We start from the raw sequence: 56,305 nt of genomic DNA on the forward strand, positions 1-56,305 counted from the left end.
GGGAGGCGTCCCGTAGCCTGGAGCGGTCATGCTGCTTCTTCAGACCTCCACGCCGGACCCTGTCGCCGCCACCGTCTCCTTCTTCGAGTCCGAGCCCTTCTGGAAGGTGGTCGCGATCCTCGGGATCGTGCTGGGCGCGCTGCTGGTGCGCGTCATCGCCCACTTCGTGATCGGCCGCGTCGTCGATCAGATCGTGTCGGGAGTGAAGCGCCGCCAGCGCGTCGAGGACACCCAGTCGATCGCCGCGTCGCCGCTCGCGGCCGTGCGGGTGGTGCAGCGCACGCGCACGCTCGGGTCGATCCTCAACAACCTGAGCTCGATCCTGATCGTCGTCATCGCCCTGGTCATGATCGTGACGACGATCGACAAGGACCTCATCGGCTCCTTCGCCCTGCTGACGGCCGCCCTCGGCGCGGGCCTCGGCTTCGGCGCGCAGAACATCGTCAAGGACGTCCTGAACGGGCTGTTCATGGTCGCAGAGGACCAGCTCGGGGTCGGCGACGTCGTCGACACCGGGCAGGCGACGGGCGTGGTCGAGTCGGTCGGCGTCCGGGTGACGCAGATCCGCGACGTCAACGGCACCCTCTGGTTCGTCCGCAACGGCGAGATCGTCCGGGTCGGGAACATGTCGCAGGGCTGGTCGCGCGTCATCGTCGACCTGGCCGTGCCCTACGAGACGGACCTCGAGCAGGTGCAGTCCACGGTCCTCGCGACCGCGAACGAGCTGGCGGCGAGCAGTCGCTGGCGGGCCCGGATCATCGACAAGCCCGAGCTCTGGGGCCTGGAGTCCATCGCCGACGACGCCCTGGTCATCCGGGTCGTGGTCAAGACCCGCACCACCGCCAAGGACGACGTCGCCCGCGAGCTGCGCCTGCGCCTGAAGAAGTCGCTCGACGCGCTCGACGTGAAGCTCCCCTCGCTGGCCACCGTCGTCCTCGAGGGCTTCGAGGGGGCGACGAGCGTCGGAGGCGCCAAACCGCCGCGGACCACGCCCTCCCCCACGATCAGCACCGAGCACGGCAAGCCCGTGCGGCTCCCCCGCGCGCTGCGGCGCGGGAGCGGGACGCCGCCCCAGGACGGCGGCGGCACCTCCGGCCCGACGGGAGCGCGCTCGTGAGCGGCCTGCAGATCGGCGGCACGCCTCCGCTGCGCAGCTTCTGGGAGCACATCGGCGGCCGGCCGACGTTCGAGCGCCTGGTCCGCCGCTTCTACGAGGGCGTCCGCGAGGACGAGGTCCTCTGGCCGATGTACCCCGAGCACGACCTCGAGGGCGCGATCCAGCGGCTGACCGGCTTCCTCGAGCAGTACTGGGGCGGCCCGGGCACCTACAGCGAGGAGCGCGGCCACCCGCGCCTGCGGATGCGGCACCAGCCCTTCCGGATCAACCCCGAGGCCCGCGACCATTGGCTCCAGCACATGCGGACGGCCGTCGACGATCTCGAGCTCGCTCCGGCCGACGACGCCCTGCTCTGGGACTACCTGGAGCGCGCCGCCCACGCGATGGTGAACACCTTCGAGGAGTAGCCGCTCAGCCCGGGGTGCGGACCAGCACGTGTCCGCGCCGTGAGGTGAGGCGGCGCCAGGCGCCGCTCTCGAGCAGGGCGACCGGGTCGTCGGCGCCGAGGAACCCGAGCGCGAAGAGGGCGAACGCCGCTCCCGCCGGGACGTCCTCGAGGCCGTCGAGCGGGCGGCCCCAGACGCTCGACCGCACGCGGCCGACGATCTGCTCGCCCGTCTCGGAGCCGACGGCCGCCGCGATCTCGTCGATCCCCTCGCGCGCGACGCGCTCCAGGAAGCCCGGGTCCACGGGCTCGCGCCGGGTCCAGCCGCCGCGGGGCGGGGAGACGCCCGCCCAGGGCCCCGCCGTCGCGTCGTCGCCGTCGGGCAGGACGACCGGCTTGCCGTCCGCTCCGCCCGGCTCCCACTGCAGGCGGGCGAGGCGGTCCGACAGCGCACGGATCGGCACGACCCGGTCGAAGCCGGCGGGCTCGTCGAGCGCGAAGACGCGCAGGCCCAGCACGGTCGCGGAGCGGTCGAGCAGACCGCGGGGCTGGAGGATCGGCGTGTAGGCGGCCAGCACGTGGTCGTCGGCGAGGAGCCGGACCGCACCGTCCTCGACCCGGGCCGAACGGCCGAGGAAGACGCGCAGATCCGACAGGCTGGGCGGATCCGCCAGGGAGAAGGACGAACTCATCGCGTCGATAAACTTACCCGAGGCCGCTCGCCCGACCGCCCGACACCCCGGAGGTACCGTGCCCGATCCCCTGTCCTCGTTCCTCACCGCGCTCGACCTGACGGACACCGGCGCCCGCACCAGCGAGGACATCTCGACGGGTCCCTCGCAGTGGATGCCCGAGGGGCGGGTCTTCGGCGGCCAGGTCCTCGCGCAGTCGCTCATCGCGGCCGGTCGCACCGTCGAGGGGCGCTCCGTGCACTCGATGCACGGGTACTTCCTCCGCCCCGGAGACGTCTCCCTGCCGATCACGTTCTCGGTCGACCGGATCCACGACGGGCGCTCCTTCTGCACCCGTCGGACGCAGGCCTACCAGAACGGACGCCCCATCCTCTCGATGATCGCCTCGTTCCAGACCGAGGACGAGGGCCTCGACCACCAGGCGCCGATGCCGGAGGGGATCCCCGACCCGGAGTCGCTGCCGAGCACCGCTGAGATCCTCGCGGGGGTCGACCACCCGGTCGGCAGCTTCTGGGCCACGCAGCGCCCCTTCGACGTGCGGCACGTCGAGCAGCCGGTGTACCTCCGGGCCGACCCCGAGCGGGTCGCGCACCAGAGCGTGTGGATGCGCTCGCTCGGACCGCTGCCGGACGATCCGATGCTGCACCGCGCCGCCCTCGCCTACGCGAGCGACTACACGATCCTCGAATCCACGCTCCGCCGGCACGGTGCGGCGTGGACGACGCCGGGCCTGCGGATAGCGAGCCTCGACCACGCGATGTGGTGGCACCGCCCCGCGCGCGTGGACCAGTGGCTCCTCTACGTGCAGGAGGCGCCGAGCGCGTCCGGCGGACGCGGGCTCTCGCTCGGGCGCATCTACACGCAGGAGGGCGTGCTCGTGGCGAGCGTCGCCCAGGAGGGCATGGTCCGCGTCCCCCTGGGCTGAGCTCAGCCCCGCTTCGAGAAGGTGATGGGCTCCTCGACGTAGGGGCCCCACGCCTCGCGGAGCTCCTCCGGGATGCGCTGGGGCCTGCCCGTCGCGGCCGTGACCAGCACCAGAGTGGTGGCCGCCTTCGTGAAGAGCACCCGCGGGACGACGCCGGCGGGCGAGTAGAGCTCGTAGCAGACCTCGAGGCTCGCCCCGCCGATCCGCCCGATCCACAGCTCCACGTCGATCGGCGCGCGCATGTACGGGATCGGCGCGAGGTACTCGATCTCCTGCCGGGCGATGAGGCTGATCGACTCGGCGCCCGGCCGTGCGTCGAGCACCGCCGTCGCCATCCCGCCGGGCTGCGGCGAGTCCGGCTTCCAGAACGCCTGGATGCGCGCCTCCTCGAGCAGGCGCAGCATCTCGGCGTTGTTCACGTGCGCGTAGGCGTCGAAGTCCGACCAGCGCAGCGGGATGGCGACGTGCAGGCGCATCAGTCGCGGGTGAGCTTGCGGTACGCGGAGCGGTGCGGCTTCGCCGCGTCCGGGCCGAGGCGCTCGATCTTGTTCTCCTCGTACGCCTCGAAGTTGCCCTCGAACCAGTACCAGTTGGCCGGGTCCTCCTCGGTGCCCTCGTAGGCGAGGATGTGGGTCGCGATGCGGTCGAGGAACCACCGGTCGTGAGTGATGACCACGGCGCAGCCCGGGAACTCGAGGAGCGCGTTCTCGAGGCTGCCCAGGGTCTCGACGTCGAGGTCGTTGGTGGGCTCGTCGAGCAGGAGCAGGTTGCCGCCCTGCTTGAGCGTCAGCGCGAGGTTGAGGCGGTTCCGCTCGCCGCCGGAGAGGACGCCGGCCTTCTTCTGCTGGTCCGGGCCCTTGAAGCCGAACTGCGAGACGTAGGCGCGGGAGGGGATCTCGGTCTTCCCGACGGTGATGTAGTCGTGCCCGTCGGAGACGACCTCCCACAGGTTCTTCTGCGGGTCGATGCCGCCGCGGCTCTGGTCGACGTAGGAGATGTCGACCGTCTCGCCGATCTTCAGGTCGCCCGAGTCGAGCGGCTCGAAGCCGACGATCGTCTTGAAGAGCGTGGTCTTGCCGACGCCGTTCGGGCCGATGACGCCGACGATGCCGTTGCGGGGCAGCGTGAAGCTGAGGTCGTCGATGAGGACGCGCTCGCCGAACTGCTTGTGCAGCTTCTTCGCGTCGATGACCTGGGAGCCCAGACGGGGGCCCACCGGGATGACGATCTCCTCGAAGTCGAGCACGCGCGTCTTCTCGGCCTCGGCCGCCATCTCCTCGTAGCGCGCCAGGCGCGCCTTCGACTTGGCCTGACGGCCCTTGGCGTTGCTGCGCACCCAGTCGAGCTCGGTGGTGAGCCGCTTGGCGAGCTTGGCGTCCTTCTTGCCCTGGACCTCCAGGCGGGCGCTCTTCTTCTCGAGGTACGTCGAGTAGTTGCCCTCGTAGGGGTAGAGGTGTCCGCGATCGACCTCGGCGATCCACTCCGCGACGTTGTCGAGGAAGTACCGGTCGTGGGTGACGGCGAGCACGGCGCCGGGGTACTTCGAGAGGAACTGCTCGAGCCAGAGCACGCTCTCGGCGTCGAGGTGGTTGGTGGGCTCGTCGAGCAGCAGCAGGTCGGGCTTCTGCAGGAGGAGCTTGGTGAGCGCCACGCGGCGCTTCTCGCCACCCGAGAGGTTGGTGACGAGGGAGTCCCCCGGCGGGGTGCGCAGCGCGTCCATCGCCTGCTCCAGCTGCGAGTCCAGGTCCCAGGCGTCGGCGGCGTCGATCGCCTCCTGCAGGGTCCCCATCTCGGCGAGGAGGCTGTCGAAGTCGGCGTCCGGGTCGGCCATCGCGAGGGAGATCTCGTTGAAGCGGTCGATCTTGCCCTTGATCTCGCCCACGCCCTCCTGGACGTTCTCGAGCACCGTCTTGGTCTCGTCGAGCTCGGGCTCCTGCATCAGGATGCCGACGGTGTAGCCCGGGCTGAGCCGCGCCTCGCCGTTGCTCGGCGTGTCCAGCCCCGCCATGATCTTCAGGATCGTCGACTTGCCGGCGCCGTTGGGCCCGACCACGCCGATCTTCGCTCCCGGCAGGAACGACATGGTGACGTCGTCCAGGATCAGCTTGTCGCCGACCGCCTTCCGCGCGCGCACCATCGAGTAGATGTATTCAGCCATGCCCAGTCCTCAAGTCCGTCGGTCTGCGCGGAGTCGGGTCGCCCGCCGGTCCCCTGCTCCGCGCGGAGGCGCTGACGGAGGCTCGGACCGGGGCGGGACGCCGGGCCCCGGCCGACGCGGAGCGCAGGCCGCGGGACCGTCCGCACCAGTCGAGGATAACGGGAACTCGCCGGTCCGCGTCGGAGGGAGCGCGTGAACGCGAACCGCCCTCCGCTCCGGCCGGGCCGGTGGGGAGGGCGGATCGCGTCAGCGGACGACGGTGCGGATCAGCTGCAGGGGGTCAGGCGCTCCACCGCCTCGGACAGCGTGTCCGTGCTGCCGAGCAGGATCACCTGCGTCGCCTTGGACGCGGTGATGTCGGCGAGGACCGCCCGGGGCACGCAGGTGGGCTGGACCGCGAAGAGCGGGCTCCTGGTGTAGCCCGCCGCCGTGGCTCCGGCCAGGGCGTCGGGGAACTTCTCACCGGTCGCGAGGTAGACGGTCGTCGCCGAGGTGAAGGCCGCCTTGTTCAGCTTCTCCGAGGTGTCGTACCGGTCGGTCCCGCCGATGCGGGTGATCACCGGGCCCGTGATCGAGCGCTCGATGCCGGCGCTGACCGAGAGCGTCGAGCCCGCGATCGTCAAGCTACTGACCTCGAGGCCGCTGATGATCTGCTGGGTGAGGGGGTCCACCGTGGAGCCGGTTCCGTTGGTCAGCACCACCGGAGCGCGATTCGCGCCGGCTGCGGCGCTGGCGCTCAGGGCGTCGGGGAACTTCTCGCCCGTGGCCAGCCAGGCCATCGAGGAGCCGCCCCTGAAGGCGTCCTGGAGGATCAGCTTCGAGGTGTCGTAGCGGTCGACTCCGCCGATGCGTGTGGTCTTCCCCTTCGGCGCATACCCGGCCAGGTCGCTGTAGACCTGGCTGCCGACGCTGAGCTCGGAGCCGACGACGACGATCTTCGCGGGCTTGAGACGCGTCAGCTCGGTGCGGACGACCTGGCTCATCGAGTCGCGGTCGACCAGGAGCAGCGGCCCGCCCGCCTTGGCCGCGGCGGGTCCGGCGCTGAGCGCGTCCGGGAAGTTCTGCCCGGTGGCGACGTAGACGACGGGGACGTTCGCCGGGAAGGTGCGCTTGGACACCTCGACCGCGGTGCCCTGACGGTCGGTGCCCGAGATGCGCGAGACGGCCGGCGAGCCGGCGGGCGGGGCGGTCGGCGTTGCGGTCGGCGTGGGCGTGACCGGAGGAGTGGTCGGGGTCGGCGTGACCGGCGGGGTGGTCGCGGTGGCCGTCGGGGACGGCGTGACCGGCGGGGTGGTGGCTCCGCTTCCCGTCACACGGACCGCGGCGTCCGACGTGATGGTCGCTCCGCGGGGCTGCTCCACCCTGCCGTTGCTGATGCCGGTGACCTGGAGCAGGCTGCTCACGCGGTCCTTGTAGGCGTCGTAGGCGCTGGACGGGATCGTCACGGTGACCTTGGACTGATCGTTGTCCGCGACCACCTGGGCGGGGATCCGCTCGGTCCTGCTGGGACCGACGTAGGCGGCGAGCCCCTGGAGGTCGTAGAAGCCGTCCCGGTTGGACTCGAGGACGACGGTGTCGCCGCCCTTGACCTCCACGACGTCGACGTCCTTCTTGTACGCGAAGTACGCGGCGCTCCGCTGCAGCGTCTGCGCGGTCCCGCTGAGGTCGACCCCGCCGACGCCGCCGCTGCCGGAGGCTTCGGCGACGGAGAGGGTGGCCGACGTGGTCAGCTCGTAGCCGCTGTCGACCGGCTGGCCGATCGGCTCCTCGGGGTTCTTGATCGGCTGCTTCTGCGCAGTGATCTGCAGAGCGACGGTTCCACTGCCGAACGAGGCGAGGGGCCGCTTCAGGTCGATGCGGAAGCTGCGACTTCCGGACGCGAGGGTCGCCGACCCGGCGAGGTCGTAGTCCCCGATGGCCCAGTTGTAGGTCGTGAACGCCGGGTACGGTCCCGTCGGCCGAGCGGAGTCGGAGAGCGTGACGTCGAGCCCGGTGACGTCGCCCGCGACGGCAGCGGTCTGGGCGGCCGAGAAGGTCTCCGTCGTCGACCAGTTATAGGGACTGACCTGCGCGGACAGACGCTCCTGCTCGGCGGCAGCCGCTCCGGCTCCTGTCGTCACTCCGAGGACGACGGCTGCCGTGCTCGCGACCGCGATGGCGGTGCGCCTCCACCTCGCTCGCGTCGTCGTCTGCGGTCGGGATGTGGTCATGGCGAGTTCCCCCTCGTCGTGGTCCTCGTGCCGAGCACTCCCGTCGGCACGTCCGTCGCGGTGCCCGCGCTGGGGCCCACGTGTCGGTCCGGGCAGCCTAACCGTGCGGAGCGGCGTCCCGGGGAGGGGAGGGCGCCGCCGACCACCGGGATCGCCGACCTGTCCGCTCGCACGAGGCGGTGCTCACGCTCGGATCCGTACCGGTCGGAGTGGTCCTGCAGGAGCGATGGGCGAACACCGGGCTCTCTCGGACTCGACGGGCGAGGGGCCTTGTCGAGGATCCTTTCGTCCTTTCCGACCCCGACCGGGGCGCATGGCGGAGCGGTTCCCGGTCGAGGCCGGCGCGTCAGCCCTGGATCGGGACGGTCCGGCCGACCAGGCAGGCGCCGGTCGCGATCGGTGCCGCGATCACCGCCCGCACCCCGCCGCTCTTCGGGCCGTACTGGCCGATGAGGCACGACTCCCCGAGCTTGACGGAGACCTGCACCGAGTCCGCGTCGAGTCCGACCGAGGTCTCGTCGGCCGTCAGCTGCATCGACTCGCGGGAGAACCCCGCCGCGACGAGCGCGTCGACCACGCTGGAGCCGCTCACCTCCGGATCGGGCTCGGCCGCCGCGCGAAGGGTCTGCTCGAACACGGGGAGGTTCTGCTCCGTCGTCCCGCCCGGCACGAAGGCGACGGGCGCGGCGGACTCCGCCGGTGCCGGCGCCTCGGCCGCGGAGGAGGACACCACGGGGTCCGGCGCCGACGGCGACGTGCAGCCGGAGAGGCAGACGGCGAGACCGCCGAGCACGAGCGCGATGCGGGCCGCTCGGTTCCGTGTCACGCCCGGCTCCTCCCGACCGGGACGGCTCTCGCTCCGGTCCCCCGGATCAGAACGGGGTCTCCCCGGATCCTACCGAGAGACCGGGAGCGCCTCCGCCGACGCCCGCCGCCACCGGCGGCTCGGGCGCGGCATCACCGCGGTCATGGCCCGACGCGCCCCAATCCCCCGCCGCGGCGCCCTCGCGCGGCGCCTCCTCGCTCCACGCGGGCTCGGCGGCAGGGGCGGGAGCAGAGGCGCGCCCGACGGTCTTCGTGAAGCTGCTGGTCCCCCAGGCGAGGTCGTGCCCGATGCCCTCGGCCGTGAGGACCACATCGGTACCGGCCTTGCCTCCCGCCTCCCAGGCCCTCACCCCGAGCCGCCCGGTGACCAGGATCCGGTCGCCGCGCGACAGGGAGGACAGCGCGTTGCCGGCCAGGCCGTTGAACGCGGTGACGGTGTACCAGTTGGTCGAGACGTCGACCCAGCGCTGCTCCGAGCGGTCGTAGCGCCGCTGCGTCGAGGCGAGCCGGAAGCTGGTCATCGCGGTGCCGCTGGAGGTCTCGATGCTCCGGGGCTCGGTGCCGATGGTCCCGATGACGGTCAGGGTGTCGGTCATGGTCGTGTCCTCTCTACTCCTGCCCCGCCACGGCTGCGACGGGCACGGCGCCCGGGCGGAGGGGGCTGGTACCACTCGGGCGCCGCAGGGCCAGTGTCGCGACGAAGGGCCCGCCTCCGAGGTGGAGGCGGGCCCTTTTGGGGAGAGGACGAGCGGATCGTCCCCTGTGGAGGAGCGTTACGATGCGATGATGTACCTCGAGTAGGACTTGCGGATCTTGTTCACCTTGGGCAGTGCGACCGTCATGCAGTAGCCCTGGCCCGGGTTCTTCGCGAAGAAGTCCTGGTGGTGGTCCTCGGCGGGGTAGTAGACGCCCAGCGGCGAGATCTCGGTGACGATCGGGCCGTCCCACCACTCGGACGCACGGTCGCGCGCGGTCTCGAACAGCTCCTTCTCCTCGTCGGAGGAGTAGAACATCGCCGAGCGGTACTGCGTGCCGACGTCGTTGCCCTGGCGGTTCAGCTGTCGCGGGTCGTGCAGGGTGAAGAAGACGTCGAGGACGACCTGCTCGGGGATGACCTCGGGGTCGAAGGTGACGGCGACGGCCTCGGCGTGGCCGGTGCGCCCGGAGCAGACGTCCTCGTAGTCGGGCTCGGTCGTGCGGCCGCCGGTGTAGCCGGAGACGACGTCGGTCACGCCGTCGAGGACGCGGTAGACGGCGTCCAGACACCAGAAGCATCCTCCGGCGAGTACGAATGTGCGCATTGCGTGTGACTCACTTCCTGTCGCGTCGACGCGTCCGGGGTGCCGGAGGCGTCAGTCGGTCCAACACGCTCACCGCCCCCTGCATTCCGCGGATCCGCCCCCTGCAATAGAGTCGCGGCGTGAGCTACGACGCCGCCCCCGCCCGCTACGACCGCATGGACTACCGACGCACCGGACGGAGCGGCCTGCTGCTGCCCGCCCTGTCGCTGGGCCTCTGGCACAACTTCGGATCCGACCGCTCCCTCGACACGCAGCGCGCGATCCTCCGCCGCGCGTTCGACCTGGGCGTCACCCACTTCGACCTCGCGAACAACTACGGACCGCCCTACGGCGCCGCCGAGACGGCCTTCGGCCGCATCCTCGCGGAGGACCTCCGCCCGTACCGAGACGAGATCGTCATCTCGTCCAAGGCCGGATACGACATGTGGCCCGGCCCGTACGGGGACGGCGGCTCGCGCAAGTACCTGCTCTCCTCGCTCGATCAGAGCCTGCAGCGGATCGGCGTCGACTACGTGGACGTCTTCTACTCGCACCGGCCGGACCCGGAGACTCCGATCGAGGAGACCATGGGCGCTCTCGTCTCGGCGGTGGAGTCGGGCAAGGCGCTCTACGCCGGCATCTCGAACTACTCGCCCGAGCAGACCCGGGCCGCGCAGGCGGCACTGGCGGGCAGCGGAGTGCCGCTCCTCCTGCACCAGCCCCGCTACTCGCTCTTCGACCGCGGACCCGAGGACGGCCTCTTCCCCGTGCTCGACGAGCTCGGCACCGGCTGCATCGTCTTCTCGCCGCTGGCGCAGGGGCTCCTGACGGACCGCTACCTCGACGGCACCGTGCCGGAGGGGTCCCGTGCGGCGACGTCGCGCTTCCTCTCCTCCGACCGGATCGACGAGGCGTACCTGACACGCGCCCGCGGCCTGAACGCGATCGCGCAGCAGCGCGGCCAGTCGCTGGCCCAGCTCGCCCTGAGCTGGGTGCTCCGGGTGCCCACCGTCACGAGCGCCATCATCGGCGCGTCGAGCGTCGCGCAGCTCGAGCAGAACGTCGCCGCGCTGGACGCCGGCCCCCTCTCGCAGGAGGAGATCGACGCGATCGAGGAGTTCGCGGTGCACGGGACGACCCTGCGCTGACGCCCCGGCGGGGATGTCGGTGGTCGGCCGTAGTCTGCGACAGCACTCGGCCGGTGGGTGCTCCGAGACTCGAGCAGGAGGAACCGATGTCCCTGTCCACGCTGCACGCCACCCGCACCCCGCCGACGCTCACCCGGGTCAACGCCCGGCTGTGGCGCGTGAGCACCGGCTCGGGTGCCGTCGTCGGCCACATCGAGCTGGTCGAGGATCCGCCCGGCGAGCGGTACCGCGCCCGGCTGCTGCGGGCGGGCATGCCCGCCGGCGCCGAGCTCGGCGAGTTCTGGAGCGTCGACGACGCGATCGAGGTCTTCCGCGTCGCCTGACGCGCCGATCCGCCCGGTCGGCGGCGTGCCGAACGGGCGGCGGCGACCGCCCCGGATAGCGTTCGCCCCATGCAGTGGTGGAACGAGTTCATGTCCTGGATCCGCACGAGCGACGGGCACCAGGCGGTCTTCACGGCCGCTGTGGTCCTGCTGGCCGTGGTGGTCGGAGCGATCGTGATCGGCTCCGTCTTCCGGGCGTCCATCGCGCGCCTCATCCGTCAGCAGGATCACGAGCGGAAGAACGCGGTCATCGCGACGCTCGTCGACGCCGCGGTCGACGCCTCGGCCTGGAACGTCCTCAGCAGCCCGGAGCGCGTCCTCAGCGACCGCGCGTCCGCGCAGGCCGAGACGCACCTGCGCCTCCTGCCCGTCAAGGGCTCCGGAGTCGCGGCCAACTGGGCCGCTCACGAGCTCGCCGAGCTGAAGCACACGTCGAGCACCGGCGGCTACCAGACGCAGGCGAGCGTGGGCGAGTTCCGCGACCGCCTCGTGCAGTGGCGGGACAAGCCCGGGCGCGCCCGGAAGGCCTTCCTCGCCGACCTCGAGCGCTGGCGCTTCTCGGAGACGGGTCGAGACCGCTCCGCCGAGTCCGCTCCGTCGTCCGATCGGGCCGCGAGCACCGCCGAGGCCGCTCCCCAGCGCACCGCTCCCCCGGCCGCGGCACCGACCGCCGTCGCACCGGTCGTCGTCGGCGCGGGCTCCGCCTCCGGCTCTGCAGCCCCGCAGACGCCCACGATCGTCCTCCCCGCGTCGGCCGGGGACGCCTCGCAGGAGGAGACCCGCCGCCTGCTCGCCGACGTCGACCGCCTGGAGGTGCCGTCGCGCGAGCGTCCCGTGGAGGAGCTGCCGCCCGTCGACCCGCAGCGCTCGGCTCCTGCCGCCGAGCCGCAGCCGGACGCGGAGCACGACGCGACGCCGTCGGCTCCGGCCGACGGAGACCGCGACGACGTGCCGGCCGACGACGAGGCGGTCGTCCGGGCGGACGAGGCCCGGTTCGAGCGGTCCGCCTCGGACGACGACCGAGGCCAGGACCGCAGCTCGGTCTGAGTGCTCCCGACCACGAGAAGAAGGCCCCGATCGCGAGTGCGATCGGGGCCTTCTCCGTGGTGCGGGCGGTGCGTGTACTGACTAGCTGTGTGCATCACGTGCACGGGCGACTCGGCCGACCAGTACGGCGAGGGGCGCCGCGACGATCGTCCACGCGACGGCGATTCCACCGAGGATGGCGAGGAGCAGCATGGTCGTACCTCCGTTCGTTACGTCGTTGTAATTCCGGACACCCCAAGACTAGGTGCCTGAATGACACTCAAACGACTTCGGGTGGGAAACACGCCGGTGTTGCCTCCGATTTGCCGGTGTGTTACTGGTGGAGCGACCGCGAGTCCTCGTCCGAGGGTCACCGGAGCGGAGGAAAACCCCGTGGGTGCCGGGCGTCACTCCTCGGAGGAGCGCAGCGCCGCCCGAGGAGAGGCCGCGACGCGGTCGAAGGACGGGCGCGAGGCGTCGACGCTGATCCGCACGCCACCGGGACAAGACTAGGGACGGCGACCGGCGCGCTCCCGATCCGATGGTGCCCCCGGCAGGAATCGAACCTGCGACCAAGAGATTAGAAGGCTCCTGCTCTATCCGCTGAGCTACGGGGGCGGACTCCGACCACGATACCGAAGCGCAGAGGCCGCGCCCGCCGGGGCCTAGGCGCCCCGGACGAGTCCCAGCACTCCCACGACCAGGGAGACCACGGCGAGGGCGAGCGACACGCCGATGAGCACCGTGTGCACGCGGAGGAAGGTCGTCGCGCGGCCGTCCGCGTCGCGCGCCCGCGGGTCCTTGCGGACGCGGCGGAGGAAGGGCGGCCAGACGATCGCGTTCCACACGGCGTTGACGATCAGGAGGCAGCAGGCGAGCGTGATCACGAGGGTCCAGTGTAGGAGGAGCGGGACGGCCGGACCGGGTGTCGGCGGCCGCCGATAGACTGCCCCGCATGAGTAGCGCCCCCGACCGTCTTGTCTGGATCGACTGCGAGATGACGGGGCTCGACCTCTCCGTCGACGAGCTCGTCGAGATCGCCGTCGTCGTCACCGACTTCGAGCTGAACCCGCTCGACAAGGGGCTCTCCCTCGTCATCCGGCCCGACGCGACCGCGCTCGAGAACATGGGCGATTTCGTCCGGTCGATGCACGAGACCTCCGGCCTGCTGGTCGAGATCCCCTCCGGCGTCAGCGTCGCGGAGGCCGAGTACGAGGTGCTGGAGTACGTGCTGAAGCACGTCCCGGCCGAGCAGCAGGCCCCCCTCGCCGGCAACTCGATCGGCACCGACCGCGCCTTCCTCGCGAAGTTCATGCCGCGCCTCGACGGCCACCTGCACTACCGCAACGTCGATGTCAGCACGATCAAGGAGCTGGCACGGCGCTGGTTCCCGCGCATCTACTTCAACGCGCCCAAGAAGCACGGCGGACACCGCGCTCTCGCCGACATCCTCGAGAGCATCCGCGAGCTGCAGTACTACCGCCGTGCCGTGTTCGTGGAGCAGCCGGGGCCGAGCACCGCCGAGGTGCAGGCCGTGTCGGCCGCCGTCGTGGACGAGTTCGCCTCGCGGATGTAGTACTCTCGTACAGTTGCTTCGGCGGGTCACCCCGCCGAAACACGCTCCTGGTGGGTATAGCTCAGTTGGCAGAGCGCCTGGTTGTGGTCTAGGAGGTCGCGGGTTCGAGCCCCGTTACTCACCCCAGTGGCTGTGCATGCAGCGGAAGAGGCCCGGAGTTCCGACTCCGGGCCTCTTCGCACATCCGGCGACCGGCAGCGATCGCCGACGCAGAGAGGTCCCGGATGCTCGAGCTGGACGAGGACGCCTTCGAAGCCCTGGTGATCTCCGAGCTCGACGCGCTCCCGGACGACATGGTCGACGGGCTCGACAACGTCGTGTTCGTGGTGGAGGACCGGCCCGAGGACGGGACCCTGGATCTGCTCGGCTACTACGACGGCGTCGCTCTCACCGAGCGTGAGCGCTACGGCTTCGGCGAGATGCCCGACCGCATCGTGCTGTTCCGCGAGCCACACCTCGCCGCGTGCGACGATCTGGACGCGCTGCGCGACGAGATCCACGTCACCCTCGTCCACGAGATCGCGCACTTCTACGGCATCGACGACGACCGGCTGCACGAGCTCGGCTGGGCCTGATCACCGCCGAGGGAGAGCCCCCACGGGAATCCGCGCGTCGCCGCGCTCGGACGGGACCCCTCAGCCGCGCACCGCTCCCCCGCCGCCCGTGTCCAGCACGAGGTCGGCGTTCTCCCGGGTCCGCTCCCGAGCGCAGTAGGAGCGGAAGTCGCGGTCCCAGGCGTCCCAGTGCGGAGCGAAGAGCTCGCCGTCGCGCTCCAGCGCGCGCACGCGCCGAACCTCGTCGTCGGCCTGGAGCCAGACCACCAGATCGGCGTGGCGGCGCGCGGCGGCGCCGGCCGACCCGCAGCCCTCCAACACCAGAAGCTTCTCGCGGACGGCGCGGCGCCCGGCCGTCGTCCCCGCGGCCCAGTTCCAGGGCCGCCAGTGCGCCACGAGGCCGAGGCCGTGGGGGCGGACGAGCGTCCCGGCCGTCTCCCGCGACGCCCGGTCCAGGCCCGTCCAGCCGGGGTAGAGGTCGTCCATCCGCACGAGCGTGACCGACGGTGCCGCCGGCGCGAGACGGAGCTGCTCGACCAGCGCGCGCGCGAACGTCGACTTGCCGGAGCCGCTCGGTCCGTCCAGCAGCACCGTCCGACGCCGCCGCGCGATCACGGAGCGGGCGAGGTCGCCCGCCGTGTGATCCGTCAGCGGCAGGATCCGCTCAGCCATGCAGGACGAAGCTCCAGGAGCCGGTGACGACGGCGGCGGTCACGGCGACGGCAGCGATCAGCACTCCGCCCGCGAGCAGCAGGAGGTCGCCGGCTCCGAGGCGCGACTGCCGCGCCCAGGTGCGCGGGACGCCGGAGCCGAAGCCCTTCGCCTCCATCGCCGTCGCGAGCCTGCTCCCCCGCCGGATGGCCAGCACGAGCAGCGAGAACGTGCGGGCCGCGAGGCTGCGGAGCGCCTCGACGGGCCCGCGGCCGTCGGCGACCCCACGGGCCCGGCGGGCCATCGACAGGGTGCGCCAGTCGTCGACGAGCAGACCGACGAGCCGCATGCCGGCGAGAGCGCCGAGCACGAAGCGCGAGGGCAGGCGCAGGATCTGCGCGAGGCCGTCCGCCAGGTCCGTCGGGTCGGTGGTGGCGATGAGGACCACGCTCGGCAGTCCGATCGCCAGGACGCGCAGCGCGATGGCCAGCCCGAGGGCGACGGATCCCTCTGTGACCGACACGATGAGGAACTCCGCGTAGACGGCGCCGCTGTCGCGCCCGTAGAGGACTGTCGAGAGGCCGGCGAGCGGAGCCGCGATCCAGACGGGAGCCGTCCGCCGCACGAGCTCACCCGCTCGGAGCCCCGCGAAGGGCAGAACCAGCAGCTCGAGCGCCAGCGCCGTCGCCGCGGAGACCGCATCGACCGTGAGGAGGAGCGCGAACGCGATGACCAGGCTGGCGAGGAGCTTGGCCACCGGGTTGGCCCGGGCGATCCGGCTGCGCGCGGGAACGGAGTCGAGGAGCGTCATCCCGACACCACCTCGCGGGCGCCGAGGGTGACGACCGAGTCGGCGAGGGCGGCGACCAGCGCCTCGTCGTGGGTGACGGCGAGCACCGCCGTGCCCGCGTCGCGCTGCTCGGCGAGGAGGTCGACGAGCACCTCCCAGGTCAGGCGGTCCTGCCCGAACGTCGGCTCGTCGAGGACGAGCACGGACGGCGACCGGGTGAGGGCGGACGCGACGGCCAGGCGCCGCTTCTCGCCTCCGGAGAGGGTGAACGGATTGGCGTCGGCGAGGTGCGCGAGGCCGAGGCGCTCCAGGAGCTCCTCCGCCCGATGCCGCTCCGTCTCGTCGCGGGCGCCCAGCGCGAGCTCGGCGCGCACGCGAGCGGTGAGGAACTGGTGCTCCGGCTCCTGGAACACCATCGCGATCCGTCCGGCGAGCTGAGCCGAGGTCCAGCGGATCGGCTCCGGGCCCGCACCGGCGCGGAGCGACTCGGAGGCGGTCACCCGCCCCGCGACCGGCGGCAGGAGACCGGCCAGCGTGAGCGCGAGGGTCGACTTCCCCGCGCCGTTGGGTCCCAGCACGGCCGTGGCCCGCGCGGAGTCGACGGCGAGCTCGAGCCCCGAGGCCACGATGGTCGAGCGGCGGCGCCCGAGGACGGGCCGGCCGATGGCGAGGTCGTGCGCGCTCAGGGCGGCGGGCGAGGGCAGCACGCTCGCCCCGCGCCGGGCGGGGGTGTCACCGGGCAGCCAGACGCCGGAGGCGCGGAGCACGTCGTGCGTTCGATCGAGGACCTCGACTGGAGCGCCGTCGGCGACGACCGCGCCGTCCCGCCCGAGCACCACGACCCGGTCGACGAGGCCGACCCACACGTCGACCCGGTGCTCGACGACGATCAGCGTCGCCCCCGTGCGGGCGGCCGTGCGCTCCACCGCCGCCCGCACCTCGCGTACACCGTCCGGATCGAGGTTGGCGGTGGGCTCGTCGAGGAGCAGGAGCCGCGGACGCATGGCGAGCACACCCGCCAGGGCGAGCCTCTGCTTCTGCCCGCCCGAGAGCGCCGAGGTGGAGTGGTCCAACGGCACGTCGAGCCCGACGTCGCCGAGTGCCTCCCGCACCCGCGCGGGGATCTCCTCGCGCGGCACGCCGAGGTTCTCGCAGGCGAACGCGACGTCGTCGCCGATCCGCGCCAGGACCGCCTGAGTGTCCGGATCCTGCAGCACGAGCCCAGCGACACCGCGCCGGGTGAGCGGCGCCGCTCCGTCGATCTCGAGCTCGCCGGCCGCGGAGCCGTCCTCCTCCCCGCCGAGGACGCCGGCCAGGGCGTGCAGCAGCGTGCTCTTTCCCGCGCCGGAGGGGCCGAGGAGCAGCACGCGCTCCCCGGGCTCCAGCGCGAGATCGAGGCCGGAGAGGGCGTCGCGGGAGCGTCCCGCGTGCCGCCAGCTCCAGCCCCGCGCCCGGACGGAGGCGCCGCTCATCGAGCGCCCGCGCCGGCTCCCTCGACCGTCCGGCCCTCGCGCCCGGAGGCGAAGCGGTCCAGCGCTCCCGAGGCCGCGAGCCCCCGCACCGCGAACCAGGACAGCAGCCCGGCCAGGAGCGCGCCCGAGACGATCGAGGAGGCGACGTAGACGGTCTTGAAGAGCGCGTCGTTGACGGCGTAGTACGACAGCAGGTCGTTGATCGCGAGGGCGAGCCCCGCACCGGCACCGGCCAGCATCGCGACGAGCGGACGGCCGCTGCGGTAGAGGAAGAGCGCCAGGACGATCTCCGCGCCGAGTCCCTGCACGAGTCCGGAGATCAGCACGGTGAAGCCCCACTGGGTGCCGATCAGAGCCGACACGGCCGCGGCGACCAGCTCGGTGTAGAGCGCGGCTCCGGGCTTGCGGATGATCAGGCCGCCGAGGACGCCGGCGAAGAGCCAGCCGCCGCCGAGGAGCCCGCCGAGCCCGGGCAGGAACTCGAAGGCGAGGCCGAGGACGTTCGTCGCCAGGCCCCAGGCCCAGAAGACGATCCCGCTCGCGACGGCGACGACGCTCGCCACCACGATGTCGACGACCCGCCAGCGCAGATCGCGCCGGGCCGGGGCGGAGGAGGTGAGGTTCTGCGCGTTCGTGTTCTGCGCGTTCGTGTTCTGCGCGTTCGTGTTCTGCGCGTTCGTGTTCTGCGCGTTCGTGTTCTGCGCGTTCGTGTTCTGCGCGTTCGTGTTCTGCACTGACGTGCCCTTTCGTGGAAGCGAATGGAGGGCACGGGTTGGTAAGAGGAGATCGAAACGTTCCTTCGCTGGCATGACCCAGATCAGGTTCGACGGTCGAAGGCTGCTGCCTTCCTCTCAGCCCGGTGCACCGGACTCCCGTGTTCGTCGGCAATCATAGACGTCATGTCGTGGTCGGTGGTCGTCGTCCTGGCCGTGCTGCTGATCGTCCTGCTGCAGGCCCTGCTCTGGCAGCGCCGTGCGCGGATCCGCCGCGAGCTGCTCAGCTACGGCACGCGGGTGCCGGCGCGCGTCGTCGGGCCGGATCCGGCACGCGGCGATCGCGATTCGGCACGGGATCTGGGCAGGCTCCTGGTCGTCTACCGGACCGCCGAGGGTGTGGAGAAGCGCGCGCAGAAATACCCGCTGAAGCGGGGGGACGCGTGGATGGCCGGTGAGCCCGCCGCGGTGATCTACGACCCCCGCCGGCCGGACGACGCCGAGCGTCTGATCGTCGGCTTCGGCCGGACGAAGAAGAAGTGGTACCCCGCGCGCCAGCAGCGCGCCAGCTGACGCGGGGCCGCTCCGGCTACTTCTTGAGGGCGCGGATGATGCGCGCGAGGGCCTTGCCGGTCACCCACACGAAGGGGATGCCGACGGCGAGGACCGAGATCACGTTCGGCTGGAACCGCAGGCCGAGGTCGTCCTTGATGTAGGCGCCGATCGGGATGACCGTGGCGCCGCCGCCTCCGCCGCCGCCCTCCTGGCCGTCCTCGGAGCCGCTGCCTCCGCCGAAACCGAACCAGCGGAGGGCGACGGGGACGAGCGAGACGCCGTCGACGGTGACGGGCTCGCCGTAGATCGTCGCGGTACCCGCGGTGGTGACGGTGTCGGCCAGGGAGACTGCGATGTTGGGCATGGTGCGACGGTACTCCGCGGCTCTCCGCGGCGACAAGCGGCCCGCCGGGGCGCACAGGACTCGTCCATGGACCTCCGGGGACCTGCTGCCATGATCGACGGATGTCCGCCCGCACCCGCCGCCGCCGCCCCGTGCGCTCGGCCGCGGTGGCGGTCGCGAGCCTCGTGCTCGCCGCCTTCCTCGCCTTCCACCGCGCGCTGCCCGATCCGATCGGCTGGCTGTCGGTCCTCGAGGTCGGGATCCCCTGGACGGGGCTGCTCGTGTTGCTCCTCATCGCGGCCGCGGCGGCCCTCCGGTCGCGCCGGACGGCGGCCGCGGTCACCGTGCTGGCGATGGTCTACGGCGTGCTGGTGCTGCCGGTCGCGCTTCCGGCGCCGGCCGTGCGCTCCGGCTCGTTCACCGTCGTCAGCCAGAACATCGAGACGAGCAGCGACGCCGGTGGGCTGGCCGCCTCGCTCGCCGCCCGCGGCCCCGACGTGATCGCGCTGCAGGAGCTCGACGGAGACGACGTGGACGCGGTCGACGCCGAGCTGGCCGACGAGTACCCGTACTCGTCCGTCTCGAGCACCGTCGGCGTCTGGAGCCGGACCGAGCTGACCGACGAGGAGCCGCTCGACCTCGGTCTCGGCTGGGAGCGCGCGCTCGCCGTCGACGTCGACACGCCGGTCGGCAGCGCGCGCCTGTTCGTGGTGCACCTGGCCTCGTTCCGGCCGGGCGACCACGAGGAGCGGGACACCATGCTCTCGAACCTCGCCACCGCTCTCCGAGACGACGCGTCGGAGCGGACACTGGTCATCGGCGATTTCAACACGCCGACGGACGACCACCTGTTCGCTCCGGTGCTGGCGGAGGCGGGCCTCGTCCGCACGGGCGGAGTCGGCTTCCCGGCGACCTGGCCGTCCCTGCTGCCGCTCGTCTCGCTCGACCACGCGCTCGCCGACGGCGTCACCGCCGCGACCGTCGCGGTCCTGCCGCCGAACGGCTCCGACCACCGTCCGATCAGTCTGACGATCGGTTCCGCGTAGCGAGCGTGTCGCTGAGGTCGATCCCCTTGGCCGACTCGGGAGCCGACCGGGACAGGAGCGAGGCGGGACGCACGGCCCCGGAGCCGAAGCGGGCGGCCACGCCGTCGACCGCGAGCTCCGCGTCGCGCCAGTCGTCGGAGTCGCTCCACAGGGAGAACGCGACGTCGTCGCCCTCGACCAGCTGCTCGCCGCGCACGCCGATCAGCCGCACGGGCCGCCGCATCGGGTTGGCCGCCTCGAGGAGCGCGGAGGAGGCCTCGTAGAGGACCCGGGCCACGTCCGTCGCCTCGACGAGCGTGCGGGAGCGGGTGAGGGTGCTGAAGTCGCCGAAGCGCACCTTCACCGCGACGGTGCGGCAGCGCACTCCCGAGCGGCGCATCCGCACGGCGACCTTGTCGCAGAGCCGCAGCAGCTCACGACGGACGAGCTCGGGGTCGGCCACGTCGTCGGCGAACGTGATCTCGTGTCCGGCGCTCTTCTCGATCTGGCGGGTGTCGACCGGCCGCGGATCCACCCCGTTCGCCAGGGCGTGCAGGCGCCTCCCGGTCGCCTCGCCGAGGGCGGACACCAGCGACGGCAGCGGGGTGGTCGCGACGTCGGCGACGGTGCGCAGACCGCGGCGGACGAGCGCCTCCTCCGTGCTCGCGCCGACTCCCCACAGCGCGCTCACGGGCAGCGGATCGAGGAACTCGCGGACGCCGTCGGCGGGGACGACCAGCAGACCGTCGGGCTTGGAGCGGCCGGAGGCGAGCTTGGCGACGAACTTGGTGCTGGCGATCCCGACCGAGCAGGTCAGCCCGAGCTCGGCGTGCACCCGGCGGCGGATCTCGGTGCCGATCGCGAACGGCGAGCCCGAGATGCGGCGGGCACCCGCGACGTCGAGGAACGCCTCGTCGATGCTCAGGCGCTCGACCAGCGGCGTGAAGGAGTCGAAGATCGCCATGACGCGGCGAGAAGCCTCGCGGTAGCGCTCCATGTGCGGCTCGAGGACCACGGCCTGCGGGCAGCGGCGGAGGGCGACCGCCATGGGCATCGCCGAGTTGACGCCGTAGCGGCGCGCCTCGTAGGTCGCCGCTGTGACGACGGAGCGCGCTCCGTGGTGCCCCACGATGACCGGCCTCCCGCGCAGATCCGGCCGGTCGAGCAGCTCGACGGAGGCGAAGAACGCGTCCATGTCGATGTGCATGATGCTCGCGCGCGGGTCGTCGAAGGGCTCGGTCGTGACCTGCCGCCCCGTGCCGTCCTGCTTGCTCACGCGGTGCCGTCCTGCTCGCTCACGCCGTGCCGTCCTGCCTGCTCACGCCGCTCCGTCCTGCCCGCCCACGCCCTGGGACATGCTCGCACGCACCACCGACATCGGCCGCTCGACCGCTGCGCGCGGGCCGGCCGGGAATGAGCGCCGACCACTCGCGGTTGACCCGAGCACCACGACGCTCCGGAGAGACCATGACGCACGAGCAGCCCGACTCCCCCACCGCCACCGAGACCGGCCCCGGCGCCGAGATGAGCCGCTGGCTCGATCTGCAGGACCGCGCCCACCGCGCCTTCGAGCTCCGGCTGAGCGCCGTCGAGGACTGGTCGGCCCCCACGCCCGACACCGAGTGGGACACGCGCGCGCTCGTGCTGCACGTCGTCCGCGAGCAGCAGCGCGCGCACACGCTCCTCTCGGGCGGCGACGAGTCGGCGCTGCGACTCGAGTCCGTCGCCACCGATCTGAGGAGCGAGTGGCGCCGCGTGACCGACCGCCTGCGCGTCGCTGTCCGCACCGTCGACCCGGCGGCGACCGTGCAGCTGGGGCGCGACACCGTCAGCGCCGTCGAGCTGCTGCAGGAGCAGACGGCCGATGTGACCGTCCACGCCTGGGACCTCGCCCGCGCGACCGGCAGCGACGAGCGGCTGGACGAGGAGCTCGTCGCAGCGGTCTGGGAGCTCTTCGCACCCCAGGAGGAGACCCTGCGCGCGAGCGGCCTCTACGCCGCGCCCGTGCCGGTCGACGACGCCGCCTCCCTCCAGAGCCGCCTGCTCGCCATCACCGGACGCGACGACCGCCTCGCCGCCTGACGGCCCGGCGCCCGGACGCCGTCAAGGCCTGGGGGCGTCCAGGGACGCCGCGGCAGGATGGAGTGGACCACGAACACGGGGCGACCCGCCCCGACGAGGAGAGGAACGTCCATGACACGCATCGCCGTCATCGGAGCCCACGGCAAGGTGGGGCAGCAGATCCTGCACCTGCTCTACGACGCCGGCCACGAGTCGGTCGGAGTGATCCGCAACCCCGATCACGCCGAGGACATCGTCCGGCTGGGCGGCGAGCCGCTCGTGCACGACCTCGAGGACACGACGCCCGAGGCCTTCGCCGAGGCGCTGGGCCACGTCGACGGCATGGTCTTCACCGCCGGAGCCGGACCCGACTCGGGCCCGGAGCGCAAGCGCACCGTCGACCTGGGGGCGTCCGTCCTCAGCCAGAAGGCCGCCGCGATCGTCGGGGTCCAGCACTTCGTGCAGGTCAGCGCGATCGGTGTGGACGAGCCGCTCCCCGAGGACACGGAGGAGGGCTGGAAGGCCTACGTCGAGGCCAAGCGCGACGCCGACGCGGCACTGCGCGACTCCGGCCTCGACTACACGATCCTCCGCCCGGGCGGGCTGACGGACGACGAGGGCACCTGCACGATCACGCTCGGCACCTCCGTCGAGAAGGGGAGCATCCCCCGAGCGGACGTCGCCGCCACGGTGATCGCCGCCCTGGCGCAGCCGACCTCCATCGCGAAGACGTGGGAGATCGTCTCCGGTCCCACCCCGATCGAGGACGCGGTGGCTCAGGGAGCCTGAGCCCCGGCACCTCCTCCTAGAGTGGGGCGGGTGAGCACCCACCCGCCCCGCCCCTGGATCCGCAGCTACGCGCCCGGCGTGCCGACGGAGCTCGAGCTCCCGACCGGCTCGCTCGTCGACATCGTCACCGAGTCGGCCGAGCGGTATCCCCACCAGGTCGCGCTCGAGTTCTTCGGCCGTTCGACCAGCTACTCCCAGCTCGCCGACGAGGTGGAGCGGGCCGCAGAGGGCCTCCGCCGCCTGGGCGTCCGCGCGGGCGATCCTGTCGCCCTCGTCCTCCCGAACTGCCCGCAGCACGTCGTCGCCTTCTACGCCGTCCTCCGGCTCGGCGCCGTGGTGGTCGAGCACAACCCGCTCTACACCCCGCGCGAGCTGCGCCACCAGTTCGAGGACCACGGCGCTCGTGTCGCGATCGCCTGGAACCGCGTCGTGCCGACGGTGCAGGACCTCCCGGCCGATCTCGGCGTCGAGACCGTCGTCGCCGTCGACCTCACCCGCGCGATGCCCGCCTCGATGCGCGCAGCCCTCCGCCTGCCGCTGAAGAAGGCCCGGGAGTCGCGCGCCGCGCTGACCGGGCCGGTCCGCGGCGCGATCGACTGGGAGACGCTGCTGCGCCGGCGGATCGACCCGGCGCACCCGCGCCCGGTCGCGGAGGACCTCGCGGTCATCCAGTACACGAGCGGCACGACCGGCACGCCCAAGGGCGCCGAGCTGACCCACGCGAACCTGACGGCGAACGCCGCCCAGTCGCGCGCCTGGGTGCCGACGGTCCGCCGCGGCGACTGCGTGGTCTACGCGGTGCTCCCCATGTTCCACGCCTACGGGCTGACGCTCTGCCTCACCTTCGCGATGAGCGTGGGCGCGCGCCTGGTGCTGTTCCCGAAGTTCGACCCGGAGCTGGTGCTGAAGGTCGTCAAGAAGCACCCCGCCACCTTCCTCCCGGCCGTTCCGCCGATCGCGGAGCGCCTGGCGCGCAGCGCGCAGCAGCGGGGCGTCTCCCTGCGCGGCATCGAGATCGCCATCTCGGGTGCGATGCCGCTCGACCCGGCGCTGGTCGACTCGTTCGAGGCACTGACCGGAGGCACGCTCGTCGAGGGCTACGGCCTCTCGGAGACCTCTCCGGTCCTGATGGCCAACCCGGTCGGTCCGACGCGACGCGCCGGGACGGTCGGGCTCCCGCTGCCCGGCACCGACGTGCGGATCGTCGACCCCGAGGATCCCGACACGGAGGTGGCGACCGGCGAGCAGGGCGAGCTGGTCGTGCGCGGTCCGCAGGTGTTCCGGGGCTACCACCGCAAGCCCGACGAGACGGCGGCGACCTTCACCGGTGACGGCTGGTTCCGCACCGGCGACATCGCGACGATCGACGAGGACGGCTTCGTCCGCATCGTCGACCGGATCAAGGAGCTCGTGATCACGGGCGGCTTCAACGTCTCGCCGTCCGAGGTGGAGGAGGTGCTGCTCCGCCTGCCCGAGATCAAGGAGGTGGCGGTGGTCGGCCTGCCCGATCCGCGCAGCGGCGAGTCCGTGGCGGCGGCGGTCGTCCTGGAGCCGGGCGCGCAGCTCGACGTCGCGGCCGCCCGCAAGGCCGTCCGGGAGGCGCTGACGCCCTACAAGGTGCCCAAGCGGATCACCGTCGTCGACGAGCTGCCGCGGAGCATGATCGGCAAGGTCCTCCGCCGCCAGGTGAAGGCCATGCTGACCGACGAGGACTAGCCCGGAACGAGCGAGGGCCCACGACCACTGTCCGTGATCGGGGGCCCTCTGCAACGAGGCTAGAAGCCGAAGTCGCCGCCTCCGAAGTCGCCGCCCCCGCCGAAGTCGCCTCCGCCACCGAAGTCGCCGCTGCCGGAGTCGCCCCAGCCGCCGCCGTCTCCGGCGTCCGCACCGGAGGCGTCCGCACCTCCCGCATCCGCTCCGCCGTCGGCCGAGGCGTCTCCCCCGCCGTCACCGCCGGCGTAGTCGCCTCCCGCGTCGGGGAGGAACGCGCCCGCGATGGCCGAGCCGATCGCGAACCCGGCGATCGTGCCGAGCATCGAGGAGGCGAGGACGCCGCCGAAGCCCATGCCTCCGCCGCCGGAGAAGCGCCGCTCCATGAATCCGGGCTGGCGCAGCTCGCTCCGCGTGGCGGACTGGGCGAGCGTGCGGGGGTCGTCGTCCTTCGGCGCGTCGCCGACAGGGGCCCCCTCGCTGAGCTCTCGGAAGACCTGCTGGCGCTGCTCCGGGGTCAGCTGCTCGAAGGCCTCGCGGTGCACCTGCTCGATCGCCTCGGGCGGCGCGGTGCGGAGGAGGTAGCGGTAGCGCTCGATGGCACGCTCATCGTCGGTGCGCGGAGACGTCGCCGGAGGGGAGCCGTACTCGGGCCTGCGGTCCGCGGCCTGCGGCGGCGCGTACGTCGAGCGGCGTGCGCTCTCGGGCTGCTCGTCGCGGCCCAGCAGTCGGTCCAGGAATCCCATGATCTCCTCCTCGGCGCCCGACGGACGCACACCGCCACCGTAGGCCTCTCACCGCTCCGGGTACTGAGCGTTCTCTCAGAGGCTGCTCGGAGCGGAGGCCTCGGTCACTTCTGCTTCGGGATGACCACCCACATCACGAGGTAGGCGATGATCTGCGGCCCCGGGAGGAGGCACGAGAGCACGAACAGGAGACGCACCACGAAGGGGCTCCAGCCGAATCGGCGGGCGAGACCGGCACAGACGCCGGCGATGATCCTGCCCCGACGGGGGCGCACGAGAGTAGCCATGACTCCACTCTGGCGCAGGGCGCCTGAGCGGGGCATCCGGGAAACCCCCTAGGTCTGCGCGGGAGTCCCGTCGAGCTCCTCGGGCCGGAACGCTCCGACCGAGCGGGCGAAGGCGGCGGCGCGCTCGGCGTCGGCCTCCGGCCAGACCACGTGGAAGCGCTCGAAGACCACGTCGCCGATGCCGCCCGGTGAGACGCGGGCGAAGTAGCGGCGGTGGCCGTCGAGCCAGGAGGCGCGCGTGCGGTCCCCCTCGCCCTCGGCCCAGGCGAACGCGTCGTCGACGGAGTCGAGCGGACCGGTCCGCACGTCGTCCGTCACGAGGACGACACGCGCCGCTCCCGCGCCGTCGCAGACGATCCAGTGGTCACCCGCGACGGGCGCCCCCTCCTCGGCGAGGGACGCCGTGGCCGTCTTCACTCCGCGCCGCACGAGGCCCAGCAGCTCGTCCGCCATCGCCGTGCTGTCGCCGAACACCTCGACCGGCGGGAGCGCCTCGTCGACTCCCGGATGCGCGGAGCGGTACTCCGCCCAGAGGAGCGCCGCCGAGGCGGCGTCGGTGTCGGGGAGGGCGGTGCGCTCCGGCGCGGCGGGCACGAGCGCCACGATGTTCGCCCCGGCCAGGGAGGCGGGATCGTCGGGGTGGTTGTCGGGCGTGGTGACCGTGTCGAAAGGCCAGTGCTGCTGGAGCCAGCGGCGCGCGTAGGCGTCGAGCTCCTCCTCGAGCCGCGAGCCCCGGACGGCGGGGACGACCCACCAGGAGGCCTCGGCGGAGTCGCCGCCGCCGGGCCGGACGCTCAGAGCGCCCAGCGCCTCGGTGCGGTCCGGGCCGACGAGCAGGAACGCGTGCGCTCTGCCCGCACGCGACTCCTCCTCGAGGCGCAGGAGACCGCGCACGTCGTCGCCGAGGGACGCCGACGGCAGGGCGGCCGGATCGTCCCCGCGGAGGAGAGCCGCGAGCCACGGTCGCTGCTCGCCGATCACCGCGTGCAGGAGGTCCGCGTCGCTGGAGACGAGAGGACGCAGGAGGGCGCCTGCCGGCAGCTCGAGCCGCGCGGGAAGGGGCGCGTCGCCGGTTCCACCGCTCATGACCGCACCTCCCCGCGCACCGGCTCAGCCGGCCGCGCGCTCCAGGACGAGCTCGCGGACGCGGGCGGCGTCGGCCTGCCCCTTCATGGCCTTCATCACGGCACCGATCACGGCACCGGCGGCCTGCACCTTGCCGTCGCGGATCTTCGCGAGCACGTCGGGCTGCGAGGCCAGTGCCGCGTCGATCGCCTCGATGAGCGCTCCGTCGTCCGAGACGACCGCGAGTCCACGGGCGTCGACGACCTCCTGCGGGGTGCCCTCTCCGGCGATGACGCCCTGGAGGACCTCGCGGGCGAGGCGGTCGGTCAGCGTGCCGCTCTCGATCAGACCGGCGAGCTCGGCGACCTGGGCCGGGGTGACCAGGGAGGCCGGGTCCTCGCCCGCCGCGTTCGCGAGGCGCGCGATCTCCCCGGTCCACCACTTGCGGGCCGCCTGCGGAGCGGCTCCCGCGGAGACGGTCTCGGTGATCTCGACCAGCAGGCCGCTGTTGGCGACGTCCTGGAACTCGAGGTCGGTGAAGCCCCACTCCTGCTTGAGGCGGCGACGGCGGTCGGCGGGCTTCTCGGGGAGCGCGGCGCGCAGCTCCTCGATCAGCTCGGGGCTCGGCACGACCGGGAGCAGGTCGGGTTCCGGGAAGTAGCGGTAGTCGTCGGCGTCGCTCTTGGGCCGGCCCGCGGAGGTGCGGCCGGTGTCCTCGTGCCAGTGGCGCGTCTCCTGCGTGATCGTGCCGCCCGCGGCGAGGATCGCCGCCTGGCGCTGGATCTCGTAGCGGACGGCGCGCTCGACCGAGCGGAGCGAGTTGACGTTCTTGGTCTCGGTGCGGGTTCCGAGCTTCTCCTGGCCGATCGGGCGGAGCGAGACGTTCGCGTCGCAGCGCAGGTTGCCGCGCTCCATCTTGGCGTCCGAGATGCCGAGCGCCAGCACGATGTCGCGGATCGTCGCGACGTAGGCCTTCGCGTACTCGGGCGCGCTCTTCCCCGCGCCGTAGATGGGCTTCGTGACGATCTCCACGAGCGGGACCCCCGCGCGGTTGTAGTCCACGAGCGAGTACTCGGCGCCCTGGATGCGGCCGGTGGCGCCGCCGACGTGCGTGAGCTTGCCGGCGTCCTCCTCCATGTGCGCGCGCTCGATCGGGATCTGCACGAGCGAGCCGTCGGCCAGCTCGATCTCGACCGAGCCCTCGAAGGCGATCGGCTCGTCGAACTGCGAGATCTGGTAGTTCTTCGCCAGGTCCGGGTAGAAGTAGTTCTTGCGCGCGAAGCGGCTGGACGGGGCGATCGAGCAGCCCAGGGCGAGGCCGAGGCTGATCGAGTAGCGGACGGCCTGCTCGTTCACGACCGGCAGCGAGCCCGGGAGGCCGAGGTCGACCGGGGTCACGTTCGTGTTGGGCTCGGACCCGAACTCGTTCGGCGCGTCCGAGAACATCTTGGTCTTCGTGTTGAGCTCGACGTGCACCTCGAAGCCGAGCACCGGCTCGAAGGTCTCGAAGACCTCGTCGTAGTCCATCAGCTCGGGAGCGGACGTGTGCGCGGAGGCCATCAGACGGCACCTTCCTCGGTCGCGGAGAGCACGGAGTGGGTCAGGTCGGGAGCCTGCGCGAGGAGCGGGCGGCCCCACTTCTCCTCGAGCAGCGCCTCGAGCGCGGCGCCCACGGTGTAGAGGCGCACGTCCTCCCGGGCGGGAGCGAGGAACTGGATGCCGACAGGCAGCCCGTCCTCGTCGGCGAGGCCGGCGGGGACGGAGATGCCGGGGATGCCGGCCAGGTTCGCCGGGATGGTCGCGACGTCGCCTCGGTACATCGCCAGCGGGTCGTCGAGCTTCTCGCCGAGGCGGTAGGCGGTCGTCGGCGCTGTCGGCGAGGCGATCACGTCGACGTCCGCGAAGGCCGCGTCGAAGTCCCGCTGCACCAGGGTCCGGACCTTCTGCGCGCTGCCGTAGTAGGCGTCGTAGTAGCCGGCCGAGAGGGCGTAGGTGCCGAGGATGATCCGGCGCTTGACCTCGGGGCCGAAGCCCTGCTCGCGGGTCGCGGACATGACCTGCTCGACCGTGCCGCCGCCCTCCGGCGTGACGCGGAGGCCGAAGCGGACCGAGTCGAACTTGGCGAGGTTGCTGGAGGCCTCCGCGGGGAGGATCAGGTAGTAGGCGGCGACCGCGTGCTCGACGCTCGGGAGGCTCACCTCGACGACCTCGGCTCCGGCGCCCTGCAGGATCTCGAGCGCCTCGTGGAAGCGCGCCAGCACGCCGGGCTGGAAGCCCTCGCCGCCGTCGAGCTCCTTGACCACGCCGATCCGGAGGCCCGTCACGTCGGCGCGGCGCACCGCGTCGGCGAAGGAGGGCCAGGAGTCGCGCAGCGACGTCGAGTCGCGCGGGTCGTGGCCCGCGATGACGTCGTGCAGCAGCGCGGAGTCGAGGACCGTCCGGGAGACGGGGCCGATCTGGTCGAGGCTCGAGGCGAGCGCGATCGCTCCGTAGCGGGACACGCCGCCGTAGGTCGGCTTCACGCCGACGGTGCCGGTCACGTGCGCGGGCTGACGGATCGATCCCCCGGTGTCGGAGCCGAGGGCCAGGGGCGCCTCGTAGCTCGCGACGGCCGCGGCGGACCCGCCGCCGGAGCCGCCGGGGATGCGGTCGAGGTCCCACGGGTTGTGGGTGGGGCCGTAGGCGCTGCGCTCGGTGGTCGAGCCCATCGCGAACTCGTCCATGTTGGTCTTGCCGATCGGGACCAGCCCGGCCTCGCGGACCTTGCGCATGACGGTCGCGTCGTAGGGCGGGCGCCAGCCCTCGAGGATGCGGGAGCCGCTCGTGGTCGGCATGTCGTTCGTGACGATGACGTCCTTGACCGCGAGAGGCACTCCGGCGAGGGGGTGCAGCGACTCGCCGTCGGCGCGCCGGCGGTCGATCGCCTCGGCGGACGCGACCGCGCCCTCGCGCGCGACGTGGAGGAAGGCGTGGACCGCTCCGTCGACCGCGTCGATGCGCTCGAGGTGGGCGCGGGTGGCCTCGACCGAGGAGACCGAGCCGTCGGCCAGCTTCTCGGAGAGGGCGGACGCGCTGAGGCGGACGAGCTCGTCGCCGTGCGCACTCACTGCTCCTCCCCCAGGATCGCGGAGACCTGGAAGCGGCTGCCGTCGTGCTCGGGCGCGCCGGAGAGCGCCTGCTCGAGCGTGAGGGTCTCGCCGACCACGTCGGGTCGGAAGACGTTCTCGAGCGGGATCGGGTGGCTGGTCGCCGGCACCTCGGGCGTGGCGACGGCCTGGACCGCGCGCACGGAGTCGACGATCTGGCCGAGCTCCCTGGTGAGGCTCCCGATCTCGTCGGAAGTGAGGTCGATCCTGGCCAGCTGGGCCAGATGGGCGACCGTGTCGGCCGTGATCTCGGACATGCGTCTCCGTCTGGTGGTTCGGGGGGATTTCCGGCCGCCAGTCTACTCGGCGCGCCCGCACCGCCTCCGCCCGTGCCGCCCGCCCGTCAGGAGCCGCCGAAGAGGCTGGCGCCGTGCTTCAGGAGTGCGTTGTACGCGCCCTCGTAGGTGGTCGGCAGGTCCTCGCCGGGCTCGCCGTACCGGGCCAGCAGCAGGCCCATCAGGCCGACGGCGGGCGGGCTCAGCGGCTTGTCGCGGTTCACGTGCGCCGGATGCGCCGGTGCCGCCTCGGGGTTCGGCGGCAGGTACTGCGGCACCGTGGTCGGCCAGTCGCCGATCTGCCGCGGCTCGTCGAGGGTCAGCACCCCGAAGAGGTCCGGGGCGGAGGCGTCGCGAGCGGTCAGCGGCTCGAGGCCGTGCAGGGCGCTGAGGGTCCGGATCACGGCGCCGTGGTGCAGCTCGTCGTGCACGATCGTGCCGGCCCTCGTGTACGCCGAGACCGCAATCGCCGGCACGCGGCAGCCGAGCCGGTCGAAGGCGAAGCCCATCTCGCCCTCGCGGCCGTCGCCCGGCGGAGTCGCCGACGGCGGGGGGACGTGGTCGTAGAGGCCGCCGTGCTCGTCGAAGGTCGCCAGCAGGAGCGTGTTCACCGCGTTCGAGCCGGTCGTGCTCGCGCTCTCCCGGATCGCCGAGTACACCTGGTGCAGCAGCAGCTCGCCGGCGCGGACGTCGGACAGCGCGCTGTCGTAGACGGGCGTGCCGTCGACCTCGTCCTCGTGCAGGACCCCGGTCGGCGGGTGCATGTCGTTGTGGTCGAAGACGAGCCGCGGCTCGAGGAAGGCGTAGTCGGGCAGCTCGCCGTTCTCCACGTCGGCGTAGAAGCGGTCCATCGTCGAGAAGTGGGTCTTCCAGTACTTCTCGAGCACCGGCGCGTGCAGGAAGCCGGTGTAGGAGACCACCTGCAGCGCGTCGAAGTAGACGCGCCAGGTCCTCCCCGCCTCCTCGAGGCGGTTGAACACCGTCGGCGCGTCGGCCAGGTCGTCCGCGAGCCACTTCTCGTAGCCGCCGCCCTGCTTGTTGGTGACGAAGCCGTGCGAGGTCGACGCGTGCAGGAAGGACCTGTTGCAGAAGGTCTGGGAGGGGACGGCGCAGAACCACTGGTCGAAGACGGCGAACTCGCGGGCGAGGGTGGAGAAGACGGGCAGCATCTCCGGCGAGAAGCCGCCCATGATCGTCCGCGCCTCCTCCGCCGTGGGCTCCTGCCCCTTCTTCATCACCCTCAGGTGCTGGACGTAGTCCTCGAGGAAGCCGCTCATCGTCGGGGCGGAGGCGTCGGCAGGCGCGTTGAAGGGCGTGGTCATGGCGCCGACGGTGCGGCCGGCGTTCTCGGGCGGATCCACCGTGCCGAAGAGCTGGGTGTTGACGTGCGGGTACTCCTCGCCCGGGTCCGGGTCGGGCTGGCGCATCACGGAGTCGGTGGCGCCCTCGTAGACGTGCGTGCCGACGGTCAGTCCCCCGGCGCTGGTGTTGGTCCGCTCCTCGGGGAGGAGGCCCTCGAAGCTCTCGCCCGCGGGCAGGTCGTCCGGTTCGTAGAGGCGGCCGAGGACGTTGTCGAAGGAGCGGTTCTCGAACATGATCACGACGACGTGGTCGAATCCCGGCTCCGTGCGGGCGGGCAGTCGCGGCTCCTCCTCGCGGCGGGGGCCGGAGGCGACGGCCGCGCCGATCGCGCCGCCGGCGAGGGCTCCGGCTCCGACTCCGGCGGCGGCGGTGCCGGCCAGGAAGCGGCGGCGCGAGCGGGAGCGGGGAGCTCCGTCGTCGTGCTCCGAGGGAGTCCGCTCGCTGGTCATCTCCGCCGCCTCTCCTGCGCCGCCTGCGCCTGCTCGGAGTGTAGCGACGCGCCCGGGACGGCGGCTCGAACGCGGGCGAGCAGTCCGGCCTCCGGCTCGGGGTCGACGTGCGCGCGGCGGGCCGCGTCGCGGAGGCGCCGCCCGACCGGCGCGGGCGGCGCGAACGCCGGCGCCGTGCGGGGCCAGCGCGCGAGGGGGCGGTCGGGACCGCTGAGGAGTGCGGCCAGCTCTCGGACCTGCGGATCGACGAGCGCTCGGCGCACGCCCGCCCGGGCGCGGACGAGCTGCGCGGGAGTCTCCGGACCGAGCGGCACGCCGATCCGTGCACCCGAGGGGACGGCCGAGGCGAGCACGAGCGCCGGCACCGTGCCGGGCCGCCCTGCGCTCCCCCGCGCGGTGACGAGGAGCAGCATCCGCCGCCCCGCCCGCTCCCCGTCGCGGACGGCGTCGAACACGACGTGCAGCAGCTGCTCCGCGAGGCGCGCATCAGCGGATCGATCGGTGCCGGCGGCTGCGGCGTCGGCGAAGTCGGCCGGATCGACGAGGGACCGCGGCTCGACCAGGACGAGCGGAGGCAGGGAGCCGGCAGCGGCCTCGGCGGCCAGCGCGTCGACGGGAAGGAGGCGCCCGCCGCGGGAGCCGGCGGCGCCAGGATCGCGGTGGGGCCACTCCGGATCGGCGAGGAGCGTGGTCGAGACGCCCTGCCGCTCGTCGACCGCGAGAGCCCAGCCGGTGCCGGTCTCCCGGGCCGCGTGCAGGGCCGCCGGCAGCGGATCGCGGCCGTCGGCGCGCCAGTGGTCGGCCCGCGCGAAGGCCGTGGCGAGGAGCGCGTGCACCGGCAGCATCTCGGGGGCGAAGCGCGCGCCCGGAGGATCGTCCGGGCCGGGCGCGGTCATCACGGCGTCCGTATCACCGGTGAACACCGGGCCGTCCCGATCGTCGAGCGCGCCGAGGACCTGGTCGCGGCTGCGGCCGGCGAAGGAGAGCACGACCAGGTGGTCGATCCGGCCCAGCGCCTCGGCGGTCCGGCGCTCGGCGGCGGTGGGCCGAGCCGCGGCGTCGAGCGCGAGCGACGCTGCGTCGGCGAGGGACCGGCGCAGGAACGCACGCCGCTCCCCGCCGCCCGCGTCAGGCATCGGGCCCGGTCGGCTCCTCCGTGCTCGGGGCGGCCGCGTCCGGGACGGCGTCGGTCTCCGGCACGGCGTCGTCCTCCGGCGAGGCGTCGGAGCGCGATGCGCCGGCGACGTCCCCGTCCGGGCCGGCAGCGGCCTCCTCCGGAGCGTCGGCGGACGCCTCCTCCGGCAGCGCGATCGCGTCCGGTCCCTCCGTCACCAGGAGGTGGAACTCGGCCGCGGTGATGATCCGGAGCCCCAGGGCCTCGGCCTTGCCGAGCTTGCTGCCGGCGCCGGGACCGGCGGCGACGTAGTCGGTCTTCTTGGAGACGCTCGAGCCGGCCTTGCCGCCGGCCGCGAGGATGGCCTCCTGCGCCCCCTCGCGGGAGTACCCCTCCAGGCTGCCGGTCGCCACGACCGTGAGACCCGCGAGCACCCCGCCGGCGGCGTCCGCGGCACCGGGACCGGGGTGGCCGGGCGTGGCGAAGCGCACTCCGGCCGCGGCCCAGCGGTCGACGATCTCGACGTGCCAGTCGACCTCGAACCAGGCGATCAGGGCGTCGGCGATGATCCCGCCCACCCCGTCGACCGCGGCGAGCTCGTCGCGGCTCGCCCCGCGGATCGCGTCGAGCGAGCCGAAGTAGCCCGCCAGCGCGCGCGCGGCGACCGGGCCGACGTGCCGGATGCTGAGCGAGACCAGCAGACGCCACAGCTCCTTGGTCTTCGCCCGCTCGATGTTCTCGATCAGCCGGAGGGCGTTGGTGGAGGGCACGGAGGCCGCGTCCCCCGCGAAGGCTCCCGCCTCCGGGTCGAAGGCGCCGTCCTTGGCGAGCTGCCGCTTGCGCTTGAAGGGCGTGACGACCTTCGGATCGCCCTTCGCGTCGAGCTTCTGCAGACCCGTCTCGGAGTCGCGGACGACGACCTCGATCGGGAAGAGATCGGCCACCGTGAGCTCGAACAGGCCGGCCTCGGTCCGCAGCGGCGGCTCGGCGGGCACCAGGGGCTGGGTCAGGGCGGCGGCGCTGACCTCGCCGAGCGCCTCGATGTCGAGCGCGCCGCGGCTGCCGATGTGCTCGACGCGTCCGCGGACCTGCGCGGGGCAGGACTCCGCGTTGGGGCAGCGCAGGTCGACGTCGCCCTCCTTGGCCGGAGCGAGCGTGGTGCCGCACTCGGGGCACTGCGTCGGCATCACGAACTCGCGCTCGGAGCCGTCGCGGAGCTCCACCACCGGGCCGAGCACCTCGGGGATGACGTCCCCGGCCTTCCGCAGCACGACCGTGTCGCCGATGAGCACGCCCTTGGCCTTGACCACGTCGGCGTTGTGCAGCGTGGCCTGGCGCACCTCGGACCCCGCGACCTTCACCTTGGTCATCTGGGCGAACGGCGTCGCGCGGCCGGTGCGCCCGACGCTCACGACGATGTCGAGGAGCTTCGTGTGGACCTCCTCGGGCGGGTACTTGTAGGCGATCGCCCAGCGCGGCGCCCGGCTGGTGGCGCCGAGCTCGTCGTGCAGCTCGAGCTCGTCCACCTTCACGACCACGCCGTCGATCTCGTGCTCGACCGAGTGCCGCTCGCGGCCGTAGCGCTCGACGAAGGCGAGCACCTCCTCCACCGAGGCCGAGACGCGGTTGTGGCCGCTGACCGGCAGTCCCCAGGAGGAGAGGAGCCCGTAGACCTCGGACTGGGTCGCGACAGGCGGGTCCGGCCAGGCGCCGATGCCGTGCACGTAGAGCGCGAGGGAGCCGACGCGCGCCTCGCCGGCGCGCAGGTCGAGACCCGACTTCTTGTCGAGCTGCTGGCGGAGGCCGCCGCTCGCCGCGTTCCGCGGGTTGGCGAAGGTCGGGAAGCGCCGCAGTGCGCTCGTGCGCGCCTTCTCCTCCTCGAAGACGCCTCGGGTGGCGGGCGGGCGGGACGACCAGCGGGTCCGCGCCTCCTCGACCGCCTCGTCGCGCAGCGTCTCCTGGAGGGCGTTCAGCTCGGCGAAGGCGGCCACGGGGATGAAGACCTCGCCGCGGACCTCGACGAGTGCCGGGTGGCCCTCGCCGGAGAGGCGCTCGGGGATGCCCGCGACGCGGAGGGCGTTGACGGTGACGTCCTCGCCGGTGCGGCCGTCACCGCGGGTCGCCGCCGTGACGAGGCGGCCGTCCTCGTAGTGGAGTGATATCGCGAGCCCGTCGATCTTGAGCTCCGTGAGCCAGGCGACGGGGCGGTCGGCCGAGGCCACCGTCTTCTCGCACCACTCGCGCAGCTCCTCGGCCGAGAACACGTTGTCGAGGGAGAGCATCCGCTCGGCGTGGTCGATCGGGGCGAGGCCCGCTCCGACGATCCCGCCGACGGTCCGCGTCGGCGAGTCCTCGGCGGCGAGCTCGGGGTGCTCGGCCTCGAGCGCGGCCAGCTCGCGCACCAGGGCGTCGTACTCGGCGTCGGACAGCGGCGAGGAGTCGGCCGCGTAGTAGTCGTCGCTCGCCGACCGGATCCGCGCCCGCAGCTCCTCGACGCGGGCGGCGGGCTCGACGGCGCTCACCGGAGCACCGCGGCGTCGGCCGCGACCGTGCGGTCGATCGTGCACTGGCCCAGCACGCGGGTGCCGAGGTAGACGACGGCCGTCTGGCCGGGGGCGACGCCGTCGAGCGGCGAGTCCGGAGTGATCACGAGCTCCACCCTGCCATCGACGTGCGACACCATCGCGGAGGCGGGGACCGGGTCGGCGTGCGCGCGGATCTGGACGTCGCAGCGGAAGGGCGCGTCCGCGTCCTCGGGAGCGGCGCCCGCCCAGGTGAACCGCTCGCCGGCGATCTCGCCGATGCGCAGCGCTTCGCGCGGACCGACGACGACCTCGTTGCTCACCGGCCGCACCTCCAGGACGAAGCGCGGCCGGCCGTCGGGCGCGGGGACGCCGAGATGCAGGCCCCGGCGCTGGCCCACCGTGTACCCGTGAGCGCCCTCGTGGGAGCCGACCACCGCGCCGTCCCGATCGACGACCGCTCCGGTCTCGGGGGCGACGCGCTCGGCGAGCCAGCCGCGGGTGTCGCCGTCGGGGATGAAGCAGATGTCGTAGCTGTCGGGCTTGCTCGCGACGCTGAGGCCCCGCTCGGCCGCCTCCGCGCGCACGATCGCCTTGGACGGCGTGGAGCCGAGCGGGAACATCGAGTGCCGCAGCTGCTGCTCCGTCAGCACGCCGAGGACGTAGGACTGGTCCTTCGCCTCGTCGCTCGCGCGGTGGAGCTCCGGGGAGCCGTCGGCGGCGGTGCGGAGGGAGGCGTAGTGGCCGGTGCAGACCGCGTCGAAGCCGAGGTCGAGAGCCTTCTCGAGCAGGGCGGCGAACTTGATCCGCTCGTTGCAGCGCATGCAGGGGTTCGGGGTGCGGCCCGCCGAGTACTCGGCGACGAAGTCGTCGACGACGTCCAGCTTGAACCGCTCGGAGAAGTCCCACACGTAGTACGGGATGCCGAGGACGTTCGCGGCGCGCTGCGCGTCCATCGAGTCCTCGATCGTGCAGCACCCCCGGCTGCCGGTGCGCAGCGTGCCGGGCATCCTGCTCAGGGCGAGGTGCACGCCCACCACGTCGTGCCCAGCCTCCACCGCGCGGGCCGCGGCCACCGCCGAGTCCACTCCACCGCTCATCGCCGCCAGAACCTTCACCGTGCGAGTCTACGTTTCCCGCGGGCGCGGCCGGCAGGGGTTCAGGCGGGCAGCACCGCGCGGTTCGAGAGTCCGGCTCGGGCGGCGCGGGCGTAGGCGCCGGGCAGCGCGGCCAGGAGGGCGTCGACGTCCGCGTCGGTCGAGGTGTGGCCGAGCGTCATCCGGAGCACCCCGCGGGCCTCGTCCTCGCTCCGGCCGAGCGCGAGGACCACGTGCGAGGGCTCCGGGATCCCCGCCGTGCAGGCGGACCCGGTCGAGACGGAGACGCCCGAGGTGTCGAGGAGGAAGAGGAGGGAGTCGCCCTGCGCACCGGGGAAGGCGAGGTGCGCGTTGTTGGCGACCCGGCGTCCGGAGTCGAGGGCGGGCCCGGTCAGGGTCGCCCCCGGCACGGCGGCGAGGACGCCCGCGACGAGCCGGTCGCGCAGGGCGGCCAGGCGCTGCGCCTCCGCAGACAGCTCGGCGTCCGCCTCGACCGCGGCGGCGGCGAAGGCCGCGGCACCGGGCACGTCCTGAGTTCCGGAGCGGACGCCCCGCTGCTGTCCGCCTCCGTGCAGCACCGGGACCACGCGGGCGTCGCGGGCGAGCACGAGCGCACCGGTCGCGATCGGCCCGCCGACCTTGTGACCCGAGACGCTGACGGCGGCCAGTCCCGCGCCGCGCCCGGAGCCGGAGGCGCGGCGGATCTCGGCGATCCGCAGCGGCACGTGTCCGAGGGCGGCGACCGCGTCGACGTGGAGGGGGACGCCGGCGCGGGCGCACGCGGCCGCCAGCTCGGCGATCGGGTTGATCGTCCCGATCTCGTTGTTGACCCAGAGCACCGTGACCAGGGCGACCGATCCGGGGTCCTCCTCCAGCGCAGCGGCGAGCGCCTCCGGCCGCAGGGTGCCCTCGTCGTCGAGAGGCAGCCACTCGAGGACGGCGCCCTCGTGCTCGGCGAGCCAGGTGGCCGAGTCGAGCGTCGCGTGGTGCTCCCCCTCGGCGACCAGGACCCGGACGCGAGCCGGGTCCTCGCTCCGGCGCTGCCAGTAGAGGCCCTTGATCCCGAGGTTGACCGCCTCGGTGCCGCCGGCGGTGAGGATCACCTCGATCGGCTCGCAGCCGAGCACCCCGGCGAGCGCCGACCGGGCGTCCTCCAGCCGGCGGCGCGCCTCCTGGCCGGAGCCGTGGACGGAGGAGGGATTGCCGCCGTGGGCGGACGCCTCCGCGAACGCGGCGAGCGCCGAGGCGCGCAGCGGGGTGGTCGCGGCGTGGTCGAGGTAGATCACAGCAGCCCTTCGTCCCGCGTCGGGGGCACGGAGGGAGCCGGTGCCCGTCACTACTGTAAGTCGCATGACCTCTCACGATCCCCTGGCCCGGCTCGGCGTGACCGTGGACGATCAGGGCGGTGAGCTGCGGGTCTGGTCCGAGAGCGCGAGCGCCGTCGATCTGCTGCTGTACGACGAGAAGGATCCGACCTGGGTGACCCGCACGGTCCCGCTGGCGCGCGACGACGCCGCGGTCTGGTCCGCGCGCTCCGATCTGCTGGCCCCCGGCCGCCGCTACGCCCTGCGCGTCGACGGGTCGACGGGCCCCCGGCACCGCTTCGACCCCCGCCGGGCCCTGCTGGAGCCGTACTCCCGCGGCCTGCACCGGGTGGCGGAGAACGAGTGGCGCTCGGTCGTCGTGGACGACGCGTTCGACTGGGGCTCCTCCTCCCGGCCCGGCACCCCGATGGACCGCACCGTGATCTACGAGGCGCATGTGAAGGGGCTGACCCGGCTGAACCCGGCGCTGCCCGTGGAGCTGCGCGGCACCTACGCCGGCCTGGCGCACGAGTCGACGGTCTCGGCGCTGCTCGATCTGGGCGTGACGGCGGTCGAGCTGCTGCCCGTGCACGCGTTCGTGTCGGAGCAGCGCCTGCTGCGGCAGGGGCTGACCAACTACTGGGGCTACAACACGCTGAACTTCTTCGCCCCGCACGCCGCGTACGCCTCCTCCACCGCGCAGCGCGGCGGACCGTCCGCGGTGCTCCGGGAGTTCAAGGGGATGGTGAAGCTCCTGCACGAGGCCGGCCTCGAGGTGATCCTGGACGTGGTCTACAACCACACCGCCGAGGAGGGGCCGGGCGGGCCGATGTCGAGCCTGCGCGGGATCGACGACGCCGGCTGGTACCGCCAGACGCCCGAGGGCCACTACGTGGACGTCACGGGCTGCGGGAACACGATCGACTTCGGCCGGCCGGCGGCGCAGCGCCTCGCGCTGGACTCGATGCGCTACTGGTCGGGCGAGGTCGGGATCGACGGCTTCCGGCTCGACTTGGCCGCGACCCTCGGCCGGGACGAGATCGCGCACTTCCGGAGCGACCATCCGCTGCTGCGGGCCGCGGTCGAGGATCCGGCGCTGGCCGGCGTGAAGATGATCGCCGAGCCCTGGGACGTGGGAATGGGCGGCTGGCAGACGGGGAACTTCCCGGCCGGGTGGTCGGAGTGGAACGACCGCTACCGCGACCGCGCCCGCAACTTCTGGCTCTCGGACATCGACTACGCCCGCCGCGCCGGCACGGCCCCCGTCGGCATCGGCGGCTTCGCGACCCGGCTCTCGGGCTCCTCCAACACCTTCTCGGCGGAGCGGGGCCCCCTCGCTTCGGTCAACTTCGTCACCGCGCACGACGGCTTCACGCTGGCGGACCTCGTCTCGTACAACGTCAAGCACAACATCGGCAACGGCGAGTCGAACCGCGACGGAGCCGACACCAACCGCTCCTTCAACCACGGCTTCGAGGGCCCCACCACCGACGAGCGGATCACGCTGGCGCGGCGCAAGGCGATGCGGAACCTCCTCGGCACCCTGCTGCTGTCGGCCGGCGTGCCGATGATCACGGCGGGCGACGAGACCGGGCGCAGCCAGCGCGGCAACAACAACGCCTACTGCCAGGACTCGGACCTGACCTGGGTGCGCTGGGAGGGCCTGGCCGACTGGCAGCTCGCGCTTCGCGCGCACACGCGCACCCTGCTGCGCCTGCGGCGCGAGCACCCGGCGCTGCGTCCCTCCCGCTACGGCAGCGGCGACGCGAGCGAGCCGGGCGCCACGACCATGACGTGGTTCGACGCCCACGGGCGCGGGATGAGCGAGCACGACTGGACCTCCGCCGCCAACCGGACGCTGCAGTACCTCGCGGCCTCGACGCCGGTCGAGGGCGAGCCGGACCGTGTCCTGCTGGTGGTGCACGGCGTCGAGCAGGACACCACGGTCGTGCTCGCCGACGGCGAGGGGGTCACCGGCTACACGCGCCTGTGGAACAGCGAGGAGCCGGAGCCGCTGGAGCACGGCGAATCGTTCGAGCCGGGGCAGGTCATCCGCGTGGCCGGAACCTCGATGCAGCTCTTCGCCGCGCACGGGCCGGCGGCCGAGCAGGACGCCTGATGGCGAGGAGCGGGCCGGGGACCCCGGCGACCGTCGCGCTGACGGCGGCGGGCGTCCCCTTCACTCCCCGCCAGTACCGGCACGACCCGGCCACGACGCGCTACGGGCTCGAGGCGGCCGAGGCGCTCGGCGTCGAGCCGGAGCGCGTGTTCAAGACCCTGATGGTCGACGTGGACGGCGAGCTCGTGGTGGGCGTCGTGCCCGTCACCGGCTCCCTCGGGCTGAAGGAGCTCGCGGCCGCGGTCGGAGGCAGGCGGGCGGCGATGGCCGACCCCGTGCTGGCCCAGCGCCGGACCGGCTACGTGCTCGGCGGCATCTCGCCGCTCGGGCAGAGGACGCGGCATCGCACCGTGATCGACGAGACCGTCGAGCTCCACGACACGGTGCTCGTGTCGGGCGGGCGCCGGGGCTTCGACATCGAGCTCACCCCCGCCGACCTCGTCGCCGCGACGGCCGCCCTCCTCGCCGACATCGCGCGCTGACCCCCGATCCCTCGCCGTCCTCCTCCGGGCGCCGTTTCGCTCGATGCGCCGTCCTCCTCCCGCGAGATCCCACTCCGGTCCGCGAGACGCCGAGGAAGGCGCACCGGAGCGGCATCTCGCGGAGAGGGACCGGGCGGGGTCAGCCGGCGGCGGCGGCCAGTCCCAGCTCGGCGGAGCGGGCCAGGAGGGGATGCCGCGGCACGACGCGGACGGTGTAGCCGAAGGAGCCGCTGCGGTCGAGGGTGACCACTCCGGCGTAGGGCACGCGCCCGACCGCGTCGGCCGGCACCACGGCACCCGACTCCTCGACCACCTCGAGCTCGTGGTGGCGGACCTCGGTGAGCGAGCCGTCAGCGGACGTCGTCCCGTAGACGACCTCGACCGAGACGTCCGCCGGCGAGAGCTCGCCCAGGCGCACGCCCGCCCGCACGGCGAGCCGGTCCCCGCGCTGGGGCACCGCGTCGATCCCGCCGGACTCGACGGACGCGACCGCGACCCCGGGCCAGCCGGCGCGGACCCGCCGCTTCCAGGTCGCCAGCTCCTTGGCCGGCTCGAAGTGGTCGGCGGCGACGGCGCGCCCGGCCTCGGCGGCCGGCGAGTAGAGCGCCTCGACGTACTGGCGCACCATCCGCTCGGCGGAGAGCTCGGGCGAGAGGGTCGCGAGGGTGTGCCGGATCGACCGCACCCACCGCCGGGGCACGCCGTCGTGATCGCGCTCGTAGTAGCGCGGCACGACCTCGGTCTCGAGCAGCTCGTAGAGCGCCTCGGCCTCGAGCGTGTCGCGGGCCTCCGGGTCGAGCGCGCGGTCGGAGGAGGGGATCGCCCAGCCGTTCTCGCCGTCGAAGTACTCGTTCCACCAGCCGTCGAGGATCGAGAGGTTGAGCGAGCCGTTGAGCGCCGCCTTCATCCCCGAGGTGCCGCACGCCTCGAGCGGGCGCAGCGGGTTGTTGAGCCAGACGTCGGTGCCCGGGTAGAGCAGCTGCGCCATCGCGATGTCGTAGTCCGGCAGGAAGACGATCCTGCGGCGCACGTCCGGCTCCTGCGCGAAGCGGACGAGCCGCTGGATCAGGCGCTTCCCCTCCTCGTCGGCCGGGTGGGACTTGCCCGCGATGACGATCTGGATCGGGTGCTGCGGGTGGGTGAGCAGCGCGCGCAGACGCTCGGGGTCGTGGAGCATCAGGGTCAGCCGCTTGTAGGTCGGCACCCGCCGCGCGAAGCCGATGGTGAGCACGTCCGGGTCCAGCAGCTCGTCGAGCCAGGCCGGCGGGAGGCCGCCCGGGTTCTGCTCGCGCCAGGAGCGGGCGGCCCGGCGGCGGGCGTCCCGCACCAGCTGCTCCCGCATCGCCCGGCGCGCGGCCCACAGCTCGGTGTCGCCGAGCGCACCCGAGGCCCAGTCGGCCCGCGTCGTGTCGTCGGTGCCGAGCCGCTCCTCCGCGAGCCGCCGGAGGATCGGATCGGTCCAGGTGGCCGCGTGGACGCCGTTCGTCACCGAGCCGATCGGCACCTCCGCCGTCTCGAAGCCGGGCCAGAGGCTCGAGAACATCGATCGGCTGACCTCGCCGTGCAGCGTCGAGACGCCGTTGGAGCGCTGCGCGAGCCGCAGGCCCATGTACGCCATGTTGAACGCCGTCCCGGAGTCCCCCGGCTCGGCGCCCAGCGCGAGCACGTCCTCGACCTGCACGCCCGGGAGCAGCTCCGTGGAGAAGTACTCCTCGATCATCCCGCGGTCGAAGCGGTCGATGCCCGCCGGCACCGGAGTGTGCGTGGTGAAGACCGTGCTCGCCCGCACCACCTGGAGAGCCTGGTCGAAGTCCAGGCCCGCGCCGATCAGGCCGGAGATGCGCTCGAGCCCCTGGAAGCCGGCGTGCCCCTCGTTGGTGTGGAACACCTCCGGGAGGACGCCGCCCGAGACCTCGGCCCAGAGTTCGAGCGCGCGGACCCCGCCGATACCCAGCAGCAGCTCCTGCAGCAGGCGGTGCTCGCCCCCGCCGCCGTAGAGGCGGTCGGTGACGGAGCGGAGCGAGTCCTCGTTCTCGGGGATGTCGGTGTCGAGCAGGAGGAGGGTCACCCGGCCGACCTCCGCGCGCCAGACCCGGGCGTAGAGCGCGCGTCCCTCGGGGAGCGCCAGCACGATGCGGGCGGGCGAGCCGTCGGCGAGACGGACGACGCGCAGCGGCAGCCCGTCGGGATCGAGCGAGGGGTAGGACTCGAGCTGCCAGCCGTCGGCGGAGAGCTTCTGCGAGAAGTAGCCCGACCGGTAGAAGAGGCCCACGCCGGTGAGCGGCACGCCCAGGTCCGAGGAGGCCTTCAGGTGGTCGCCCGCGAGGATGCCGAGTCCGCCGGAGTACTGGGGCAGCGCCGCCGCGATGCCGAACTCCGGCGAGAAGTAGGCGATCGAGCGCGGGGCGGACTCCGGCAGCGACTGGTACCACCGCGGCTCGGTGCGGTACCGCTCCAGCTCGTCGCGGAGGCGCCACGCCTCGTCGACGAAGCCCTGATCCCCCGCCAGCTCGGCGAGGCGCTCGGGGCTCACTGCTCCGAGCAGAGCGGTGGGGTCCGCTCCCCCGCGCCGCCACAGCTCAGGATCGACCCGCTCGAACAAGCGCCGGGCGGGCTCGTGCCAGGCCCAGCGCAGATTGCCCGCCAGATCGCCCAGAGCCGAGAGCTCGGGCGGGAGGACGGAGCGGACGATGAAGCGGCGGATCGCCTTCACGGCACCCCTCGACTCTCTGCGGACCCCGGAGCGCCCGGTCGCGGAGCACCGGGGCGGTCGCGCTCGGTCACCCTAGCGGACCCCTCGGCCGCCGCGGATCGGCCGGACGCGGACCCGCCCCGACGCTCCGGCACGCGCTCCCCGGATCCGTTTGCACAGGCCCGAGCGCGGGCGCAACCGTCGTGTGCGAGCCGCCGCCGGTCGCTACTGTCGTGACGTGGCTCAGATACCTTTCGGCAAGGCTCAGAACGGCAAGGACGCACGGCGAGCGGGTCGCGGACGCGCACCCCAGGAGGCGTCGGCGCCTCCCGAGACGGCCGCTCCGGCGCCCGCCGCCGCCCCCGAGGCGACTCCTGCTCCCCCCGCGGCCGACAGTGCTCCGGCCGCCCCGGTGACCGCGGACGCACCCGACGCGTCGCCGGCGCCCGCGACGACCGGGAGCGGCTACCGCGTCCGCGCCGAGCGCCTGCCGATCATCGACCCGCAGCCCCGGCTCGAGGACGACCGCTGGCCCGCGAAGGCGTTCGTCGGCGAGGTCGTCCCCTTCGCCGCCACGGCCTTCCGCGAGGGGCACGACCTCATCGGCGTCGACCTCCTGCTGAGCTCGCCGTCCGGGGCCGAGTCGGAGCACCGCATGTCGCTCCTCGCGACCGGCACCGACCGCTACGGGCGCCTCGTGGCCCTCGACGAGGAGGGCGACTGGAGCTACCGCATCCGCGCCTACGCCGACGACTGGGCGACCTGGCTCCACACGGCCGAGGTCAAGATCCCGGCCGGCCTGGACATCGACGTCACCTTCGCCATCGGCGAGGGCCTGCTGCGCAGCGGCGCCGACGACTCCGCGCGGCCCGAGGGCGAGCGCAGCCTGCTCTCCGACACCGCCGCCCGCGTCGGCGACACCACGCTGAGCGCCGAGGAGCGCCTCGCCGCGGCGACCGGTCCCGCCGTCCACGGCGCGCTCGACGCCCGCCCGGTGATGAGCCTCACGAGCGTCTCGGAGCCGCGCACCGTCCACGTCGAGCGCACCCGCGCCGGCGTCGGCGCCTGGTACGAGTTCTTCCCCCGCTCCGAGGGCGCCGTGCGCCACGAGGACGGGACCGTGACCAGCGGATCCTTCCGCACCGCGATCGACCGCCTTCCCGCGGTGGCCGCGATGGGCTTCGACGTGCTCTACCTGCCGCCGATCCACCCCATCGGCCGCTCCTTCCGCAAGGGCCCGAACAACACGCTCGACGCCGGCGAGAACGACCCCGGCTCGCCGTGGGCGATCGGCTCGGCCGAGGGCGGCCACGACGCGATCCACCCGGACCTCGGCACCGAGGACGACTTCCGCGCCTTCCACGCCGCGGTCGAGGCCGCGGGCCTCGAGCTCGCCCTCGACTTCGCCCTGCAGGCCTCGCCCGACCATCCCTGGGTCACCAGCCACCCCGAGTGGTTCACGACGCTCCCCGACGGCTCGATCGCCTACGCCGAGAACCCGCCGAAGAAGTACCAGGACATCTACCCGATCAACTTCGACAACGACCCCGAGGGCATCCGTCAGGAGTCGCTGCGGGTCCTGCGGCACTGGATCGACCTGGGCGTGCGGATCTTCCGCGTCGACAACCCCCACACGAAGCCGCTCGACTTCTGGGAGTGGATCATCCACGAGGTCAACGCCGAGCACCCCGAGGTCGTCTTCCTCGCGGAGGCGTTCACCCGCCCCGCGATCATGCGCGCGCTCGGCAAGGTCGGCTTCCAGCAGTCGTACTCGTACTTCACCTGGCGCAACACCAAGGAGGAGCTCGGCGAGTTCTTCACGAGCATCTCCCACGAGACGGCCGACTACATGCGGCCGAACCTCTTCGTGAACACTCCGGACATCCTCACCGAGTACCTCCAGTACGGCGGCCGCTCGGCGTACAAGGTGCGGGCGGCCCTGGCCGCGACCGCGTCGCCGCTGTGGGGGGTCTACGCCGGCTACGAACTGGTCGAGAACGTCGCTCGCCCCGGCGCCGAGGAGAACATCGACAACGAGAAGTACGAGTACAAGACGCGCGACTGGGCCGGCGCCGAGGAGTCGGGCCGCTCGCTGGCGCCGTACATCACGCGCCTCAACGAGATCCGGCGCTCGCACCCCGCGCTCGGGCAGCTGCGGAACCTGCACGTGCACGGCAGCGACGACGACGCGATCCTCGTCTACTCCAAGCACCTTCAGGCCGCGTTCACGGGCACCGGGACCGACGACACGATCATCGTCGTCGTCAACACCGACCCGCACTCGGCCCGCGAGACCACGGTCCACCTCGACCTGCCCGCGATCGGGCTCGACTGGAGCGCGACCTTCGAGGTCGAGGACCTGATCACCGGCGCCGTCTGGACCTGGGGCAGCGACGACTACGTGCGGCTCGACTCGTTCGTCGAGCCCGTGCACATCCTGAGCGTGAAGGCGGACGAGCGATGAGCGGAACCACCCCCGAGGGCGCGAGCCCGGCCGAGGAGGCGGGCCTCGGCGCGCACGCCGAGACGGTCCCCACGACGGGCACCAGCTCGGCGACCACCTCCGGCCACGGCGCGCACGTCGCCGACGCGGCGTCCGACGCACGACAGCACCCCGGAGCGGACGGCGAGAACGCGCGCAGCTACGCGGTCGAGACGGTCCCGGAGGCGCCTCAGCCGGTCGCGGGCGACGACGCCGTGACCGTCGAGCGCGACGCCGACGACGCCGAGTCCGCTCCGGTCGGCAGCGGGGCCGAGGGCGACCTGCCCGACGACACGGACGCCGCCGATTCCGTCGCAGCCGACAGCGCCGCTCCCGTCGAGACGACCGCCGGCCCCGCCGAGACGACCGCGGACCCCGCGACCGCTTCGGGCCCCGTCGACGGCACCGCGGCGATCGCGCTGCCCGACATCCCGGAGTGGGTGCTGCAGCAGCTCGCCACCGGCAGCAACGCGCTCCCCCACGACGTCCTGGGCCAGCACCTCGTCGCGGCCCCCGGCGTCTCCGACCCGGTGACGGTCGTCCGCGTGCGCCGCCCGCTCGCCGAGAAGGTCGCCGTGGTGCTCGCCACCGGCGCCCGCGTCGAGCTGAGCCACCTCAGCGACGGGATCTGGCAGGGCTTCCACGTCCTCGGTCCGCAGGCGTACACGGTCGAGGCCCGCTACGGCGGCGGCGGCGAGTGGACCGCGGAGGACCCCTACCGGTTCTCGAAGACGGTCGGCGACTTCGACCTCTACCTCATCGGCGAGGGCCGCCACGAGCGTCTCTGGGAGGCGCTCGGTGCCCGCCACCGCGAGCACGAGGGGGTCTGGGGCACGAGCTTCGCCGTCTGGGCCCCGCACGCCCAGGCCGCTCGGGTCGTCGGCGACTTCAACGACTGGAACGGCGAGGGCCACTCCCTCCGCAACCTCGGGACGACCGGGGTCTGGGAGATCTTCGTCCCGGGCGTCGAGCCCGGAGCCTCCTACAAGTTCGACCTGCTCTCGCGCGACGGCCACTGGGTCCGCAAGGCCGACCCGATGGCCCGCGCCACGGAGGTGCCGCCTGCGACCGCCTCGAAGGTCCCCGTCTCGCACCACCAGTGGGGCGACTCCGGCTGGATGGAGAAGCGAGCCTCGGTCGATCCGCACACGCAGCCGCTCAGCGTCTACGAGATGCACCTCGGCTCCTGGCGTCCGGGACTGGGCTACCGCGACCTCGCGGACCCGCTGATCGAGTACGTCACCGAGCTCGGCTTCACGCACGTGGAGTTCATGCCGCTCGCCGAGCACCCGTTCGGCGGCTCCTGGGGCTACCAGGTCACCGGCTACTACGCCGCCTCGAGCCGCTTCGGCACGGCCGACGACCTCAAGTACCTGATCGACCGTCTGCACCAGGCCGGCATCGGCGTCATCGTCGACTGGGTGCCCGGGCACTTCCCCAAGGACGACTTCGCCCTCGCCCGCTTCGACGGCGAGCCGCTCTACGAGCACCCGGACTGGCGCCGCGGTGAGCAGATGGACTGGGGCACCTACGTCTTCGACTTCGGGCACACCCAGGTGCGCAACTTCCTCGTCGCGAACGCCCTGTTCTGGCTCGAGGAGTTCCACGTCGACGCCCTGCGAGTGGACGCCGTCGCCTCGATGCTCTACCTCGACTACTCCCGCAAGGAGGGCGAGTGGCTGCCGAACCAGTACGGCGGACGCGAGCACCTCGAGGCGATCAGCTTCCTCCAGGAGGTCAACGCCACGGCCTACAAGCTGCACCCCGGCATCATGATGATCGCCGAGGAGTCGACGAGCTGGCCCGGCGTCACCCAGCCCACCAGCTCCGGCGGCCTCGGCTTCGGGCTCAAGTGGAACATGGGCTGGATGCACGACTCGCTCGACTACATGGCGAACGACCCGCTCTGGCGCCAGTACCACCTGGGCGAGATCACCTTCTCGTTCGTCTACGCCTTCAGCGAGAAGTTCGTCCTGCCGATCAGCCACGACGAGGTCGTGCACGGCAAGGGCTCGCTGATCCAGAAGATGCCGGGCGACCACTGGCAGCAGCTCGCGAACGTGCGCGCCTACCTCGCCTTCATGTGGGCCCACCCCGGTAAGCAGCTGCTCTTCATGGGCCAGGAGTTCGGCCAGTACTCCGAGTGGAGCGAGGAGCGGGGCCTGGACTGGTGGATCCTCGATCAGCCGAGCCACCGCGGTCTCTGGAGCCTCGTCGGTCAGCTGAACCGCGTGTACCGCGACTCGCCGTCGCTCTGGGAGCTCGACCACGAGCAGTCGGGCTTCGAGTGGATCGACGGCGGCGCGGCGGCGGCCAACGTCGTCTCGTTCCTGCGCAAGGACAGCGAGGGTCGCCCGATCGCCGTCATCGCCAACTTCTCGGGCTCGCCCGTGCACGGCTACCGCGTGAGCCTGCCCACGGCCGGCCGCTGGGAGGAGCTCGTCAACACGGACGCCGAGATCTACGGCGGCAGCGGAGTCGGGAACTTCGGAGCGGTCGAGGCTCGCGAGGAGCCGTGGGCCGGCCGCCCGGCTTCCGCCGAGCTGGTTCTGCCCCCGCTGGCCGTGCTCTACCTGCGACCCGCCGACTGATCGGTCCCCGCACGGAAGAGGCCGCCCGCTCGCGACGATCGTCGCGAGCGGGCGGCCTCTCGGCGTTCCGGCCGGCGTCAGTAGAGCAGGCCGGTGAGCCGGGCCCGAGCCTTGTTGACGCGCGGGTCGGTCTGACCGACGATCTCGAAAAGCTCCAGGAGGCGCGCGCGGACGGCGGCCTTCCCGTCGGCGTCGAGGCGCGGGAACATCGAGAGCAGCCGGTCGAAGGCGTCCTCGACGTGGCCACCCGAGACGTCGAGGTCGGCGACGGCGAGCTGCGCGTCGAGGTTCGACGGCTCCGCCGCGGCGGTCGAGCGGATGTCGTCGAGCGTGCGGCCCTGGAGGCGGGCCAGCAGCCGCACCTGAGCGAGACCGGCTACCGCGAGGTCGTCGCGCGGGTTCTGCGCGATGGCGGTCTCGTACTCGGTGATCGCCGCGGCGTAGTCGCCCCGGTCGATCGCGTCGTAGGCCTCCTGGTGGTGCGGCGGCAGCGGCTCCGTCTCGGGCTCCGCGCCCTCGGCGGGAGCGGCTCCCTCCACCGGCACCGTGCCCGTCACACCGTTCTGAGCGGCGAGCTGGAGGACCTGCTCGAGCAGGTCGCGCAGCTGCTCCTCGGCGACGAGGCCGCTGAACAGGGGCACCGGGCGGCCGCCGATGATCGCGGCGACCGTCGGCACGGACTGCACCTGGAACGCCTGCGCCAGCTGCGGGCTCGACTCCACATCGACCCCGACGAGCACGAACGCGCCGGCGTACGAGACGACGACCTTCTCGAGCAGCGCGGTCATGCTCTGGCTCTGGTCCGACCAGGAGCCGCGCAGGTCGACGATCACCGGCACGCGCGACGAGAGCTGGACCACCTGGTCGAACTCGGCGTCGCCGGCGGTCAGCAGCAGCGGATTCGCGCCGGGCGCGCCTCCGGGAGCGGCGGGCGCGGCCGGGGCGCCGGCGGAGGCGGCGGGCGGGGTGCGGCGGTTCACCAGCGACGAGAGGTCGACGGCGCCGCGGAGGTTTCCGGGCAGGGGCGGGACGGTGCTCACGGCAGCTGCACCACCGAGACGAGTCCCTGGCTCCATCCGAGCATCACGATCTTCTCCTCCGATCCGACGGGCGGTACGTAGAACAGCAGTTGGTATCCGTAGGTGGTCTCGATGCCGGTCGTCGACTTGTCCGTGCCCAGCAGGGTCTGCGAGGCGCCGGAGGTCGAGACGGTCGAGCCCTCGGCAGTGGGGCGGACGGTCGACGTCTCGGTGATGCTCGCCGCGACGAGGGCCCCCGAGTCGTTCGTCGCGAGCGCGATCGTCGGCGACGTGCCGGCGGCGTTCGAGAACTCGATCGAGGCGGTGTCCGGCAGCGCCTCGCGGTCGGCGTTCTTCTTGTCGACGCCGACCTGGCCCCGGAGGGTGTCGCCGTCGGCCGCGAAGAGCTCGGCGTACTGGCTCGAGTCGCCGTTGGCGAGCACGTCGGCATACGCGGAGCCGACGGTCTGCGGGGCGAGCTTCATCAGGCGCGAGTCGGGCGCCACGATCGACGTACCGACGGTGACGGGCGCGACGTCGGGGATGCGCGCGTTGGCCTCGAGCGAGATGGCGTAGTCGACCTTGTAGTCGACGCGCGGGCTCGCCTGGCTCATCATCAGCGCGATCGGGGCCTGGGTGGTGTCCGTCGAGTTCTGCACGACGGCGGTGACCAGGCGCGGCCACGACTCCGTGTCCTGCGGGAGCACCAGGCTCACCGGGGAGGCCGGGATCGTCTGCGGCGGGTCGATCGTCCCGCCCTTGGCGACGACGTCGTAGTTCGTGGTGCGCTCGGTGAGCGCCTCGCCCTGGAAGCGCTCGGCCAGGATCCCGGCGTCCCGGGCGGCGTCGGCGCGCGACGCGACATCGGCGACCTGGGCGACGACGGCCTCCGCCTGCTGCGTGGTGACCACGGGGGTCGGCTCGGCCGAGACCGGCTCTGCCCCCGCGGTCGCCGTGGCGGACGCGGTCGGCGCCTCGCTCGCGCCCGCGGCGAGATCAGGCCAGTAGTCGGAGCTGCAGCCGGAGAGGAGGACCGTCGTCCCGAGGACGACGGGCAGCACCAGGGCGGCCCGGCGGCGCGAGGGCGCCGGCGACGCCGTGGAGGCCTGGATCCCGGCACGCGGCCGGGGGCGGCGGGCACCGCGGGGGATCCGACCCTGCGGTCCCTTCCGGCGCGGGCCGTGCTGACGGCGCAGGTGGACGAAGGCCCAGATGTAGAGGACGAGGCCGAGGAGGAGGAACACGGCTCCTCCGAGCAGCAGCGGGCCGGCGAGGGGCGTCGCGGTGTCCACGGGCCAGCTGACGCGCACGGAGTCGGCTGCCGGCGCGGTGCCGTCGCTCGCGATGAGGATGGAGACGTCCTCCGGCACGTCGAGCGCCAGGGTCACGCTCCCGCTCCCCTCGAACTCCTCGAGCCAGAGGTCGGAGCCGCGCGGATCGACGACCGCCGCGTCGGCGGTCTCGACGTCGGAGGAGAGCTGGACGCGCTCCCCCGTCTCCTCCGCGGAGGTGAGGGTGTCGTCGGCGCGCTCGTAGCCGATGGCGTCGTAGCTCGAGCCGCCCACCCAGCCCAGCACGTCGGAGGTCCGGGCGTAGGCGACGACGAGGTCGCCGCTGCCCTCGACCGTGATCGTCTGGCGTCCCGGGTTGGCGCCCAGGGTGCTGCCGTCGATCACCGCGTAGGGAGCGGAGGAGTCGAGCGCGGTCTCGGCGGTGAGGGACTCCGGAGGAGCCCAGACCGTCCGCTGACCGATGCCGAGCACGATCATCGCGGCAGCGATGACGGTGGCGATGATGGCGAAGACGAACCGCACGAAAGAACTCCTCCTGCGTTGCCGGATCGGGGTGACGGCCGGGGCCGGCTCGGGGTACGCAGCCGGACCGGGGCGCGACGGCAACAGACAAAGACAGTCCACGATAGCCGATGCCCTCGCTCCGATGCCCGGGAGAAGCCGAGAGTGCGGCCGGAGCGGCGCGCGGTGCGGGTGTCGCCCCGGCCGCGGCCTCCCTGCTGAATACACTTTCCCAGTGCCGCGAGCCCCACCGCGGTCCTGCTCTGAAGGAGACGACGTGGCGAACGACGAGGCCGAATTCACCCAGGTGTTCCGTGGCTACGACCGGGACGAGGTCGACAAGGCCGTCCAGGGCCTGCGCCGCGAGCTCATCCACTCGAACACCCAGGCGGCCGAGAGCGGCCGCGAGGTGAAGCGCCTGTCCTCCCGGATCGAGGGCCTCGAGAAGGAGCTGCAGCAGGTCGGCACTCCCACCTACGCCGGCCTGGGCGCCAAGCTCGAGCACACCCTGCGCGTGGCCGAGGAGCAGTCCGAGCGGATCATCGCCCAGGCCGAGAACGACGCCTCCGCCCTCCGCCGCTCCACCCGCGACGACGGCGACCGCATCCTCCAGGAGGCGCGCGACGAGGCCGAGCGCCTGGTGACCGAGGCGCGCCGCCGTGCGGACCGGACCCGCGACGAGTCCGAGGCGCAGGCCGCGGCGACGCTCGGCAAGGCCGCCGACGACCGCGACGTGATGACCCAGGACGCCGTCCGCGAGGCCGCCGCGATCCGCGGCACCGTGGCGACCGAGGCCGCCGAGACCCGCGCCACCGCGAAGCGCGAGGCCGCCGCGATCCGCTCCGAGGCCGAGCGCGAGGCCGCGGAGATGCGCGCCGTCGCCGCCCGCGAGATCGAGGTCGCCCGCGCCGAGGCCGCCCGCCTCGCCCAGGCCAACGAGCTCCTGCGGGCCGAGGTCGCCTCCGAGGTGGACCGGCTCCGGGCGGCCGTCGAGGCCGAGGTCGCCCAGGCGCGCGCGGCGGTCGAGGCCGAGGTGCTCTCGACCCGCGCCGCGCTCGACGCCGAGGTCGCCGCAGTCCGCGCCGAGGGCGCGCGCGAGATCGCCGACCAGCGCACCCGGCTCACCCAGGAGCGCGCCGAGGCCGTCGCCGTGCTCGACGCCGAGCTGGCGGGCCTGCGCGCCGCGTCCGCCGACGAGGCCGCTGCGCTCTCGCGCGAGGTCGAGCAGGCCCGGATCGACCTGGTGGTCGAGCTCGCCGCGCGCCGCGAGGAGGCCGACCGCGACGACCTGCTCCGCCACCAGGAGGCCGTCGCGCAGACCCAGCGCTACCTCGACGAGTCGAACCTGCAGCTCGCCGACGCCATCCGACGCGCGAACGACAAGCGCCTCGAGGCGGACGCCCTCCGCAGCGACGCCCTCGACGACACGACGCGACTGCGCCGGAAGGCCCAGGACGACTCCGACGCCCTCCTCGACGACGCGCGCGACCAGGCGCAGAAGCTCGTCGCGGACGCGGAGCGCCGCAGCCGCGAGCTGATGGACACCGCCGAGCGGCGCCTCGACGAGATCCGCACCGAGCGCGACGCGATCGCCGGCTACGTGTCGGGACTGCGCGGGCTCATCGGCCACATCGACGGACTCGCGGACGACAGCGACGGCGACGGCTCCGACGGCAGCGGCCCTGACGGCAGCGGCTCCGACGGCGGCTCGTCCGGCCGCTAGGCGGTCGCTGGGCGGGCGGGCTCAGCCGAGCTCGCCCGCCCACTCCGTCGGCAGCGGGGAGGAGGCGGGCGCGACCACGCGCACGATCTCGTCGAGGACGCGCCGGGTCTGCGCCTCGCCGACCCAGAGGTGCTTCCCGCCCTCCACAGCGACGAGGTCCAGCTGCGGCACGCTCGCGAAGCGCTCGGCGGCCGCCTCCGGCCGCAGGTAGTCGTCGAACTCCGGGACGAGCGCCACGAGCGGGCGGCCGTCCTCGCCCCAGGCGGCGACCTCCTCCGCGCTCGTGCGGTGCAGCGGCGGCGAGAGCAGGATCGCTCCCTCGACGGGGTGCTCCCTCCCCCACTTCAGCGCGAGCTCGGTGCCGAAGGACCAGCCGACCAGCCAGGGGTGCGGCAGTCCGCGGTCCGCGACGAGGGCCAGGACTGCGGCGACGTCGGCGCGCTCCTCGATGCCGTGTCCGAACGCGCCCTCGCTCGTGCCGCGCGGCGACGCGGTGCCGCGGGTGTTGAAGCGGAGGACCGCCAGGTCGGCGAGCGCGGGCAGCCGGGCGGCGGCCTTCCGCAGGATGTGCGAGTCCATGAAGCCGCCGTGGGTGGGCAGCGGATGCAGGGTGACCAGGGTCGCGACCGGCTCGTGCTCCAGGGGCAGCGCGAGCTCCCCCACCAGGGTCAGGCCGTCGGAGGTGTGCAGCTCGACGTCCTCGCGGCGGGCGGGGAGGACGACGCCTCCGCGGATCTCGTGGGTCATCGTGCTCCTCGGATTCTCCAGCAGTGCGTGTGCCAGTGGCGGCGGCCGGCCAGGTCGGCCGCGTCGCCGAGCGCGCCGTCGGCCCGCCAGGTGACCAGGTGCGGCTGGCCGATGTCGATGGTGAGCCCGCAGCCCGGGCAGAGGTAGTTCTTCACGGCCCGCGCTGCGGAGACGGGCTGGACGTTCCACTCCCGGCCGGCGTGCGACTCGGTGCGCCGGAAGCCGGCGAGCATCTGCGAGAGGTCGCGCTGCTCGTCGTCGTCGTCACGGCGGCCGCCCCGGGGTCTGTTGCTGCGCGGCATCTCCCCAGTCTAGGAGGCCGCCGCCGGGCCCCTCCCGTCAGTGGGAGCTGTCGTCCATCTCGAGCCGGGTCTCCTCGGCGTCGAGCATCAGCTGCGCCCGCCGCAGCGTCCGCGAGGAGTAGACCCCGCGCCCCCGGGCGTCCAGCAGTGCCTCCCGCTCGGCGAGCAGGACCGCTCGGCGCAGCCGCAGGTACTGCGCGTGCGGGCCGAGGGGCGCATCCTCCGCGCGGCCGACCTGTTCCCACGCCACCTGCGAGCGGGTCAGAGTGTCGCGGCGCACGCGCTCGAGGACGCGCTCGCCCGCCTCGCCGTCGGGCAGCTCCGCCACCGCCTCGGGGAGGGCCTGGATGCCCGTGGCCGCGACCTCGTCGAGCAGCGTCGCGAGCTCGCGGCGGTCGGCCTCTCCGTCGGTGCCCTGGATGCCGGTGAGCCGGATCAGCGCGGGGAGCGTCGCACCCTGCAGGAGCAGCGTCACGACGGCGACGGTGAAGGCGATCAGGATCAGCTGGGAGCGGTAGGGAGTCTCGTCCGGCAGCGACTGGGCCGCGGCGAGCGTGACCACGCCGCGCATCCCGGACCAGGACAGGACGACTCCGCCGCGCCAGCCGAACGCCTCGCTCGCGGTCGCGGCCAGGTCGGTCTCGCGCCGGAGGTAGAGCCGCTCCGCTCTCACCTGCCGCCGCCGGAAGCGCTCATCGCTGGTGGCGCTGTTGCGCAGTCGCATGAGGCCCACCGCCAGCCGCCGGTTGATCCGCTCCGCCCGCCGACCGGAGCTGCGCAGCCACAGGAGCAGCGGCCACACGAAGAGGGCCCGCAGCACGATCAGGATGACCACGGTGGCCAGACCCAGCAGCACCGCGGTGCCCACTCCGAACTCGCCCGGGTCCACGACCCCGGAGACGATCGCCTTGATCTCGGCGCCCATGAGCAGGAAGACGCCGTTCTCGAGCAGGAACTGCGCCGTCCGCCAGTTCACCCGCTCGCTGATCCGCGACTGCGGCGAGAGGAAGCGCGCGCTGTTGTGCCCCGTGTAGATCCCGGTGACCACGACGGCGAGCACCCCGGACGCGCCCAGCTCCTCGGCCGGGATGTAGGCCAGGAACGGCACGGCGAAGGACACGGCGGTGTCGAGCACCGGGTCCCGCAGCTTCGAGCGCACGAAGACGGTGAGCACGCCCATCACCAGTCCGAGGACGATCGCCATCAGGACGGAGTAGACGAAGAGGACCCCCACCTCGCCCACGTCGATCGCGTCGGTCGTGACGGAGGCGCCGACCACGGCCGCCGCAGCCGTCGCGGCGCGCAGCAGCACCAGCGCCGACGCGTCGTTCACGAGGCTCTCGCCCTCGAGCACCGTCACCAGGCGGGGCGGGAGTCCGAGCTTCTTGCCGATCGAGGTCGCGGCCACCGCGTCGGTCGGGCTCACGACGGCGCCCAGAGCGATCGCTGCGGGCAGGCTCAGATCGGGGAACACGAGGTAGAGGAAGCCGCCCACCACGAGGGCGGTCACGACGACCAGCAGCACCGAGAGCCCGAAGATCGAGCGCAGGTTCCGCCGGAAGTCGGTGAGGGGCACCTGGATCGCGGCCGAGTACAGCAGCGGCGGCAGCACGCCCGCGAGGATCAGCTCGGGCTCGACCTCGATGTCCGGGACCCCGGGGAGGTAGGACGCGCCGATACCGATGACGACCAGGAGCAGCGGTGCGGCGATCCCGAGGCGGCTCGAGAACCGCGCGACGGTGACGACCGTGATGATCCCGACGACCCCGAGCAGCGCGTAATCCACGGCACCAGGGTAGCGAGAGCCTCAGCCCGCCGGACGCGGTGCCGAGCGGAGGGGAACGATCAGTACCAGCCGACCGATTCGGAGTGGGCCCAGGCACCGCAGGGCGAGCCGTAGCGGCCGGAGATGTAGCCGAGGCCCCAGGTGATCTGGGTGCTCGCGTTGGTCGCCCAGTCGGAGCCGGCCGACGCCATCTTGCTGCCGGGGAGTGCCTGCGGGATGCCGTAGGCACCGCTGGACTTGTTCTCGGCGTAGACGTTCCAGCCGGACTCGCGGTTCCAGAGGAGGACGAGGCAGTCGTACTCGCTGTCGGCCCAGCCGCGCTGCACGATCATGTCGTACGCGATCGCCCTCGCGGATCCGGGATCCGGAGCGGCGGCGCGCTGGACGGGAGCGGCGGTCTCGGCCTCGGCGGAGCCCGACTCCTCCTCGTCGACGGTCGCGGAAGCGGTCTGAGTCTCGGTCGGAGTGGGCGTCGGGGTCGGAGTGGGCGTCGGCTTCGCCTCGGCGCCGAACGAGTCGCGCTGGACGGTCCGCTCGACGGCGTCCGCGACGACGAGCCGCTGCGCGGAGTCGCCGTTGAAGCGCGCCGGGGCCTGGTAATAGGGGGAGGCGACCGCGCCGCTGGACGGATCGACGACGTTCACCATGGCGAACGCGATCGACGCCGTGAAGGCCAGCACCGTCACTGGGATCCGAGCCCAGGAGCGCCGCACCGGGGTCTGGTGCGGGACCGCCGGGCGACCGCTGGTGCGGTTCGCGGGCGTGTGGGCGACGGAGGTCTGAGGATGCTGAGCCACGATTACGAAAGCATAACGGACGATGACCTGATCGGCCAGCAGATCCGGCTCCGGTCAGCGGACCGCCAGCATCACAT

General features: G+C 73.0%; 51 protein-coding genes, 2 tRNA genes and 1 riboswitch (1 of these 54 running past the window's edge). Of the genes, 19 read left to right on the plus strand and 34 right to left on the minus strand.

What is annotated here, in order from left to right:
- Nucleotides 1–28: 28 nt before the first annotated feature.
- Both C5B98_RS09565 and C5B98_RS09570 read left to right on the plus strand, forming a co-directional pair.
- Nucleotides 29–1,117: a mechanosensitive ion channel family protein gene (locus C5B98_RS09565; protein WP_104223705.1), complete on the plus strand. Its 1,089-nt coding sequence runs from the start codon at nt 29–31 to the stop codon at nt 1,115–1,117.
- Nucleotides 1,114–1,524, plus strand: a complete 411-nt coding sequence (locus C5B98_RS09570; RefSeq protein WP_279630823.1) for a globin — start codon at nt 1,114–1,116, stop codon at nt 1,522–1,524. Before C5B98_RS09565 ends, C5B98_RS09570 begins: the two co-directional genes overlap by 4 nt.
- 4 nt (nt 1,525–1,528) lie before the next feature.
- Here C5B98_RS09570 and C5B98_RS09575 read toward each other — a convergent pair whose 3' ends face one another.
- Entirely contained in the window at nt 1,529–2,194 is a 666-nt protein-coding gene (locus C5B98_RS09575) for a hypothetical protein (RefSeq protein ID WP_104247302.1), read from the minus strand.
- Between the two features lie 58 nt (nt 2,195–2,252).
- Between C5B98_RS09575 and C5B98_RS09580 the strand changes: the two genes are divergently transcribed.
- A complete protein-coding gene (locus C5B98_RS09580) occupies nt 2,253–3,119 on the plus strand; it encodes an acyl-CoA thioesterase II (protein ID WP_244230637.1) in 867 nt (288 codons plus the stop codon).
- A 2-nt stretch (nt 3,120–3,121) separates the two neighbouring features.
- On the opposite strand, the gene C5B98_RS09585 is transcribed toward C5B98_RS09580, so the two are convergent.
- The 6 genes from C5B98_RS09585 to msrA form a co-directional block, all read right to left on the minus strand.
- Complete coding sequence (locus tag C5B98_RS09585) at nt 3,122–3,595, minus strand: thioesterase family protein (RefSeq protein ID WP_104223707.1); 474 nt, start codon at nt 3,593–3,595, stop codon at nt 3,122–3,124.
- Nucleotides 3,595–5,277 (minus strand): energy-dependent translational throttle protein EttA, encoded by a 1,683-nt coding sequence (gene ettA, locus C5B98_RS09590; RefSeq protein WP_104223708.1) that lies wholly within the window; start codon nt 5,275–5,277, stop codon nt 3,595–3,597. The genes C5B98_RS09585 and ettA overlap by 1 nt, the downstream gene beginning before the upstream one ends.
- A gap of 266 nt (nt 5,278–5,543) precedes the next feature.
- Nucleotides 5,544–7,487, minus strand: coding sequence for a cell wall-binding repeat-containing protein (locus C5B98_RS09595; RefSeq protein WP_104327695.1), 1,944 nt, complete (start codon nt 7,485–7,487; stop codon nt 5,544–5,546).
- Nucleotides 7,488–7,833: 346 nt separating this feature from the next.
- Entirely contained in the window at nt 7,834–8,313 is a 480-nt protein-coding gene (locus C5B98_RS09600) for a DUF6993 domain-containing protein (protein ID WP_104223710.1), read from the minus strand.
- 46 nt (nt 8,314–8,359) lie between these two features.
- Nucleotides 8,360–8,908, minus strand: coding sequence for a single-stranded DNA-binding protein (locus C5B98_RS09605; RefSeq protein ID WP_104327696.1), 549 nt, complete (start codon nt 8,906–8,908; stop codon nt 8,360–8,362).
- 177 nt (nt 8,909–9,085) lie between these two features.
- Entirely contained in the window at nt 9,086–9,613 is a 528-nt protein-coding gene (gene msrA / locus C5B98_RS09610; protein ID WP_104327697.1) for a peptide-methionine (S)-S-oxide reductase MsrA, read from the minus strand.
- A 119-nt stretch (nt 9,614–9,732) separates the two neighbouring features.
- Between msrA and C5B98_RS09615 the strand changes: the two genes are divergently transcribed.
- The 3 genes from C5B98_RS09615 (at nt 9,733) to C5B98_RS09625 (ending at nt 12,110) form a co-directional block, all read left to right on the plus strand.
- On the plus strand, nt 9,733–10,740 hold the full coding sequence (locus C5B98_RS09615; RefSeq protein ID WP_104223714.1) for an aldo/keto reductase: 1,008 nt from the start codon (nt 9,733–9,735) through the stop codon (nt 10,738–10,740).
- Between the two features lie 86 nt (nt 10,741–10,826).
- The gene (locus C5B98_RS09620) at nt 10,827–11,063 is read left to right on the plus strand and encodes a hypothetical protein (RefSeq protein WP_104327698.1); all 237 of its coding nucleotides are present in this window, start codon (nt 10,827–10,829) and stop codon (nt 11,061–11,063) included.
- Between the two features lie 69 nt (nt 11,064–11,132).
- Nucleotides 11,133–12,110: a hypothetical protein gene (locus C5B98_RS09625; RefSeq protein ID WP_104223716.1), complete on the plus strand. Its 978-nt coding sequence runs from the start codon at nt 11,133–11,135 to the stop codon at nt 12,108–12,110.
- A 521-nt stretch (nt 12,111–12,631) separates the two neighbouring features.
- Here the strand turns inward: C5B98_RS09625 and C5B98_RS09630 are convergent.
- A tRNA-Arg gene (locus C5B98_RS09630) sits at nt 12,632–12,707 on the minus strand.
- Nucleotides 12,708–12,754: 47 nt separating this feature from the next.
- Nucleotides 12,755–12,976 carry an SCO4848 family membrane protein gene (locus tag C5B98_RS09635; RefSeq protein ID WP_104223717.1) on the minus strand — a complete coding sequence of 74 codons (222 nt, stop codon included), beginning with the start codon at nt 12,974–12,976 and terminating at the stop codon, nt 12,755–12,757.
- A 68-nt stretch (nt 12,977–13,044) separates the two neighbouring features.
- Here C5B98_RS09635 and orn point away from each other — a divergent pair, with 68 nt between their 5' ends.
- From orn to C5B98_RS09650, 3 genes are all read left to right on the plus strand, one after another.
- On the plus strand, nt 13,045–13,665 hold the full coding sequence (orn, locus tag C5B98_RS09640; RefSeq protein ID WP_104327699.1) for an oligoribonuclease: 621 nt from the start codon (nt 13,045–13,047) through the stop codon (nt 13,663–13,665).
- Nucleotides 13,666–13,715: 50 nt separating this feature from the next.
- Nucleotides 13,716–13,791: transfer RNA gene (locus tag C5B98_RS09645), tRNA-His, on the plus strand.
- Nucleotides 13,792–13,889: 98 nt separating this feature from the next.
- On the plus strand, nt 13,890–14,240 hold the full coding sequence (locus tag C5B98_RS09650; protein WP_104223719.1) for a metallopeptidase family protein: 351 nt from the start codon (nt 13,890–13,892) through the stop codon (nt 14,238–14,240).
- Nucleotides 14,241–14,300: 60 nt separating this feature from the next.
- Here C5B98_RS09650 and C5B98_RS09655 read toward each other — a convergent pair whose 3' ends face one another.
- From C5B98_RS09655 to C5B98_RS09670, 4 genes are read right to left on the minus strand one after another with little or no spacing between them, the layout of a single operon-like run.
- On the minus strand, nt 14,301–14,891 hold the full coding sequence (locus C5B98_RS09655) for an AAA family ATPase (RefSeq protein WP_104269089.1): 591 nt from the start codon (nt 14,889–14,891) through the stop codon (nt 14,301–14,303).
- Entirely contained in the window at nt 14,884–15,681 is a 798-nt protein-coding gene (locus tag C5B98_RS09660; protein ID WP_104223720.1) for an energy-coupling factor transporter transmembrane protein EcfT, read from the minus strand. Before C5B98_RS09660 ends, C5B98_RS09655 begins: the two co-directional genes overlap by 8 nt.
- Nucleotides 15,678–17,132, minus strand: a complete 1,455-nt coding sequence (locus C5B98_RS09665) for an ABC transporter ATP-binding protein (RefSeq protein ID WP_104327700.1) — start codon at nt 17,130–17,132, stop codon at nt 15,678–15,680. The genes C5B98_RS09660 and C5B98_RS09665 overlap by 4 nt, the downstream gene beginning before the upstream one ends.
- The gene (locus C5B98_RS09670) at nt 17,129–17,722 is read right to left on the minus strand and encodes an ECF transporter S component (protein WP_104247316.1); all 594 of its coding nucleotides are present in this window, start codon (nt 17,720–17,722) and stop codon (nt 17,129–17,131) included. The genes C5B98_RS09665 and C5B98_RS09670 overlap by 4 nt, the downstream gene beginning before the upstream one ends.
- A gap of 187 nt (nt 17,723–17,909) precedes the next feature.
- Nucleotides 17,910–18,017: riboswitch (TPP riboswitch) on the minus strand.
- Between the two features lie 14 nt (nt 18,018–18,031).
- On the opposite strand from C5B98_RS09670, the gene C5B98_RS09675 reads away from it, so the two are divergent.
- Complete coding sequence (locus C5B98_RS09675) at nt 18,032–18,418, plus strand: DUF3592 domain-containing protein (RefSeq protein WP_104223723.1); 387 nt, start codon at nt 18,032–18,034, stop codon at nt 18,416–18,418.
- Nucleotides 18,419–18,434: 16 nt separating this feature from the next.
- Here the strand turns inward: C5B98_RS09675 and C5B98_RS09680 are convergent, their stop codons facing one another.
- Nucleotides 18,435–18,764, minus strand: a complete 330-nt coding sequence (locus C5B98_RS09680; protein WP_104223724.1) for a hypothetical protein — start codon at nt 18,762–18,764, stop codon at nt 18,435–18,437.
- Nucleotides 18,765–18,865: 101 nt separating this feature from the next.
- Between C5B98_RS09680 and C5B98_RS09685 the strand changes: the two genes are divergently transcribed.
- A complete protein-coding gene (locus C5B98_RS09685; RefSeq protein ID WP_104327701.1) occupies nt 18,866–19,789 on the plus strand; it encodes an endonuclease/exonuclease/phosphatase family protein in 924 nt (307 codons plus the stop codon).
- On the opposite strand, the gene dinB is transcribed toward C5B98_RS09685, so the two are convergent.
- Nucleotides 19,764–21,044 (minus strand): DNA polymerase IV, encoded by a 1,281-nt coding sequence (dinB, locus tag C5B98_RS09690; RefSeq protein ID WP_104223726.1) that lies wholly within the window; start codon nt 21,042–21,044, stop codon nt 19,764–19,766. The two genes, C5B98_RS09685 and dinB, sit on opposite strands and share 26 nt — an antisense overlap.
- 191 nt (nt 21,045–21,235) lie before the next feature.
- On the opposite strand from dinB, the gene C5B98_RS09695 reads away from it, so the two are divergent.
- The 3 genes from C5B98_RS09695 (at nt 21,236) to C5B98_RS09705 (ending at nt 24,334) form a co-directional block, all read left to right on the plus strand.
- Nucleotides 21,236–21,850: a TIGR03086 family metal-binding protein gene (locus C5B98_RS09695; protein ID WP_258059445.1), complete on the plus strand. Its 615-nt coding sequence runs from the start codon at nt 21,236–21,238 to the stop codon at nt 21,848–21,850.
- 111 nt (nt 21,851–21,961) lie between these two features.
- Entirely contained in the window at nt 21,962–22,618 is a 657-nt protein-coding gene (locus C5B98_RS09700) for an SDR family oxidoreductase (RefSeq protein WP_104327702.1), read from the plus strand.
- A 30-nt stretch (nt 22,619–22,648) separates the two neighbouring features.
- On the plus strand, nt 22,649–24,334 hold the full coding sequence (locus C5B98_RS09705) for a long-chain-fatty-acid--CoA ligase (RefSeq protein WP_104327703.1): 1,686 nt from the start codon (nt 22,649–22,651) through the stop codon (nt 24,332–24,334).
- A gap of 59 nt (nt 24,335–24,393) precedes the next feature.
- Here the strand turns inward: C5B98_RS09705 and C5B98_RS09710 are convergent, their stop codons facing one another.
- From C5B98_RS09710 to C5B98_RS09760, 11 genes are all read right to left on the minus strand, one after another.
- Nucleotides 24,394–25,074, minus strand: coding sequence for a hypothetical protein (locus C5B98_RS09710; protein ID WP_104327722.1), 681 nt, complete (start codon nt 25,072–25,074; stop codon nt 24,394–24,396).
- Nucleotides 25,075–25,178: 104 nt separating this feature from the next.
- Nucleotides 25,179–25,361 (minus strand): PspC domain-containing protein, encoded by a 183-nt coding sequence (locus C5B98_RS09715; RefSeq protein ID WP_104223873.1) that lies wholly within the window; start codon nt 25,359–25,361, stop codon nt 25,179–25,181.
- Nucleotides 25,362–25,409: 48 nt separating this feature from the next.
- Complete coding sequence (locus C5B98_RS09720; protein ID WP_104327704.1) at nt 25,410–26,447, minus strand: ASCH domain-containing protein; 1,038 nt, start codon at nt 26,445–26,447, stop codon at nt 25,410–25,412.
- 24 nt (nt 26,448–26,471) lie between these two features.
- Nucleotides 26,472–27,986 (minus strand): Asp-tRNA(Asn)/Glu-tRNA(Gln) amidotransferase subunit GatB, encoded by a 1,515-nt coding sequence (gene gatB / locus C5B98_RS09725; protein ID WP_104269086.1) that lies wholly within the window; start codon nt 27,984–27,986, stop codon nt 26,472–26,474.
- Nucleotides 27,986–29,533: an Asp-tRNA(Asn)/Glu-tRNA(Gln) amidotransferase subunit GatA gene (gatA, locus tag C5B98_RS09730; RefSeq protein WP_104247609.1), complete on the minus strand. Its 1,548-nt coding sequence runs from the start codon at nt 29,531–29,533 to the stop codon at nt 27,986–27,988. The genes gatB and gatA overlap by 1 nt, the downstream gene beginning before the upstream one ends.
- Nucleotides 29,530–29,829, minus strand: coding sequence for an Asp-tRNA(Asn)/Glu-tRNA(Gln) amidotransferase subunit GatC (gatC, locus tag C5B98_RS09735; protein ID WP_104226848.1), 300 nt, complete (start codon nt 29,827–29,829; stop codon nt 29,530–29,532). Before gatC ends, gatA begins: the two co-directional genes overlap by 4 nt.
- Before the next feature lie 86 nt (nt 29,830–29,915).
- Nucleotides 29,916–31,658, minus strand: coding sequence for an alkaline phosphatase family protein (locus C5B98_RS09740; protein ID WP_104327705.1), 1,743 nt, complete (start codon nt 31,656–31,658; stop codon nt 29,916–29,918).
- Nucleotides 31,655–32,794 (minus strand): hypothetical protein, encoded by a 1,140-nt coding sequence (locus tag C5B98_RS09745; protein ID WP_104327706.1) that lies wholly within the window; start codon nt 32,792–32,794, stop codon nt 31,655–31,657. Before C5B98_RS09745 ends, C5B98_RS09740 begins: the two co-directional genes overlap by 4 nt.
- Nucleotides 32,787–35,294, minus strand: a complete 2,508-nt coding sequence (gene ligA, locus C5B98_RS09750; RefSeq protein WP_104327707.1) for an NAD-dependent DNA ligase LigA — start codon at nt 35,292–35,294, stop codon at nt 32,787–32,789. Before ligA ends, C5B98_RS09745 begins: the two co-directional genes overlap by 8 nt.
- The gene (gene mnmA, locus C5B98_RS09755) at nt 35,291–36,412 is read right to left on the minus strand and encodes a tRNA 2-thiouridine(34) synthase MnmA (protein ID WP_181065512.1); all 1,122 of its coding nucleotides are present in this window, start codon (nt 36,410–36,412) and stop codon (nt 35,291–35,293) included. The genes ligA and mnmA overlap by 4 nt, the downstream gene beginning before the upstream one ends.
- A 41-nt stretch (nt 36,413–36,453) precedes the next feature.
- Nucleotides 36,454–37,677: a cysteine desulfurase family protein gene (locus tag C5B98_RS09760; protein WP_308471264.1), complete on the minus strand. Its 1,224-nt coding sequence runs from the start codon at nt 37,675–37,677 to the stop codon at nt 36,454–36,456.
- Between the two features lie 64 nt (nt 37,678–37,741).
- Here C5B98_RS09760 and glgX point away from each other — a divergent pair, with 64 nt between their 5' ends.
- Both glgX and ybaK read left to right on the plus strand, forming a co-directional pair.
- The gene (glgX, locus tag C5B98_RS09765; protein ID WP_104327709.1) at nt 37,742–39,814 is read left to right on the plus strand and encodes a glycogen debranching protein GlgX; all 2,073 of its coding nucleotides are present in this window, start codon (nt 37,742–37,744) and stop codon (nt 39,812–39,814) included.
- Nucleotides 39,814–40,296 (plus strand): Cys-tRNA(Pro) deacylase, encoded by a 483-nt coding sequence (gene ybaK, locus C5B98_RS09770; RefSeq protein WP_104247616.1) that lies wholly within the window; start codon nt 39,814–39,816, stop codon nt 40,294–40,296. The genes glgX and ybaK overlap by 1 nt, the downstream gene beginning before the upstream one ends.
- Nucleotides 40,297–40,435: 139 nt before the next feature.
- On the opposite strand, the gene glgP is transcribed toward ybaK, so the two are convergent.
- On the minus strand, nt 40,436–43,009 hold the full coding sequence (gene glgP, locus C5B98_RS09775) for an alpha-glucan family phosphorylase (protein ID WP_104226856.1): 2,574 nt from the start codon (nt 43,007–43,009) through the stop codon (nt 40,436–40,438).
- Nucleotides 43,010–43,481: 472 nt separating this feature from the next.
- On the opposite strand from glgP, the gene C5B98_RS09780 reads away from it, so the two are divergent.
- Both C5B98_RS09780 and glgB read left to right on the plus strand, forming a co-directional pair.
- Nucleotides 43,482–45,452 carry an alpha-1,4-glucan--maltose-1-phosphate maltosyltransferase gene (locus tag C5B98_RS09780; protein ID WP_308471132.1) on the plus strand — a complete coding sequence of 657 codons (1,971 nt, stop codon included), beginning with the start codon at nt 43,482–43,484 and terminating at the stop codon, nt 45,450–45,452.
- Nucleotides 45,449–48,061: a 1,4-alpha-glucan branching protein GlgB gene (gene glgB / locus C5B98_RS09785; protein WP_104327711.1), complete on the plus strand. Its 2,613-nt coding sequence runs from the start codon at nt 45,449–45,451 to the stop codon at nt 48,059–48,061. Before C5B98_RS09780 ends, glgB begins: the two co-directional genes overlap by 4 nt.
- Before the next feature lie 77 nt (nt 48,062–48,138).
- Here glgB and C5B98_RS09790 read toward each other — a convergent pair whose 3' ends face one another.
- Together C5B98_RS09790 and C5B98_RS09795 are read right to left on the minus strand one after the other, a co-directional pair.
- A complete protein-coding gene (locus C5B98_RS09790; protein WP_104260593.1) occupies nt 48,139–49,101 on the minus strand; it encodes a tetratricopeptide repeat protein in 963 nt (320 codons plus the stop codon).
- Entirely contained in the window at nt 49,098–50,894 is a 1,797-nt protein-coding gene (locus C5B98_RS09795; protein ID WP_104327712.1) for a hypothetical protein, read from the minus strand. The genes C5B98_RS09790 and C5B98_RS09795 overlap by 4 nt, the downstream gene beginning before the upstream one ends.
- Nucleotides 50,895–51,150: 256 nt before the next feature.
- Between C5B98_RS09795 and C5B98_RS09800 the strand changes: the two genes are divergently transcribed.
- Nucleotides 51,151–52,596 (plus strand): DivIVA domain-containing protein, encoded by a 1,446-nt coding sequence (locus C5B98_RS09800; RefSeq protein ID WP_104262833.1) that lies wholly within the window; start codon nt 51,151–51,153, stop codon nt 52,594–52,596.
- A 21-nt stretch (nt 52,597–52,617) separates the two neighbouring features.
- On the opposite strand, the gene C5B98_RS09805 is transcribed toward C5B98_RS09800, so the two are convergent.
- The 5 genes in view from C5B98_RS09805 to C5B98_RS09825 are tightly spaced (at most 59 nt apart) and all read right to left on the minus strand, a layout consistent with a single transcriptional unit that may run on beyond the window.
- Complete coding sequence (locus C5B98_RS09805) at nt 52,618–53,343, minus strand: alpha/beta hydrolase (protein WP_104327713.1); 726 nt, start codon at nt 53,341–53,343, stop codon at nt 52,618–52,620.
- On the minus strand, nt 53,340–53,645 hold the full coding sequence (locus C5B98_RS09810; protein ID WP_181027199.1) for a hypothetical protein: 306 nt from the start codon (nt 53,643–53,645) through the stop codon (nt 53,340–53,342). Before C5B98_RS09810 ends, C5B98_RS09805 begins: the two co-directional genes overlap by 4 nt.
- A 37-nt stretch (nt 53,646–53,682) precedes the next feature.
- Nucleotides 53,683–55,431, minus strand: a complete 1,749-nt coding sequence (locus C5B98_RS09815) for a sodium:proton antiporter (protein WP_104260590.1) — start codon at nt 55,429–55,431, stop codon at nt 53,683–53,685.
- 59 nt (nt 55,432–55,490) lie between these two features.
- Entirely contained in the window at nt 55,491–56,228 is a 738-nt protein-coding gene (locus C5B98_RS09820) for a lytic transglycosylase domain-containing protein (protein ID WP_258063486.1), read from the minus strand.
- 54 nt (nt 56,229–56,282) lie between these two features.
- Nucleotides 56,283–56,305 carry the 3' portion of a DivIVA domain-containing protein gene (locus C5B98_RS09825; RefSeq protein ID WP_104226865.1) on the minus strand. The gene runs 529 nt beyond the window's last position, so 23 of the gene's 552 nt are visible here — the last part of the coding sequence; its start codon lies off the right edge, out of view — the gene reads right to left on this strand; it ends in the stop codon at nt 56,283–56,285.

This window comes from Rathayibacter sp. AY1A5 (genome assembly GCF_002930875.1).
GTDB lineage: Bacteria > Actinomycetota > Actinomycetes > Actinomycetales > Microbacteriaceae > Rathayibacter.

Excerpts from the sequence above, each read along its gene's own strand:
- C5B98_RS09675 (WP_104223723.1), top strand. The coding sequence starts at position 18,032 with ATGTCGTGGTCGGTGGTCGTCGTCCTGGCCGTGCTGCTGATCGTCCTG.
- C5B98_RS09715 (WP_104223873.1), bottom strand. The coding sequence starts at position 25,361 with ATGGCTACTCTCGTGCGCCCCCGTCGGGGCAGGATCATCGCCGGCGTC.
- glgB (WP_104327711.1), top strand. The coding sequence starts at position 45,449 with ATGAGCGGAACCACCCCCGAGGGCGCGAGCCCGGCCGAGGAGGCGGGC.
- C5B98_RS09680 (WP_104223724.1), bottom strand. The coding sequence starts at position 18,764 with ATGCCCAACATCGCAGTCTCCCTGGCCGACACCGTCACCACCGCGGGT.
- gatC (WP_104226848.1), bottom strand. The coding sequence starts at position 29,829 with ATGTCCGAGATCACGGCCGACACGGTCGCCCATCTGGCCCAGCTGGCC.
- C5B98_RS09620 (WP_104327698.1), top strand. The coding sequence starts at position 10,827 with ATGTCCCTGTCCACGCTGCACGCCACCCGCACCCCGCCGACGCTCACC.
- C5B98_RS09660 (WP_104223720.1), bottom strand. The coding sequence starts at position 15,681 with ATGACGCTCCTCGACTCCGTTCCCGCGCGCAGCCGGATCGCCCGGGCC.
- C5B98_RS09745 (WP_104327706.1), bottom strand. The coding sequence starts at position 32,794 with ATGCCTGACGCGGGCGGCGGGGAGCGGCGTGCGTTCCTGCGCCGGTCC.
- C5B98_RS09650 (WP_104223719.1), top strand. The coding sequence starts at position 13,890 with ATGCTCGAGCTGGACGAGGACGCCTTCGAAGCCCTGGTGATCTCCGAG.
- orn (WP_104327699.1), top strand. The coding sequence starts at position 13,045 with ATGAGTAGCGCCCCCGACCGTCTTGTCTGGATCGACTGCGAGATGACG.
- C5B98_RS09710 (WP_104327722.1), bottom strand. The coding sequence starts at position 25,074 with ATGGGATTCCTGGACCGACTGCTGGGCCGCGACGAGCAGCCCGAGAGC.
- msrA (WP_104327697.1), bottom strand. The coding sequence starts at position 9,613 with ATGCGCACATTCGTACTCGCCGGAGGATGCTTCTGGTGTCTGGACGCC.
- C5B98_RS09625 (WP_104223716.1), top strand. The coding sequence starts at position 11,133 with ATGCAGTGGTGGAACGAGTTCATGTCCTGGATCCGCACGAGCGACGGG.
- C5B98_RS09700 (WP_104327702.1), top strand. The coding sequence starts at position 21,962 with ATGACACGCATCGCCGTCATCGGAGCCCACGGCAAGGTGGGGCAGCAG.
- C5B98_RS09565 (WP_104223705.1), top strand. The coding sequence starts at position 29 with ATGCTGCTTCTTCAGACCTCCACGCCGGACCCTGTCGCCGCCACCGTC.
- C5B98_RS09685 (WP_104327701.1), top strand. The coding sequence starts at position 18,866 with ATGTCCGCCCGCACCCGCCGCCGCCGCCCCGTGCGCTCGGCCGCGGTG.
- C5B98_RS09575 (WP_104247302.1), bottom strand. The coding sequence starts at position 2,194 with ATGAGTTCGTCCTTCTCCCTGGCGGATCCGCCCAGCCTGTCGGATCTG.
- C5B98_RS09665 (WP_104327700.1), bottom strand. The coding sequence starts at position 17,132 with ATGAGCGGCGCCTCCGTCCGGGCGCGGGGCTGGAGCTGGCGGCACGCG.
- C5B98_RS09585 (WP_104223707.1), bottom strand. The coding sequence starts at position 3,595 with ATGCGCCTGCACGTCGCCATCCCGCTGCGCTGGTCGGACTTCGACGCC.
- C5B98_RS09810 (WP_181027199.1), bottom strand. The coding sequence starts at position 53,645 with ATGCCGCGCAGCAACAGACCCCGGGGCGGCCGCCGTGACGACGACGAC.
- C5B98_RS09720 (WP_104327704.1), bottom strand. The coding sequence starts at position 26,447 with ATGAGCGGTGGAACCGGCGACGCGCCCCTTCCCGCGCGGCTCGAGCTG.
- C5B98_RS09605 (WP_104327696.1), bottom strand. The coding sequence starts at position 8,908 with ATGACCGACACCCTGACCGTCATCGGGACCATCGGCACCGAGCCCCGG.
- C5B98_RS09805 (WP_104327713.1), bottom strand. The coding sequence starts at position 53,343 with ATGACCCACGAGATCCGCGGAGGCGTCGTCCTCCCCGCCCGCCGCGAG.
- glgX (WP_104327709.1), top strand. The coding sequence starts at position 37,742 with ATGACCTCTCACGATCCCCTGGCCCGGCTCGGCGTGACCGTGGACGAT.
- C5B98_RS09740 (WP_104327705.1), bottom strand. The coding sequence starts at position 31,658 with ATGACCAGCGAGCGGACTCCCTCGGAGCACGACGACGGAGCTCCCCGC.
- ettA (WP_104223708.1), bottom strand. The coding sequence starts at position 5,277 with ATGGCTGAATACATCTACTCGATGGTGCGCGCGCGGAAGGCGGTCGGC.
- gatB (WP_104269086.1), bottom strand. The coding sequence starts at position 27,986 with ATGGCCTCCGCGCACACGTCCGCTCCCGAGCTGATGGACTACGACGAG.
- C5B98_RS09595 (WP_104327695.1), bottom strand. The coding sequence starts at position 7,487 with ATGACCACATCCCGACCGCAGACGACGACGCGAGCGAGGTGGAGGCGC.
- C5B98_RS09655 (WP_104269089.1), bottom strand. The coding sequence starts at position 14,891 with ATGGCTGAGCGGATCCTGCCGCTGACGGATCACACGGCGGGCGACCTC.
- ybaK (WP_104247616.1), top strand. The coding sequence starts at position 39,814 with ATGGCGAGGAGCGGGCCGGGGACCCCGGCGACCGTCGCGCTGACGGCG.
- C5B98_RS09695 (WP_258059445.1), top strand. The coding sequence starts at position 21,236 with ATGACGCACGAGCAGCCCGACTCCCCCACCGCCACCGAGACCGGCCCC.